Here is a 57,671-nt window from a genome sequence, read left to right as displayed (position 1 = left end):
GACGTTGGAAAAGCTGAACGTCGAGGTGGTGCAGGAAGTGGCGTTTGCCGATCATCAGGAATATCAGCAGCCGCAGCTGGCGGCGTTGGTTACCGCAGAGCAAACGCTGCTGATGACGGAGAAGGACGCGGTAAAATGCCGCGCCTTTGCCCAGCCTAATTGGTGGTATTTGCCGGTTGATGCGGTGCTACCCTCCGCTCAGGCTGAGCAACTGCTGCAGGATATCGAATCTCTGCTGACCAAGTAATCTCAGGATGCCAGCGTGGCAAGCCCCAGGGCCTGCGCGCAGGCTTCCAGCGAACGCTGCTGGGTTTGCTGATACAGCGCCAGCTCGTCGATCACCTCACTGCCCAACGCGTGTTCAAACGCAGCCCGGCTGGAAGCGGCGTTGTACTGCGCGTGGCGGCTGTCTCCCAGATTTGACTGGAAAATTCCCGCCGCGCTGACCGGCAGAAAATCTTCATACACCAGCGGCTGGAAGCGAACGTGTTCTTTCTCGATCAGTTGCTCCAGGGTGCTGTGCTTATCCAGCGACTCTTTGGCCGCCAGGCCGCATTCGGTCGGGAAATAGCGGAACCAGGCCAGCTGCTGCTCGCGCAGCGTGGCGTAATCGTCCGGAAACGCCCGGAAATTTTCTTCCAACAGCTGATAGTAGCGTTCGGCATTCTTCTCGCTCGGCGGTGCCTGCAGCGCATCGTTGGTGGCCTGCAGCAGACGGTCGTAAAGTTCGCGTCCTTTGGTCGTCAGCGCTACACCACGCTGTTCGATCTCGCCGAAGCGTGCGGTATGGTGACCGGCGATGGCGTGGCCGTCGTGTTCAACGAAATCGACGCTTTCTTCCAACGCTTTGAAGCTGGTCTGGCGCAGCAGGATCGCGCGACGGCGTCGAGGCGGCCCCTCAATGACCGCTTTGGGCGTAATACCGCGGCCGGGCATCGCCTGCTGAACGCGATCGATATCCAGCGTGCGCGGTGTCAGGTGGTTGATATGCGGCCCTTTAAACGCCACCACGTCGGCGATCAGGCGATGCTGATCGTGCAGCTGTCGGTATTCTTCGGCGCTGACCGTCGCCTGATTGTGCCACCGGAAGGTTTCCAGCGCTTGTTCGACAAATTCTTGCGCCTGCGCCGCATTCAATCCGCCTTGCGCTTCTTGCAGCGCGATCAGTTTCAACGCGCGATCGGTAAAGATGCGGCGGCACGCCAGCAAGCGCTCGGCCAGCTCACGCAGCGCGGGGTCTTCTATCAGTTCCAGGCGTAGCAGGGAGGTGAACACGCGGAAAGGACTGATCTGCAGCGCGTCTTCATGTACGGCGCGAAAAGCGGTGGAGTGCACCGGAACGCCCGCTACCGACAGGTCATAGTAACCGACCGGCGCCATGCCCATCACCCGGAACAGGCGGCGCAGGGTGGCCAGTTCGTCCGCGGTGCCGACCCGGATCGCGCCATGGCGCTCCATGGCGAGGCGTTCGATCTCGCCGGTGATTTGCAACTGATGAGCCAGTGCGGCGTCTTCGCGCAGAACCTGTCGATTGGTTTCCGCCACCAGCTCCAGCAGATCGCCGTACAGCGGTACCTCCTTTTGGTACATGTCCGACATCGCGTGAGAGAATCTGGCGCGGATTTCATTAGGTGAAACGAACTGCTGGGCGGTCATGCGCATAGCTCCTTGATTCAGCATAATCTGAAAAATCGTGTTTTTAGCGGCAAAAGTGCTGGCGAAAAAGCCGTCTGCCTTGTTTTCCCCTCAAGTTTAGCCATCTGATTTGGGATTTGTTATAGACGCGCCAAGCATATTAGAGTTTTATGCGTTAGCTCTCATTTGCAGCGCACAGACGGGCAAACGGTACCTGAGTGAGGAGGACCGTCAGAGGATTGACCGCAGTGAACGGTAAATTAATGTATGCATATTCAGAGAGATAAAAATAATTTCGCTGTAATAGTGAATTTAATGCCATAAACCTCTTGTGCATTCACCAGTTTTATGAGTAAATGCAAGTCGGCCTGTAATCCAGACCTATTTATGTTCGAGTTTAGAGTTAAGCAGTTCCTCCAAAAACGTTATCATCCGATTCCGCTTCAAAGACGAACCTTCTAAGTACCTCCCATAAGTAATGTTTCTGAAATGGCCCCAATTGCCTCTTATGGCAGGTTTTGTAAATATATTTAAAGGTAAATGTAATGTCTAAGAAGACTGGTCAGGTTAAGTGGTTCAACGAAAGCAAAGGTTTTGGTTTCATTGAGCAGCACGACGGCGGCAAAGATGTATTCGTACACTTCTCCGCAATCATGACCGACGGTTTCAAGACCCTGGCTGAAGGCCAGCGCGTCGAGTACACCATCCAGGACAGCCCGCGCGGGCCGGCTGCCGCTAACGTAGTTGCTCTGTAAGAATACAGGGAACGCGTATAAGAGATCTTAATACAACCATGGTGAGGCTTTAGCGCCGAGTCATGCGGAAGATATTAAGTTCAACAAGCCCGCCTTAGTGCGGGTTTTTTATTTTTTTGCTCACGAGAGGTTTGTTACGAAAAACTTTAGGATGGGCTGGTAGCGTCCAGACAATATAAAAAATGACGTTGTCAAGGATGCTCAAGTAAAAGGATATAAGTTATGTTTAAAAATACTGTGTTAAAAATGGGCCGCGTGAAATGGTTTAATCAGGCCGAAGGCTATGGTTTTATTTCACCGGTAGATGGCAGCGACGAAATCTATGTCAATCGCAACGCTATCGCCAACACCAAAAATAAGTCGTTGAACGAAGGTCAGAACGTTGAGTTCTCGATCTATCGCAGCTCGCATGGGCTGTCCGCGGCAGACGTTATCGCGTTCTGATTGCACCCTCCTTCCTCGCCAGTGCCGGTGTCGCCACCCGCAAGCACTGGCGAAGATAAATCCCTCGATATCCACTATTATCAGGCCATTGCCTACTTGCCACGGATATCAGGATGACCACCCCGATGATTTCCCTTACCGCCGCTCGCGCGCTGCACCTTGCCGCCCAGGGGCTGCTTTCTCCGCTTAAACGCCAGGCCAAGCCCGATGACGTCGTGAGTGCGATCCAGCGCATGGGGCTGTTACAAATCGATACCATTAGCGTCGTCGCCCGCAGCCCGTATCTGGTACTGTTCAGCCGCTTGGGGGCCTATCCGTCGGAGTGGCTGGAGCAGGCGCTTGCCGGTCGCAAGCTGTTTGAGTATTGGGCGCACGAAGCCTGTTTCCTGCCGATTGAGGATTTTGGTCTGCTGCGGCACCGCATGTTGGCGCCTCATGATATGGGCTGGAAATATTCCGCCGACTGGGTACAGCAACACCAGGCGGCGATGGACAGCCTGCTGCGGCACATCGAACAACAGGGCCCGGTGCGCTCCGCCGATTTCAGCGCCGAGAAAAAGGGCAACAGCGGATGGTGGGACTGGAAACCGGAGAAACGTCATCTGGAGATCCTGTTTACCGCCGGCAAGCTGATGGTGGCCGAACGCCGCAACTTCCACCGGGTTTACGATCTGACCGAAAGGTTGCTGCCTGCCTGGGACGATGCGCGTCATACGCTGCCTGCGGAGCGGGCGCGCCGGCAAATGCTGCAGCGCACCTGCCGCTATCTGGGCATCTTCCGCGCCGAATGGTTGGCAGATTACTATCGGCTGAAACGCGTGGCGCCAAAAGCCTTGCTGGCAGAGCTGCAGGAGCAGGGGGAGATTACGCCAGTGCAGGTAGAGGGGCTGGAAGGGCCGTTCTATGTACATGAATCTCTGGCGGGACTGCTGCCGCTGGCGGAACAGGGCAAACTCAAATCGACGGTCACCAGCCTGTTGTCCCCCTTTGATCCGGTGGTTTGGGATCGGCGGCGGGCGCTGGAGCTGTTCAACTTTGACTATCGGCTGGAGTGTTATACGCCGAAAGTAAAACGCCGCTATGGATACTTCACCCTGCCGGTGCTGCACCGCGGTGAGCTGGTGGGGCGCATTGACGCCAAGGCGCACCGTCGCCAGGGGGTGTTCGAGATCATCAGCTTCCATGCGGAGCCGCAGGTGCGCTTCGGCAAACAGCGGGCGCAGGATATCCGGCAGGCCATAGCGCGTACGGCCAAATGGCACGGCGCGCAACGCGTAGCGTTGGGCGACATTCCTGCGGCATTGGCCGCTGAATGGGGGGCCGGTTGGGAAGTGGGATAACGAGCGACGCCGTCGGTGGGGTAAAACGAAGTTCAGCGTCGCTCGTTACAAAGGGGCTCAGTGGCTGAAGTTAGCGAACAGAGCGATGATTTTATGCAGACGTTTGATCACGTATTACGGCCTTTTTTTTGTGATTTGAATCACAAAATTCTACGCCGGGATGCGCCGCAGTTCAAGCTATTGCCCCCGCGCGGTGAGGAAATATCGGTGGGTTGGCGCCGCCGGTGATTAACCTGAGGGTGGGCGTTATGCTATCCTCACTGCCTTTCCCAGATGACCTATCCCCTTGCGGAGGATGCATGGACCACCGTTTACTCGAAATCGTTGCCTGCCCGGTATGCAACGGCAAACTCTATTTCAATAAAGAAAACCAGGAACTGGTGTGCAAAGCGGACGGGTTGGCTTACCCGCTGCGCGACGGCATTCCGGTGCTGTTGGAAAATGAAGCGCGTGCGCTGTCGCTGGATGAGAAACACGCATGAGTTTTATCGCTATTATTCCCGCCCGCTACGCCTCGACCCGTTTGCCGGGTAAACCGCTGGCTGATATTCATGGCAAGCCGATGGTGGTACACGTGATGGAGCGCGCACGCGAGTCCGGCGCCAGCCGCGTCATCGTGGCGACCGATCACCCTGAAGTCGCCAAAGCGGTGGAAGCCGCCGGTGGCGAAGTGTGCATGACCAGCCCGGATCACCATTCCGGCACCGAGCGGTTGGCGGAAGTGATCGCGCATTACGGTTTTGCCGACGACCAGATCATCGTTAACGTGCAGGGCGACGAACCGCTGATCCCACCGGTGATCGTGCGTCAGGTCGCAGAGAATCTGGCGGGCAGCCAGGCCGGCATGGCGACGTTGGCAGTGCCGATCGAGAGCGCCGAAGAGGCTTTTAACCCCAACGCGGTGAAGGTCGTGATGGACGCGCAGGGCTACGCGCTCTATTTCTCACGCGCGACCATTCCGTGGGATCGCGAGCGTTTCGCGGCGTCGAAAGAGAGCATCGGCGACAGCCTGCTGCGTCATATCGGCATCTACGCGTACCGCGCCGGCTTCGTGCGTCGCTACGTCAGCTGGGCGCCGAGCCAACTGGAACAGATCGAGCTGTTGGAACAGCTGCGCGTGCTGTGGTACGGTGAAAAAATCCACGTTGCGGTCGCGAAAGCGATCCCGAGCGTGGGCGTCGATACGCCGGAAGATCTCCAGCGCGTGCGCGACAGCATCCAACCCTGAGCCTGAGTTCGTCGGCGCGCCGCGCAACGCGCCGACGATGCAATACCCCCATTATTGATCCCCGTTTTGTTGATCTGCGTTGAAGAAATTTTCCGCTCACCGTTCGATGATGTTACATCCCCCCTTATTAGCCTGAGGTGAATGCCTTATGGAGCAGTTACGCGCCGAACTGAGCATTGTGCTGGGTGAGTCCATCAGCCGGCTGGAGCGGGTGAGCGAGCAACCTTATGCGCATATGTATTCGCTGTACGATCGGCAGGGCAACGCGATCCCGCTGATGGCGAAAAGCTTTATCTGTCAAGGCATCGCCCAGCAGGAGGCTTACAAGCTGTCGATGCTGGCGCGCGACGGGGATATTCGGCTGCCCACGGTGTACGGCGTGGTGTGTACCCACCAGGCGCCGTATAAGGAAATTCTGCTGATCGAGCGCCTGCGCGGCGTGTCGGCTGAAGCGCCGACGCGCTCGCCGGATCGCTGGAACATGCTGATGGAACAGATCGTTGACGGGGTATTGGCCTGGCATCGCATCGACAGCCACGGCAGCGTCGGCAGCGTTGACAGCACGCAGGAGAACGACTGGTTTTGCTGGTATCAACAGCGGGTCGAAGTGCTGTGGGCGACGGTGGTCAATCTCACCACCCCGCAGCTGACCATGGCGGATCGGCGTTTGCTGTATCGCACGCGCGAAGCGCTAACCCATTTCTTCGTCGGCTTCGACGATCCCTGTGTTCTGGTGCACGGTAACTTATCGCTGCGCAGCATGCTGAAAGATCCCAAAAGCGATCAGCTGCTGGCGATGCTCAATCCCGGCGTGGTGCTGTGGGCGCCGCGCGAATACGATCTTTTCCGCCTTTGCGAGGCGGGTATGCCCAGTCAACTGTTGTTCAACTATCTACAGCGCGCGCCGGTCGCCGACGCTTTCCTGGCTCGGCGCTGGCTGTATGTGGTGTGGGAAGCGGTAGGGCGCTTGGTTCATACCGGCAAGCTGGAGCGGCGGCCGTTCGACTATGCGTCGCAACAACTGCTGCCCTGGCTGGCCGGTTGAACGGGCCTTACTCGGCGCCGGCGCGATCCGCGCCTTTCAGCCATTGCCACAGGCTGCCCAGCGTTTCATACCAGGCGCGCTCGGTATGGCCGAGGAACATCGACGACGGTGTGGCGCGATCCCAGATATTCAGCGGAGAGTCGATCGCCAACTGGTTGGCCGGCGCCGGGATCGGGTGCAGGCCTTTAGCCTCGAAGAAGCGCATGGCGCGCGGCAAATGGTTGGCGGAGGTCACCAGAATGAACGGTTGCTCGCCGACCAACTTGGCGACCTGAGCGGCTTCTTCCTCGGTATCGCGCGGTTCCCCCAGAATCACCATATTGCTGCGCGGCACGCCCAGGCTTTCTGCCACCAGCGCCGCCGTGGCGGCGTTGCTTTGCATGCTTCCGGCGGACGCGCCGGTAAACACCATCCTGGCGCCGGGATGCGCAAGGTAGAGCCGCACGCCTTCCGTCACGCGCGGCAGGCTGTTGCCGAGCAAATTCGAACTGGGCGCCCAATCGGGATTGTAGGTATAGCCCCCGCCCAACACCACGATGTAGCTGACCGGATCGTTGCCGCGATAAGTCTGGTACTCCGCTTCGATTGGCCGCAGCAGCCGGTCGGCCACCGGTTGCAGGCTGAAAAGCAGTAAAAACAGCCAGCTCAGCGTAAAAATCGTCTTACCGCTTTTTTGCCAGCGGGTGAACCACAGCAGCAGCAGCGCCAGCCCCATCAGCAGCATCAACAACGGCAGCGGCATCAGCAGGGCACCAAAGAACTTTTTCAGGTTGAACAGCATCGAAAATCAGATCCTTTTGGGTGAAAAAGCGGCATCCAGGCATAAACAGGCCGCAAGAAGATACATTCTAAGCCAGTCTGTGCCAAAATAGCAGGTTTGAATAGGCGTGCGCTTTGCCGCCGACAATAATGAGTTCAGCGGAGCCGTTGTCCATGCAGGATCGCAATTTTGACGATATTGCTGAAAAATTTGCGCGTAATATTTACGGCACCACGAAAGGAAAAATCCGCCAGGCGGTGGTTTGGCAGGATCTGACCGGGCTGCTGGCGCAGTTGCCGCAGCGGCCGCTGCGCATCCTCGACGCCGGGGGCGGTGAAGGCCATATGGCCTGCCAACTGGCAGAATTAGGACATCAGGTGTTGTTGTGCGATCTTTCTGGTGAGATGATCCAGCGCGCCGCGCAGCTGGCGGAGCAGAAAGGTGTGAGCCAGAACATGCAATTCGTACAAAGTTCTGCGCAGGATATCGCTCAACATTTGGAACAGCCGGTTGATCTGATATTGTTTCATGCAGTGCTTGAATGGATCGCCGAGCCCGAAGCGGCGCTGCAGGCGTTGTATGATTGCCTGACGCCGGGCGGCGCGCTGTCGCTGATGTTCTTCAACGCCAACGGCCTCTTGATGCGCAACGTGGTGTTGGGTAATTTCCAACTGGTGGATCCCGAGATCAGGCGGCGCCGCAAGCGTTCGCTGTCGCCGCAATATCCGCACGATCCGCGATTGGTCTACGGTTGGCTGGAACAGCTGGGCATGCGCATCGGCGGCAAAACCGGCGTGCGGGTGTTCCATGACTATCTGCAGAGCAGACAGCTGCAAACACAAAAATTTGAAGAGTTACTGGCGCTTGAACAGCACTATTGCCGGCAGGAGCCGTACGTGAGTTTGGGGCGCTATATTCACGTCATGGCGCATAAACCAAACCTGAAGGACGAACTATGAGTGAATTTTCCCAGACAGTACCCGAACTGGTCGCCTGGGCACGGAAAAATGATTTCTCTATTTCGCTCCCTACGGAGCGTCTCGCATTTCTGCTCGCCATCGCCACCCTGAACGGCGAACGGTTGGACGGCGAGATGAGCGAAGGTGAGCTGGTTGATGCATTTCGCCATGTCAGCAAGGGTTTTGAACAGACGCATGAAACGGTGGCGATGCGCGCCAACAATGCGATCAACGACATGGTGCGCCAGCGCCTGTTGAACCGCTTTACCAGCGAACTGGCGGACGGCAACGCGATCTACCGCCTCACGCCGCTGGGTATCGGCATTACCGATTACTATATTCGCCAACGCGAATTCTCCACGCTGCGTCTGTCGATGCAGCTGTCGATCGTGGCGCAGGAACTCAAGCGTGCCGCCGATGCTGCCGACGAGGGTGGCGACGATTTCCATTGGCACCGCAACGTGTTCGCGCCGTTGAAATATTCGGTGGCGGAAATTTTCGACAGCATCGACATGACGCAACGCGTGATGGACGAGCAGCAGCAGAGCGTAAAGAACGACATCGCGGCGCTGCTGAGCAAAGACTGGCGGGCGGCGATCTCCAGCTGCGAGATGCTGCTGTCGGAAACCTCTGGCACCCTGCGCGAGCTGCAGGATACGCTGGATGCGGCAGGCGATAAGCTGCAGGCCAATCTGCTGCGCATCCAGGACGCGACCCTCGACAATGTGGAGCTCGGCTTCGTCGACAAGCTGGTGTTCGATCTGCAAAGCAAGCTGGATCGCATCATCAGCTGGGGGCAGCAGGCGATCGACCTGTGGATCGGCTACGATCGCCACGTACACAAATTTATCCGTACCGCTATCGATATGGATAAAAACCGCGTATTCGCCCAACGCTTGCGCCAGTCGGTGCAAACCTATTTCGACCACCCTTGGGCGCTGACCCATGCCAATGCCGATCGTCTGCTGGACATGCGCGACGAGGAACTGGCGCTGCGCAGCGAGGAAGTGACCGGGGAACTGCCGCCGGATCTGGAGTTCGAAGAGTTCAGCGAAATTCGCGAACAGCTGGCGGCGATGATCGAAGAGGCGCTGAAGGTGTATCAGGAACAGCAAATGCCGCTCAACCTTGCAGCGGTGATGCGCGATTACCTGGCGCAATATCCGCGTGCGCGTCATTTCGACGTGGCACGTTTAGTGGTCGACCAGGCGGTGCGCCTCGGTGTGGCTGAAGCAGATTTCTCAGGGTTGCCGGCGGAATGGCAGGCAATCAATGATTACGGAGCCAAGGTCCAGGCCCATGTCATCGACAAATATTGAACAAGTAATGCCAGTCAAGCTGGCTAAAGCGCTGTCCAACTCGCTGTTCCCGGCGCTGGATAGCCAACTGCGCGCGGGTCGTCACATCGGTATCGATGAGCTGGACAACCACGCCTTTTTAATGGATTTCCAGGATGAGCTGGAAGAGTTTTACAACCGTTACAGCGTCGAGCTGATTCGGGCGCCGGAAGGTTTCTTCTATTTGCGTCCGCGCTCCACCACGCTGATCCCGCGTTCGGTGCTGTCCGAGCTGGATATGATGGTCGGTAAAATCTTGTGCTACCTGTATCTCAGCCCCGAACGCCTGGCGCATGAGGGAATTTTCAGCCATCAGGAGCTGTACGACGAGCTGCTGAGCCTGGCTGATGAGAACAAGCTGCTGAAGTTCGTCAACCAGCGTTCCACCGGTTCGGATCTCGATCGGCAGAAGCTGCACGAAAAAGTGCGCACCTCGCTGAACCGCCTGCGCCGCCTCGGCATGGTCTACTTCATGGGCAATGACAGCAGCAAGTTCCGCATTACCGAGGCGGTGTTCCGCTTTGGCGCCGACGTGCGCAGCGGCGACGATCCGCGTGAAGCGCAGCTGCGTATGATTCGCGACGGCGAGGCGATGCCGGTTGAAACCAGCCTGTCGCTGAACGATGAGAATGACGCTGAGGATCAGCAGGTTGATAACGCTCCTGACGGTGCAGAGGATGAACAGGAATGATTGAACGCGGTAAATTTCGCTCGCTGACGCTGGTTAACTGGAACGGTTTCTTCGCCCGTACCTTTGATCTGGATGAGCTGGTGACCACGCTGTCCGGCGGTAATGGGGCGGGGAAGTCCACCACCATGGCGGCCTTCGTCACCGCACTGATCCCCGACCTGACGCTGCTGCACTTCCGTAACACCACCGAAGCGGGCGCCACCAGCGGTTCGCGCGACAAAGGCTTGCACGGCAAGCTGCGCGCCGGCGTGTGTTACTCCACCCTCGACGTCGTCAACTCGCGCCACCAGCGCGTGGTGGTCGGTGTGCGCCTGCAGCAGGTGGCAGGGCGCGATCGTAAGGTCGACATCAAACCTTTCACCATCCAGGGCCTGCCGACCGCGGTACAGCCGACCGAACTGCTGACCCAGACCGTGGGTGATCGCCAGGCGCGCGTGCTGTCGCTGCAAGAGCTGAAAGAGCGCGTGGAAGAGATGGAAGGCGTGCAGTTCAAGCAGTTCAACTCCATCACCGATTACCACTCGCTGATGTTCGATCTGGGCGTGATCCCGAAACGCCTGCGTTCGTCCGCCGATCGCAGCAAATTCTACCGTCTGATTGAAGCGTCGCTGTACGGTGGTATCTCCAGCGCCATCACCCGCTCGCTGCGCGATTACCTGCTGCCGGAAAACAGCGGCGTGCGCAAGGCGTTCCAGGACATGGAAGCGGCGCTGCGCGAAAACCGCATGACGCTGGAAGCGATCCGCGTCACCCAGTCGGATCGCGACCTGTTCAAGCATTTGATCTCCGAGGCCACTTCCTATGTGGCGGCGGACTATATGCGCCACGCCAACGAACGCCGCATCCATCTGGACGGCGCGTTGGCGCTGCGCAGCGATCTGTTGGGCAGCCGCAAGCAACTGGCCGCCGAACAGTATCGTCATGTGGAAATGGCGCGTGAGCTGGGCGAGCAGAGCGGTGCCGAATCCGATCTGGAAACCGATTACCAGGCCGCCAGCGACCACCTGAATCTGGTGCAGACGGCGATGCGTCAGCAAGAGAAGATCGAACGCTATGAAGCCGATCTGGAAGAGCTGACCTACCGTCTGGAAGAGCAGAACGAAGTGGTGGCCGAGGCGAGCGAGCAGCAGGCCGAAAACGAAGCGCGGGCCGAAGCGGCCGAGCTGGAAGTGGATGAGCTGAAGAGTCAGCTGGCCGATTACCAGCAGGCGCTCGACGTGCAACAGACCCGCGCCATTCAGTACCAGCAGGCGCTGCAGGCATTGGAGCGCGCGCGCGCGCTGTGCCAACTGCCGGATCTGACCGCCGACAACGCCGAACAGTGGCTGGACACCTTCCAGGCCCGCGAGCAGGAAGCGACCGAAGCGTTGCTGATGCTGGAACAGAAGCTGAGCGTGGCCGACGCCGCACACGGCCAGTTCGAACAGGCCTATCAGCTGGTGGGTAAAATCGCCGGCCAGGTCAGCCGCAGCGAAGCCTGGCAGTGCGCGCGCGAATTGCTGCGCGACTGGCCTTCGCAGCAACACCTCGCCGAGCGCGTTCAGCCGCTGCGTCTGCGCCTGAGCGAGCTGGAACAGCGCCTGCGCTCGCAGCAGGACGCCGAGCGCCTGCTGCAAGAGTTTTGCAAACGCCATGGCCAAGAGTACCAGCCGGACGATCTCGACATGCTGCAACAGGAGCTGGAAGAGCGCCTGGAATCGCTGTCGCAGAACGTCAGCGAAGCCGGCGAACGCCGCATGGAGATGCGCCAGGAACTGGAGCAAATCCAGCAGCGCATCCGTGAGCTGACGGCGCGCGCGCCGGTGTGGCTGGCGGCGCAGGACGCCCTGGGCCAGCTCAGCGATCAGAGCGGAGAACCGCTGGAAAACAGCCAGCAGGTGACCGAATACATGCAGCAGCTGCTGGAGCGCGAGCGTGAAACCACCGTCGAGCGCGACGAAGTGGCGGCCCGCAAGCGTGAAGTGGAAGCGCAGATCGAGCGTCTCAGCCAGCCGGGGGGCGCGGAAGATCAACGCCTGGTCACGCTGGCCGAACGTTTCGGCGGCGTGCTGCTGTCGGAAATTTACGATGACGTCACCATCGACGATGCGCCTTACTTCTCGGCGCTGTATGGCCCTTCGCGCCACGCCATCGTGGTGCCGGATCTGTCGCTGGTGCGCGAGATGCTGGAAGGGCTGGAAGATTGCCCGGAAGATCTCTACCTGATCGAAGGGGATCCGCAGTCGTTCGATGACAGCGTGTTCGCCGTCGAAGAGCAGGACAAAGCGGTGGTGGTGAAGATCGCCGATCGCCAGTGGCGTTATTCCCGTTACCCGGAAGTGCCGTTGTTCGGCCGCGCGGCGCGCGAAAACCGTCTGGAAGTGCTGCATGCCGAGCGTGAAACGCTGGCGGAGCGCTATGCTACGCTGTCGTTCGACGTGCAGAAAACCCAGCGTTCACACCAGGCCTTCAGCCGCTTTATCGGCACCCATCTGGCGGTGGCGTTCGATGCCGATCCGGAAGCGGAGATCCGCGGCCTGAGCGCCCGTCGTGGCGAGATCGAACGTGCGCTGAACAATCACGAAGCGCAGAACCAGCAGCAGCGTCAGCAGTACGAACAGGCCAAAGAGGGCATTTCTGCGCTCAACCGCCTGATGCCGCTGGTGTCGTTGCTGAACGATGAAACGTTGCAGGACCGTGTCGACGAGATCCGCGAAGAGCTGGAAGAAGCGCAGGACGCCGCGCGTCATATCCAACAGCACGGTGTGTCGCTGACCAAGCTGGAGCCGCTGCTGTCGGTGCTGCAGAGCGATCCGCAGCAGCATGAACAGCTGCAGCAGGACTACGCGCAGGCGCAAAGCGTGCAGCGTCAGGCTAAACAGCAGGCGTTCGCGCTGACTGAAGTGGTGCAGCGTCGTGCGCACTTCAGCTACACCGATTCTGCCGGCATGCAGAATGCCAACAACGATCTGAACGATAAGCTGCGCCAGCGTCTGGAGCAGGCGGAAGCCGAACGCGCCCGCGCCCGTGAGCAACTGCGTCAGTATCAAACCCAGTTCACCCAGTACAGCCAGGTGCTGGCTTCGCTGAAAAGCTCGTATGACGCCAAGCGCGACATGCTGAAAGAGCTGAGCCAGGAGCTGGTGGATATCGGCGTGCAGGCCGATGCCAACGCCGAAGCGCGCGCGCGCGCGCGTCGCGACGAACTGCATGCGGCGCTGAGCAACAACCGCGCTCGCCGCAATCAGTTGGAGAAACAGCTGACCTTCTGCGAAGCCGAAATGGACGGCCTGCAGAAGAAACTGCGCAAGCTGGAACGCGATTATCATCAGCTGCGCGAACAGGTGGTGACCGCCAAGGCGGGCTGGTGCGCGGTGATGCGCCTGGTGAAAGACAACGGCGTGGAACGCCGCCTGCACCGCCGCGAGCTGGCGTATATGGATGGCGACGAGCTGCGCTCGATGTCGGATAAGGCGCTCGGTGCGCTGCGTCTGGCCGTGGCGGATAACGAACACCTGCGCGACGTGTTGCGCCTGTCAGAAGATCCGAAGCGGCCTGAGCGTAAAATTCAGTTCTATATCGCGGTCTACCAACACCTGCGCGAGCGTATCCGCCAGGACATCATCCGTACCGACGATCCGGTCGAGGCGATCGAACAGATGGAGATCGAGCTGGGCCGTCTGACCGAAGAGCTGACCGCGCGCGAGCAGAAGCTGGCGATCAGTTCGAAAAGCGTGGCTAACATCATTCGCAAAACCATTCAGCGCGAACAGAACCGCATTCGCATGTTGAACCAGGGTCTGCAGGCCGTTTCCTTCGGCCAGGTGAAGAGCGTACGCCTGAACGTCAATGTGCGCGAAGCGCACGCTACCCTGCTGGATGTGCTCTCCGAGCAGCAGGAACAGCATCAGGATCTGTTCAACAGCAACCGCCTGACCTTCTCCGAAGCGTTGGCCAAGCTGTATCAGCGCCTGAATCCGCAGATCGACATGGGGCAGCGCACGCCGCAGACCATCGGTGAGGAGTTGCTGGACTACCGTAACTACCTGGAGATGGAAGTGGAAGTGTATCGTGGTTCCGACGGTTGGCTGCGTGCGGAAAGCGGCGCGTTGTCTACCGGTGAGGCCATCGGTACCGGGATGTCGATCCTGGTGATGGTGGTGCAGAGCTGGGAAGAAGAATCCCGTCGCCTGCGCGGTAAAGACATCTCGCCGTGTCGTCTGCTGTTCCTCGATGAAGCGGCGCGTCTGGATGCCAAGTCGATCGCTACGCTGTTCGAGCTGTGCGACCGTCTGGAGATGCAGCTGATCATTGCCGCGCCGGAAAACATCAGTCCGGAGAAAGGCACCACCTATAAACTGGTGCGTAAGGTGTTCCAGAACCACGAACATGTGCACGTGGTGGGGCTGCGCGGTTTCGCCGGCGAGCCACCGGCGCTGGGTACTGCCCAGGTTGAAACGCCGTAACGCAGAAAAACGCCCTAAAAATCTGAAAATAGCCGCCGCAGGGTGGCTATTTTTTTGTGCGCGTGGATGATAAGTCCTGCTTTTTTATCCGTTGAAAAGCGGTTAGTTTAATCACATAAACAGTTATTCGACGCCCGCAGGGCGAAACGGCCTTTCTGTTTGTATACTGAAACTATATGCAGTTTTTGACGTTTTTTTTGTGAGCATACAGGGGGCAAGGGATGTTGCTTAAAAAGGGAAACTCTCTACGACGTTTGGCGCTGAGTGGCGCTATCGCCTGTAGTCTTGTGTCGTCGTTTTCCGCATCGGCCACCGTCACGGCGTTGCCGGTGGCATCAGCAGGCATGTCCGTTGCGCAGAGCCGTTCTGAGCTGCTGGCCGCGTTGCCGCGCGGCATGGATTTGCACTACCTTTCCACGCTGGCGCCGCTGTATGCGGCGAATCACATGCAGCCGATGTGGCAGGATCGCGAAGCCGTTCAGCAGTTTCAGCAGCAGCTGGCCGAGCTGGCGATGTCCGGCGTGCAGCCGCAGTTCACCCAATGGGTGAAGATGTTGACCGATCCGGCGCTCAGTGAAGCGGGCCGCGATGCGGTGCTGTCCGATGCGATGCTGGGCTATTTGCAGTTCGTCTCCGCCATCGGTGCCAACGGCAACAACTGGCTGTACAGCAATATTCCCTACAAGCTTGGCTTACCGCCCACCGCGGTGATCAACCAATGGCAACTGGCGGTGCGCCAGGCACGTACCCTGAGCTATGTGAATTCGCTCGCGCCGCAGCATCCGCAATACGCCAAGATGCATCAGGCGCTGCGCGACATGCTGGCGGACAATCGCCCCTGGCCACAGGTGGGCAGCGGCCCGAGCCTGCGCCCAGGCCAAATGAGCAACGATATCCCGGCGCTGCGTGAGATCCTGACGCGTACCGGCATGCTGGCCGCCTCGGCGCCGGAAGCGGAGCAGGAACCTGCGGTAGTCTCGGCGAAGAGCAATGAGCCCGACGACGGCGGGCTGACGGTAGACGAAGAGAAAAGCCGCGTGACGGTCAGCCCATCGGCGGCGCCGGTAACGGAGTTGACTGCGGAGCAGACGCCGCCGCAGGTTGGCAGCGTGGTGAGCGACAATCTTTATACCAATGAACTGGTGGAGGGCGTCAAGCGCTTCCAGAAATGGCAGGGGTTGACGGCGGACGGCGTGATCGGCGTGCGCACCCGTGAGTGGCTCAATGTGTCACCGAAAACCCGTGCCGCGCTGTTGGCGTTGAATATCCAACGTCTGCGAATTTTACCGGGGCACGTCGGCACCGGCATTATGGTGAATATTCCCAACTACTCGCTGACCTACTACCAGAACGGCAATGAAGTGCTGTCTTCCCGCGTGATCGTCGGGCGGCCGAGCCGTAAGACGCCGCTGATGAGCAGCGCGTTGAACAACGTGGTGGTCAACCCGCCGTGGAACGTGCCGACGACGCTGGTGCGCGAGGACATTGTGCCGAAGGCGATGCGCGACGGTAACTACTTCCAGAAACACGGCTATACCGTGCTGTCGGGCTGGAGCAACGATGCGGAAGTGATCAACCCGGCGATGATCGACTGGAACATGGTTTCTGCGCGCAACTTCCCGTACCGCGTCCGTCAGGCGCCGGGGGCCACCAACTCGCTGGGGCGCTTCAAGTTCAATATGCCGAGCTCAGACGCCATCTACCTGCACGATACCCCGAACCACAGCCTGTTCCAGAAAGATATCCGCGCGCTCAGCTCCGGCTGCGTGCGGGTGAATAAGGCTTCCGATTTGGCGAATATGCTGCTGCAGGACGCCGGCTGGAACAACAGCCGCGTGTCTTCCACGCTGAAAGAGGGGAATACCACTTATGTGAATATTCGCCAGCGTATTCCCGTAAAACTGTATTATCTGACCGCCTGGGTTTCGGATGACGGCCAACCGCAATTCCGCACAGATATTTACAATTATGATAATACGGTGCGATCGGGCGCACAAATTTTGGCTCAGGCCAAAAAATTAATGCAGTAAATGCAGTAATTATAAATAAATAACGGTCAGAATGTTTGGCTATACCGCAGGCCCTCGTCGCCGGGGGCCTGTAAACCTAGGCGTATCGCGGGTTGACTCAGCATACGCAGGCGGTTATGGTTCGGACAGTGCGCTGCTTTGTGCATTTATTTTGACATTCTTGCCGGGTTTAACAGAGTCATGGACAAAATTGATCATCACCGCCGTAAATGGCTGGCGCTAGGTGGCGCCGCTATGGGCATAGCGCTGCTTCCAGGGCAGGCGTTTGCCAGTCTTTCCACCGCTCGACCGCGTATTTTAGTGCTGAATAACCTGAATACCGGTGAATCTATTAAAGCCGAGTTCTTTGACGGCAAAGGTTACAATAAAGAAGAGTTGGTGCGGCTAAATCATCTGTTCCGCGATTATCGCGCCAACAAGGTTAAATCGATCGATCCCCGCTTGTTTGATCACCTCTATCGCCTGCAGGGGCTGCTGGGCACCAGCAAGCCGGTGCAGCTGATCTCCGGATACCGCTCCGTAGACACCAACAACGAACTGCGTGCGCATAGCCGCGGCGTGGCCAAGCACAGCTACCACACCAAAGGCCAGGCGATGGATTTCCACATCGAAGGTATCCAATTGAGTAATATCCGTAAAGCGGCGTTAAAAATGCGCGCCGGTGGTGTAGGATATTACCCACGTAGCAACTTCGTACACATCGATACCGGCCCGGTTCGGACCTGGTAATCGCTGTGCCATCAGTGAATAACGCCGCCCCTTGCGGACGCGGCGTTATTGTCGTTGGAGCCTTATGAAATACCATCTTATTCCCGTTACCGCCTTTAGCCAGAACTGCAGCCTGATCTGGTGCGAAAACACGCAGCAGGCGGCGTTGGTCGATCCCGGTGGTGAAGCGGAAAAAATCAAAGCGGAAGTCGCGCGGCAGGGGGTGACGATCACTCAGATCTTGCTGACGCACGGCCATTTGGATCACGTCGGCGCGGCGGCAGAGTTGGCGGACCATTATCAGGTGCCGATCTATGGCCCGGATAAAGAAGACGCGTTTTGGCTCGATGGTTTGCCGGCGCAGAGCCGGATGTTTGGACTGGAAGAGTGCGCGCCGCTGACGCCGACCCGCTGGCTGTCGGAAGGCGATGAGATGCAGGTGGGCGAGATGACGCTCAAGGTGCTGCACTGTCCAGGGCATACGCCGGGCCACATCGTCTTTATCAATGAGCAGGCGCGTTTGGCGCTGGTGGGCGACGTGCTGTTTAACGGCGGCGTGGGGCGCAGCGATTTCCCGCGCGGTGACCATCAGGCGCTGATTGCCTCTATTCGTACCAAACTGCTGCCGTTGGGCGACGACATGCGCTTTATTCCCGGCCACGGTCCGATGTCGACCTTCGGCCACGAGCGCCAGACCAACCCGTTCCTGCGCGAAGAGCCGGCGGTGTGGTAACGATGATTTCCCGGCAGAAATAATCAAGGGGCGCATAGAGCGCCCCTTTTTTTATGACCTGCGTCGATGCTTTTAGAGCACGGCGACGATGGCTTCACACAGCGGCGCCATGTTGTCCGGCGTCATGCCGGCCACGTTCACCCGGCCTGAGTTCACGGCGTAGACGCCGAACTCTTCGCGCAGACGCAGCACCTGTTCTTTGGTCAGGCCGCTGAACGAGAACATGCCGTTCTGCTGTATGATGAAGCTGAAGTCCTGCTGCGCGCCTTTCTCCTGCAGAGTATTCACGAACAGCTGACGCATGCGGTGAATACGCTGGCGCATATCGGTCAGCTCTTGTTCCCACATCGCGCGCAGAGCGTCGTTGCCCAGAATGGTAGCGACCACGGCGGCGCCGTGTGACGGCGGGTTGGAGTAGTTGGCGCGAATCGCCGCTTTCACCTGGCTAAAGGCGCGGTCGGCGGTTTCGGCATCGGCGGCTACAATGGTGCAAGCGCCGACGCGCTCATTGTACAGACCGAAGTTTTTCGAGTAGGAACTGGCGACGATCAGCTCTTGATGTTTGGCGGCGAAAATACGCAGGCCTTGAGCATCCTCTTCCAGGCCGTTGGCGAAGCCCTGATAAGCGAAGTCGAACAGCGGCAGCCAGCCATTGGCGACGGAAAGTTCGGCCAGCTGCGCCCACTGTTCTGCCGTTGGATCGATACCGGTCGGGTTATGGCAGCAGCCGTGGAACAGCACGACATCACCGGCCTGGGCCTGTTTCAGGCTGTTCAGCAGGCCGTCGAAATCCAACGCGTGGTTGGCGGCGTCGTAGTAGGCGTATTCCAGCACTTCCAGGCCCACGGCGCTAAAGACGTTCTTGTGGTTCGGCCAGCTTGGGTTGCTAATCCAGATGCGTTTGGCGCTGGTTTGGTTAGCGATAAAGTCTGCCGCCACGCGCAGGCCGCCGGTGCCGCCTGGCGTCTGTGCGGTGCGCGCGCGACGATCGGCGACGATCGGGCTCTCTTTACCGAACAATAGCTCTTGAGTGCAGCTGGCGAACGCCGGAATGCCCTCAATACCGAGATAGTTTTTGGTGGTCTCATTTTCCAGCAGATACTGTTCAGCTTTTTTTACGCTGGTCAGCACCGGGGTTTTACCGGTTTCGTCTTTATAAACGCCAATCCCTAAATTGATTTTATTCGGGCGGGCGTCGGCGCGGAAAATGTCGGTCAGACCCAGGATCGGGTCGGCGGGTGCGGCGGTGATTTTTTCAAACATGTCAGGTGCTTCCAAATCTCGGAGTTAAGCAGACAGAAACATCAGGGTAACGCCAGTGACCGGCTTTGCCAACCGTTTGCGACAAAAACACCGCGATCTTGTGAAGGGGGGGAGTTAAACAGAAAAAATGATGGGGAAGGGGAAATCTGCAGGATAAAACGTTACCGGAAGACACAAACAAAAACAGGGCCGAAGCCCTGTTTTTTAACTTAGCCGACGGTAAACCGCCGTTAAGCGAGACAACTTAGAACTGGTACACCAGACCAACAGCTACGATATCGTCAGTAGCGGTGCCGGTTGCTTTGGTGAACGCGTTGTCATCCAGCAGGTTGATTTTGTAATCAACGTAGGTAGACATGTTTTTGTTGAAGTAGTAAGTGGTACCAACAGAAACATATTTAACCAGATCCTGGTCAGAGCTTGCGCCTGGGACGTTCAGGTTCTTGCCTTTAGACTGCAGGTAAGACACTTCTGGACGCAGGCCGAAGTCGAACTGGTACTGAGCAGTCACTTCGAAGTTCTGAGTTTTGCTGGCGAAGCCGCCGCAGTTTTCAGAAGTTGCGCAAGTGTTGGCAAAGTTACCGCCACCGAATGGAGTCATGTTACGGGTTTCCGCGTACATGGCTGCCAGGTAAACGTTGTTGGCGTCGTATTTCGCGCCCACGGTCCATGCGTCAGCCTTGTCACCACGCTCGTTGGAACGCAGTTTCTGATCGTCGGTACGGTTGGAAGAAGCGTATGCAGCGCCGAAGCTTACGCCTTCGCCGATGTCATAAGTAGAGGAGATACCCCAGCCGTCGCCGTTCTGTTTCTTAACGTCACGACCGTCGTTCTGGTTCTTGCCCTGGTATTGCAGAGCGAAGTTCAGACCGTCAACCAGACCGAAGAAGTTGTTGTTACGATAGGTCGCAACGCCGTTGGTACGGCCGGTCATGAAGTTGTCGGTGTAGGTGTAGGTATCGCCACCGAACTCTGGCAGCATATCGGTCCAGCCTTCCACGTCGTACAGTACGCCGTAGTTACGGCCGTAGTCGAAGGAGCCGTAGTCAGCGAATTTCAGACCAGCAAAGCCCAGACGGGTTTTGGTGCCTTCGGTGCCCTGAGACTCGGAGTGGTTGGACTGAACGTTGTATTCCCACTGGCCGTAACCGGTCAGTTGGTCAGTAATCTGGGTTTCACCTTTGAAGCCAAAACGAACATAGGTCTGATCGCCGTCATTACCTTTGTCTTTGGAGAAGTAGTGCAGACCGTCAACTTTGCCGTACAGATCCAGCTTGTTGCCGTCTTTGTTGTAGATTTCAGCTGCGTTTGCTGCACCAGCAGCCAACAGAGCCGGGATAACCACTGCAAGAATGTTGCGCTTCATCATTATTACCCTCATTGGTGTTATTCGGACACCTTTTGCCACTGCCGCCAATAATTCTTTGGGAACTATTGTTGATAGATTGGTGTCGTCCTGTGTCTGAACGCAGTGTTCCATTCACAGGCGGGTTAATCTAGGACGAAAATGATACCAATGTCCCAATCAGGTTGCAAAAGGAAAGTATGTGTAACTAAATGTAATTTTTAGGGAACTTTGTGACGTGCGTCAATATTAAAAAATGCGAAAGGCCAGCGATGCTGGCCTTTGTTTTGTAACGAAATCGTTTAAAAAACGTTTGATCGTATAAATTAGAAGCTTGCGTTACGTGGCGTGCGTGGGAACGGGATCACATCGCGCACGTTTTGCACGCCGGTGACATAGGCGATTAAACGTTCAAAGCCCAGGCCGAAACCGGAATGCGGCACGGTGCCGTAGCGGCGCAGATCGCGATACCACCAGTAGTCTTCTTTATTCAGCCCCATCTCTTCCAGACGCTGATCGAGCACGTCGAGGCGTTCTTCACGCTGCGAGCCGCCGATGATTTCGCCGATGCCCGGTGCCAGCACGTCCATGGCCGCGACGGTTTTGCCGTCTTCGTTCATGCGCATATAGAACGCTTTGATGTCTTTCGGGTAGTTTTTCACCACCACCGGCGCCTGGAAGTGTTTCTCCGCCAGGTAACGTTCATGCTCGGAAGAGAGATCGATGCCCCAGGAAACCGGGTTTTCGAAGGTTTGGCCCGAGGCCAGCAGGATCTCGATGGCGTCGGTGTAGTCCACTTGGGCGAAATCGGAAGAAACGAAACGCTCCAGACGAGAGATTGCGTCTTTATCCACGCGCTCGGCGAAGAATTTCAGGTCATCGGCACGCTCATCCAGCACCGCCTGGAACACATACTTCAACATGCTTTCGGCCAGGCCGGCAACGTCGTCCAGCGTCGCGAAGGCCACTTCCGGCTCGATCATCCAGAATTCCGCCAGGTGGCGGCTGGTGTTGGAGTTTTCGGCGCGGAAGGTTGGGCCGAAGGTGTAAACCTTGGACAGCGCGCAGGCGTAGGTTTCGCCGTTCAGCTGGCCGGAAACGGTAAGGAAGGCTTCTTTACCGAAGAAGTCTTCGCTGAAGTCGACGGTGCCTTTGTCGGTGCGTGGCAGGTTTTCCAGATCCAGCGTGGACACGCGGAACATCTCGCCGGCGCCTTCGGTATCGGAGGCGGTGATCAGTGGGGTGGAGACCCAGAAATAACCGTTTTCATGGAAGAAGCGGTGGATCGCCTGCGCCAGGGTATGACGCACGCGCGCTACGGCGCCAATCAGGTTGGTGCGCGGGCGCAGGTGGGCCACTTCGCGCAGGTATTCGATGCTGTGGCGTTTGGCCGCCATCGGGTAAGTGTCCGGATCGTCGACCCAACCGACCACTTTGATCGCGGTGGCCTGCAGTTCGAAGCTCTGGCCTTCGCCCGGTGAAGCGACGACCTTGCCGGTGACTTCAATCGAACAACCGGTGGTCAGATGCAGCACTTCATCCTGATAATTCGGCAGAGAATTATTAACGACGGCCTGTAACGGATCAAAGCAGGAACCGTCATAGACGGCCAGGAAGGAGATACCAGCTTTTGAATCTCTCCGGGTACGTACCCAGCCGCGTACGGTGACTTCACTGTCAACCGCAGCACGACCTTGCAGTACGTCGACTACAGGCACTACGCTCATAGATTTCTCTCTTTAATAATTTGGTTTAGAAATAGCTTACAACCCAAGAATATGGGGGTAATGGCTATGTTACTTGCCGCGGTGCAGAGCACAAGCAGAAATCATCGGATTGGCGCAACATTTATCGCGGCTGGCTGAAAAGAGGGCGGTCGGGATAAAAACAAAAAAGCCGGCGCGTGAACCGGGCCGGCTTTCTCTCTATATAAAGAAGGATCAGCTGGCTTTCTTCACCAGCGGCAGATCGAAGGCTTTGCGCAGGGCCCTGACGAACGCCTGATCCTGACAAATGGTTTTGCCGGGGCTATCGGAGAGCTTGGCCACCGGTTTGCCTTTGCATTCGACCAGCTTGATCACGATATTCAATGGCTTGACGCCGGGAATATCGCAGGTCAGTCGCGTACCGATGCCGAAGCCGAGATTGATGCGCTGATAGAAGTGGCGGTAGAGCGCCAGTGCTTTTTCCAGATCCAGATTGTCCGAGAACACCAGCGTTTTGCTCATCGGATCGATGCCCAGTTTTTCGTAGTGGGCAATGGCTTTTTCACCCCACTCGACGGGATCGCCCGAATCGTGGCGCAGCCCCTGATAACGCTCGGCGAACTGCGGGCCGAAGTCGCGCAGGAAGGCATCCATGGTAATGCAGTCGGTGAGCGCGATGCCGAGCTGATCCGGGTATTCGTCCAACCAGGCCTGCAATGCGGCGCGCTGGCTGTTGGCCAGCACCGGGCTTATCTGCTGGTGCGCCTGGAACCATTCATGCGCCTGCGTGCCGACCGGCGCCAGGCCGAGCTGGTGCGCAAGATCGTAATTGCTGGTGCCCGACAGGTACGGGAATTCGGTCTGCAAGGTGCTGACGATGGCCTGCTGAACGCCCTGAGAGAAACGGCGACGGGTGCCGAAGTCCATCAGCTTGAAGCGCGAAAGGTCCAGATCGCCCGCCAGCGTTTTGAACTGCGCCAGCTTGGTTTGTAGATGTGCTACCGCCTGTTCCGGCGTCGCCAGCGGCGAACGCCGGCGGTGCACCACTTCGCTGATCACCGCCAGCAGCGGCACTTCCCACATGATCACTTCGCGCCACGGCCCGGCGATGCGGATATGCAGCTTGCCGTCGCGGTTCTCGACGATCACCTGCTGCGGATCGTAGCGGAACGTCCGCAGCCAGCTCAGGTAATCCTGGCGGAAGAAGGGCAGGCCCGAGAGATAAGCGAATTCGGCGTCGGTCAGCGCCAGCCGGCTCATCAGCGCCACCTGGGCGCGGATCTCGTCGGCATATTCGCCCAGCAGTTCGTCGCTGCGGCAGCGGAATTCCGCCGCCACGCTGATCGCGGGATAGCGATGGAACACTGCTTGCTGCATATGAAGCTTATAAGCATCGGTATCAAGCAGTGATGTCAAAATCGGGGAAGCGTATTGAGTCATAGCGCGTTACAGCATCCTCGTCAGGCGCGTGTCCAAATCCGGATAATCATAAAAGTGGGGGTGGAGTATACCCGGATTATCCTGTTATTGAAGCTGCATCACACCATAAATCACCAAAGCGGGTCGAGGATTAAACGTGCCTTTATGGCGGCCTGGCGGCAGCGGGGAGGAAAAAAAGCCAGATATGTCTGTAAGGTGAATGACTTAGCCTAATTAGTCATAAAAATTATAATGTTAATTATTTTAAACAGCGAATCAGATAAACCCGACCTGAGTGTGTACGCTGACCCGATCCTTGCCGTTCTTTTTGCAAAAATAGAGTGCTTCATCCGCCTGTTTGATTGCGGCCTGCAGCGCGGTGAACGCGTTGACCGGCGCAATGCCGCAGCTGGTAGTGAAACGCACTTGCCGTCCATCGGCCAGATTTAGCGTCAGGCGATGAGTACGGGTGCGCAATTGCTCCATGATGTCCCGCGCGTTGTCCAACGAACAGTTGCCCAGCAGCACCGCGAATTCTTCGCCGCCGTAGCGGCAGAAAATGTCGCTGGCGCGGAACGCACGTTGCAGCAGGTGGCCGAATGCTACCAGCGCCCGGTCCCCCACGTCGTGGCCGTAGCTGTCGTTGAGCTGTTTGAAGTTGTCGATATCGATCAGGCAAAAGGCCTGTGGATAGCTGCCGTCGCCCAGCAGCTGACATTCAAGGAAGAATTTACGGCGGTTATAAATATTGGTGAGCGGATCGAGGAAGGAAGAGGCCTCGAGCTCTTTAATCAGCAGTTGCTTCTCACTTTCCAGCGAGACCTTGTCCAACTGGTATTGTCTGAGCTGCTGAATAGCGTCGCTGATGGCGATCAGTTCCCGGCTATAGAAGGCGTCGTTGCGATCGATGTCCATCTCGCCACGCGACAGCCGGACAATATTGTTGTGGGTCTTGGTCAGCCAACGGTTAATGCTGGTACAGAACACCAGCGCCGGCAAAATGAACAATAACACCCCCAGGCCGGCGAGCGCGATCATGCCGTAAATGGTGGTCTGGCTATCGTAAATTTTGTGACGCGAAGCGACGGTTTCCAGCTCGAAGCTATGTTGATACAGCGCCTGCGAAAGCCCGCTCAGCTCATCGACATAGCGCGAAATAAGCGCTGCGGGATAGGGTTTTTGGGTATTGATGGCGGTGTATAACCCATCGGTGATCTGCTTGAGACGTTCGGCCGACACCAGGGTGAGCAACTGATTGACGATGTCGGTGGTTTGCACGTCGTCGTAGTTGATCTTCATGAAGATCAATCGGGTGCTCAGCGCGTTCAGCACGCCGGTCAACTGAATGGACTTCAGATAGGCGTCTTTGCGATCGAGCGGGTTGACGTTGACGTCGATAATCTGATCGCTTAACTCCGTCAGTGACATATTCAGCCGGTTGTTGAGGCGAATGGCCTCGAGAAACATAAAGGAATCGGTATCCACCATCCGGGTATCGTAGGTGTAGCGGTAATAGCTCTTGCTGGTTTGCGAGATGTAATAGGCGCTGTTGATGTTGAACAGATTGGCATTGGCGTTGTTGACCTGCGAAAGCTGCAGGTTGTCGTTATCCAACAGCTGTTCCATCAGACCGATCATCGACAGCGCAGCGATTTTTTGCCGTACCCCGAGCTGCCTGGCGACCGGATCGTTCAGATGCTCGCGGATCCGGGTAATTTTCTCGCGCGCCATCCGATCGGCGGCCAAACATTGCGCGCGGGTGATTTGCGAATCGATCAGGCTCAATCGTTTGAGGCGGTGAGCCTGCAGCGAGGCCTGGAAGGCCTCGGAGATTTCTTTGGCGCGATCGATCTTATACAGGTTGAGCTGGTTATCGCGGTAGTCGGTATGGGCTTCGAGCAGCTCCTCGACGATGAACAGCGAGAAGGAGGTCATCAGGCACAGGGTAAAAAAATAGATTACGTATTTGATTTTCATAGTGCGAGTCATCCCTGGGCCTGATTCGGCAATTATACCACTATGCCGCCTGTGCCGCCTCAACTATGCCGGCTCGCTCGGACGGCGGTTTTTTAGCATTAAATGCTGATTTTTATTTGGCCATTGGTCACCCGCGCTGTCGTCTGGCGGGCGATTTATGATTTGCCTCTGATTTCTCTCTCGTGGTCACCCGGCGGCTCTGGGCTTTTCGGCCAGCTGTGATACAGTTTATTCACAATCAGGTCCGCCGCGCGCCGCAGGGGAACACACCGGCTGTGGCGCGGAGGAGAAGAGCGGCCTGCACCTATAACTCACTGAGACGTTTAAGGGTTTTTATGACACAACAGCCACAGGCAAAATATCGCCACGATTATCGCGCGCCTGATTACACCACGACCGATATCGATTTGGACTTCAGTCTGGACGCGGAAACCACGCGCGTGACCGCCGTCAGTAAAATCAAACGTCAGGGCGCGGCCGGCGCCCCGCTGGTGCTGGATGGCGAAGATCTGACGCTGGTGAGCATTCAGGTCGACGGGCAACCGTGGAGTGCCTATCGTCAGCAGGATAACCAGCTGATCATCGAAGAGCTGCCGGCACAATTCACTCTTACCATCGTCAACGATATTCACCCGGCGAAAAACACCGCGCTGGAAGGGCTGTACCTGTCCGGCGATGCGCTGTGCACGCAATGCGAAGCCGAAGGCTTCCACCATATTACCTATTACCAGGATCGCCCGGACGTGCTGGCGCGCTTTACTACCCGCATCGTGGCCGACAAGGCGCGCTATCCGTTCCTGCTGTCTAACGGCAACCGCATCGGCCAGGGCGAATTGGCCGATGGCCGCCACTGGGTGCAATGGCAGGATCCGTTCCCGAAACCCTGCTACCTGTTCGCGCTGGTGGCGGGGGACTTCGACGTGCTGCGCGACAGCTTCACCACCCGTTCCGGCCGTAAGGTCGCGCTGGAGCTGTTCGTCGATCGCGGCAACCTGGATCGCGCCGACTGGGCGATGACTTCGCTGAAGAACTCGATGAAGTGGGACGAGACCCGCTTCGGCCTGGAATACGATCTCGACATTTATATGATTGTGGCGGTCGATTTCTTCAATATGGGCGCGATGGAGAACAAAGGGTTAAATATCTTTAACTCCAAATATGTGCTGGCGAAGGCGGAAACCGCCACCGACAAGGATTACCTGAACATCGAAGCGGTGATCGGCCACGAATATTTCCACAACTGGACCGGTAACCGCGTGACCTGCCGCGACTGGTTCCAGCTCAGTCTGAAAGAGGGGCTGACGGTGTTCCGCGATCAGGAGTTCAGCTCCGATCTGGGATCGCGCTCGGTCAACCGCATCGACAACGTGCGTGTGATGCGCGGCGCGCAGTTCGCCGAAGACGCCAGCCCGATGGCGCATGCCATCCGCCCGGACAAAGTGATCGAGATGAACAACTTCTACACCCTGACGGTGTATGAAAAGGGTTCCGAAGTGATCCGCATGATGCACACCCTGCTGGGGGAAGCGAACTTCCAGAAAGGGATGCAGCTCTATTTCGAACGCCACGACGGCAGCGCCGCCACCTGCGACGATTTCGTGCAGGCGATGGAGGATGCGTCCAACGTCGATCTGTCGCGCTTCCGTCGTTGGTATAGCCAGTCCGGCACGCCGCTGTTGACGGTGCGCGACGAATACGACGCACAAACCCAGCAGTATCGCCTGCATGTCAGCCAGAAAACCGCGCCGACCGCCGATCAGCCGGAGAAGTTACCGCTGCATATCCCGCTGGATATCGAACTGTACGACAGCGAAGGCAACGTCATTCCATTGCAAAAGGGCGGCCTGCCGGTCAACAACGTGCTGAACGTCACCGAAGCGGAGCAGACCTTCGTGTTCGACGGCGTGGCGCACAAGCCGGTGCCGTCGCTGCTGCGCGAATTCTCCGCGCCGGTGAAGCTGGACTATCCGTACAGCGACCAGCAGCTGACCTTCCTGATGCAGCACGCACGCAATGAATTTGCGCGTTGGGATGCGGCACAGAGCCTGCTGGCGACCTATATTAAGCTGAACGTGGCGCGGCACCAGCAGAAGCAGCCGCTGTCGCTGCCGCTGCACGTGGCCGATGCGTTCCGCGCGGTGTTGCTGGACGAAAAGCTGGATCCGGCGCTGGCGGCGCAGATCCTGACGCTGCCGTCGGAGAACGAAATCGCCGAGCTGTTCGCCACCATCGATCCGGAAGCGATCGCTGCGGTGCACGAAGCGATAGTAAGCTGCCTGGCGCGTGAGTTGGCCGATGAGTGGCTGGCGGTGTATCACGCCAACAAGACTGACGGCTACCGCGTGGAGCACGCCGAGATCGCCAAGCGCGCCTTGCGCAATGTATGCCTGGGCTACCTGGCGTTCGGCGAAGATGTCGCGCTGGCGGACGCGCTGGTGAGCGAACAGTATCGCCAGGCGGACAACATGACCGACTCGCTGGCGGCGCTGTCTGCTGCGGTCGCGGCCCAGCTGCCGTGCCGCGATACGCTGCTGGCGGCGTTCGACGAGCGCTGGCATCAGGATGGCCTGGTGATGGACAAATGGTTCGTGCTGCAGGGCAGCAGCCCGGCGGCAGACGTGCTGAGCAAGGTGCGTGCGCTGCTGCAACACCGTTCGTTCAGCCTGAGCAACCCGAACCGCACCCGCTCGTTGATTGGCGGCTTCGCTTCCGGCAACCCGGCGGCGTTCCATGCTGCGGACGGCAGCGGCTATCAGTTCCTGGCGGAGATCCTCAGCGATCTCAACCAGCGCAACCCGCAGATCGCCGCGCGCCTGATTGAACCGCTGATTCGCCTGAAGCGTTACGACGCGGGTCGCCAGGCGCTGATGCGCAAGGCGCTGGAACAGCTGAAAGGGTTGGAAAACCTGTCCGGCGATCTGTACGAGAAGATCAGCAAGGCGCTCGACGCCTGATCTTCTCGCGCTGATGCTGATATAGATAAGGGACGGCCTGCGCCGTCCCTTTTTTATCCGTTCAATTTGCCGCCTGGCGCGGGCTGGCCCCGATAACCGGTGGCGATAATACCCGTTCCAGCACTTCGGCCTCCAGCTCAGCCAGCCGGGCTGACCCCTTGCGGCGCGGCCGCGGCAGGTCGAGGGTGAGATCCAGCCCGATGCGTCCCTCTTCGATCAGGATCACCCGATCCGCCAGCGCGATGGCTTCGCTAACGTCGTGCGTGACCAGCAGCACGGTAAAACCGTGCTGTTGCCACAGCGTTTCTATCAACCCCTGCATCTCGATACGCGTCAGGGCATCCAGCGCTCCGAGCGGTTCGTCCAGCAGCAGCAGGCGAGGGCGGTGGATCAGGGCGCGCGCCAGGGCGACCCGTTGTTTTTGCCCGCCGGACAACGCCGCCGGCCAGTCATGGGCGCGATCCGCCAAGCCGACCGCGTCCAGCGCCTGCAACGCCGCGTCGCGCCACTGGCCGCGCAACCCCAGCCCCACGTTGTCGATTACCGTTTTCCACGGCAGCAGGCGCGCATCCTGAAACATCAGCCGAGTATCTTCTTTAGCGGCGGCAAGCGGCGCGGTGCCGCTGAGCAGAGCGCCGCTGCTGGCCTGTTCCAGGCCGGCCAACAGGCGCAGCAGGGTGCTTTTGCCGCAGCCGCTGCGGCCGACCACCGCCACGAACTGCCCGGCGGGAATGCGCAGCTGAATATTGTCCAGCACCGTACGGTTGCCGTAACCTTTGCCGATGGACTCCAGCGTCACCGGTGTGCCTTGGGCAAGGCGAGCGGGAAGGGTCATAGCGCTTCTCCCTGTTTCAGTTGATAGGCCGGATGCCAGCGCAACCAGACGCGCTCCAGCAGCTGCGCGCCCACGTCCGCCAGCTTGCCGAGCAGGGCGTACAGCACGATCGCCACCACCACCACGTCGGTTTGCAGGAATTCACGCGCGTTCATCGCCAGGTAGCCGATGCCTGAGTTGGCCGAAATGGTTTCGGCGACGATCAGCGTCAGCCACATGAAGCCAAGAGCGAAACGCACGCCGACCATAATCGACGGCAGTGCGCCCGGCAGCACCACCTGTGTAAACAGGCGGAAACCGCTCAGGCCGTAGCTGCGGGCCATCTCCAACAGGCCGCGATCGATGTTCTTGATGCCGTGATAGGTATTGAGATAAATCGGGAACAGCGTACCGAGCGCCACCAAAAAGATCTTGGCGGATTCATCGATGCCGAACCACAGGATCACCAACGGGATCAGCGCCAGGTGCGGCACGTTGCGGATCATTTGCACCGAGCTGTCCAGCAGGCGTTCGCCCCAGCGCGAAAGCCCGGTAATAAAACCGAGGATCAGTCCGATGCTGCCGCCGATGCCAAAGCCGATCAACGCGCGCTGGCTGCTGATACTCAAGTGCTGCCACAGTTCGCCGCTTTTGCTCAGGCTCCAGAAGGCGGCCAGCACCGCGCTCGGCGCCGGCAAAATGCGGTTGGACAGCCAACCGGTTTCGACGGCGACCTGCCAGAGGAGCACCAGCGCCAGCGGCAGTGCCCAGGGGGCCAGCCGATACAGGATGCGTTGCGCGTTCTTAGCCATCGGGGCCTCCTCAGCTCTGCGACACTTTTTGCGGAACATAGATGTTGGCCACCACTTCGCCCTGCGGACGCACCGGCTGAAGGCGCGCAGGCGTTTCTTCCTGCGCCAGATCGAGGTGAGGGAACAGCAGTTCGCCGACGCGGTAGGCCTCTTCCAGATGCGGATAGCCGGAGAGAATAAAGGTATCGATGCCCAGATCGGCGTATTCCTGCATGCGCGCCGCGACCGTCGGGCCATCGCCCACCAGCGCGGTGCCGGCGCCGCCGCGCACCAGGCCGATGCCGGCCCACAGGTTCGGGCTGATCTCCAGGTTATCCTTTTTGCCGCCGTGCAGCGCCGCCATGCGCCGTTGGCCGACGGAGTCGAAGCGCGCAAAGGCCTGCTGCGCGTTGGCGATGGTTTCCTCATCGAGGTGCGCGATCAGCCGGTCGGCGGCGCGCCAGGCCTCTTCGGTGGTTTCCCGCACGATGACATGCAGGCGGATACCGAAGCGTACCTGGCGGCCTTTCGCCGCTGCTTTGGCGCGAACCTCTTCGATCTTCTCTTTAACCTGCGCCGGCGGCTCTCCCCAGGTCAGATACAGTTCTACCTGGTCGGCGGCCAGATCCTGCGCGGCGGCGGAGGATCCGCCGAAATAGAGCGGCGGGCGCGGCTGCTGCACCGGCGGGAACAGCAGTTTGGCGCCTTTCACCTGAATATGCTTGCCGTCGAAATCGACGGTTTCGCCTTCCAGCACCCGGCGCCAGATATGGGTGAACTCGGTTGAGGCTTCGTAGCGCTCTTCATGGCTCAGGTGCAGCCCCTCGGCCGCCAGCTCTTCCGGATCGCCGCCGGTGACCAGATTGAACAGCGCACGCCCGTTGGACAGGCGATCCAGCGTCGCCGCCTGGCGCGCCGCCAGCGTAGGGGAGATGATGCCCGGCCGCAGCGCGACCAAAAACTTCAGCCGCTGGGTAACCGGGATCAGCGAGGCGGCCACCAGCCAGGAGTCTTCGCACGAGCGGCCGGTGGGGATCAGTACTCCGCCAAATCCCAGCCGATCCGCCGCCTGGGCGATCTGCTGCAAATAACCGTGATCGACGCTGCGCGCCCCCTGTGCGCTGCCAAGATAGTGGCCGTCGCCGTGGGTGGGTAAAAACCAGAAAACGTTCAGGCTCATCGTCAATGTTCTCCCATGAGTTATTGCGCGCTTGGGCGCCAGATGCGTTGCGAGATGTCAACCTTCACCGGCACCAGCCGGTTGGCGTAAAACAGGTCGGCGGTTTGCTGCTGCGCGGCGATCGTATGCGCATCGAGCGGTGTGATGGCGGTCGGCGGGCGGTGATCCAGATAGCTGGCGATCACCGGTTCCGGCAGACCCATGGCATTGGCCAGCAGGGTCACGCTTTGCGCCCGGTCGCTGCGGGTGAGCGCATCGGCCTGGGTCAGCACCGTCAAGACCTGGCTGATAAAGGCGCCGTTGGCTTCGGCATAGGGGCGCGCCGCCAGATAGAAGGAACCGGTCTGGTTCAGATCGGTGCCGTCGCCGAGCACCCGCACGCCGCCCTGCAGCAGCGCGGCGGAATAATAGGGATCCCAGATGGCCCAGGCGTCGACGTTGCCCTGTTGGAAAGCGGCACGTGCATCGGCGGGGGTCAGATAGGCGGGCTGGATATCGGTGAACTGCAGGCCGGCCTTTTGCAGCGATCGCAGCAACAGATTGTGCGAGCTGGATCCTTTCTGGAAGGCGACCTTATGGCCTTTCAGATCGGCGACGGTTTTGATCGGGCTGTTTTCCGGCACCAGGATCACTTCGGCCTTGGGTTTGGGCGGCTCAACGCCGACATACAGCAGGTCCGCGCCGGCAGCCTGCGCGAAGATCGGGGGAATATCGCCGGTGCTGCCCAGATCGATGCTGCCGACGTTCAAGGCTTCCAGCATCTGTGGGCCGGCGGGAAACTCGATCCAGCTGATACGGGTGGTGGGAAAACGTTCCTCCAGCAGCCGGTGGCTCTTCGCCAGCACCAGGCTGACCGACCCTTTTTGGTAGCCGATGCGGAACTGCGCCGGATCTTGCGCAGCGGCGGCATTGGCCCAGACCAGCGACAGCAGGCCGGTGAGGGCCGCAGCGTTCAGCCAGCGCCGTAAAGCGATACGTTCTTTCATTCAGGCTCTCCTTTTCCAGGCGTTTCAGGCGGTCTGACGCACCGCCAGCGGCGAGGCGACGCGCAGCGCGGGCGGTTTGCGGCGGCCCAGCGCCAGATAGAAACTGGCGAGCGCCTCGTCTAATCGGGCGGCCACGGCGTCGGTGAGCGTGGCGCCTTCGCCGGTCAGTTGGATCTGGCTGTCGTCGGCGAACACGCCGTGCAGCACTTCCTGTGCTTTCAGCGCCGCCAGCACCGGCTTGAGCGCATAGTCCACCGCCAGCATGTGGCCGACAGAACCGCCGGTTGCCAGCGGCAGCACCACCTTATGATCCAGTGCGCGCTCCGGCAGCAGATCCAGCAGGGTTTTCAGCGCCCCGGAGAACGACGCTTTATAAACCGGTGTGGAAATCAGCAGGCCGTCGGCCAGCGCCAGCTGGTCGGCAAACGCCTTGATCGCCGGACTGTTGAAGTTGGCGTACAGCAGATCTTCGGCATCGAAGTCGTGCAGGGTATAAGCCGTCACTTCCACCCCTTGCTGCCGCAGCCAGTTCTGACTCAGCGAGAGCAGCGCGGCGGAACGTGATGGGATGCGTGGGCTGCCGGCCAGTGATATAACGCGCATTGCCACTCCTTATAACTAAAAGTTAGGTTTAATTAGAAAATCAATGAGAAGTGTTTTAAACCTACCAGCAACCGGGCGCGTTTTTTAAATCTCATTTTTTGATTTGGATATGCGCAAAAGCGGATTGGCGCCGATTTGGCGGTGAAGCGGGAAAACGATTGCGTAAAAACGGCTTTTTTTGCCTTTAATCAATTCCAATTAGGCGGGGGATACCGGATAATACGCCCCCGGTTTGCAACCGGGAAATCAGGAGAGTCCATGTACTACCCCCTCATCAGGAAAGCGTTGTTCCAGCTCGATCCGGAGCGTGCGCACGAAGTGACCTTTCGTCAGCTCAGCCGTATTACCGGCACCCCATTAGCGTTTCTTGTCCGTCAGTCCGTGCCGACCAAACCGGTCAGCTGCATGGGGCTGTCGTTTAAAAACCCGCTGGGATTGGCCGCCGGTCTGGATAAAAACGGCGAGTGTATCGATGCGTTCGGCGCGATGGGCTTCGGCCATGTGGAAGTCGGCACCGTGACGCCGCGCCCGCAGCCGGGCAACGACAAGCCGCGCTTGTTCCGCGTGGTTGAGGCGGAAGGCCTGATCAACCGCATGGGGTTCAATAACCACGGCGTGGACAATCTGGTTGAAAACGTTAAGAAATCCCATTTTGGCGGCATTCTTGGGATCAATATCGGCAAGAATAAAGACACCCCGGTTGAACAGGGTAAAGACGATTATTTGATCTGCATGGATAAAGTTTATCCGTATGCCGGTTATATCGCGATTAACATCTCTTCACCGAATACGCCGGGGTTACGATCCTTACAGTATGGTGAAGCGCTGGACGATCTTTTGGCTGCGATTAAAAATAAGCAGCAGGAATTACATGCGCGACATCACAAATATGTGCCGGTGGCGGTAAAGATCGCGCCGGATCTTTCAGAAGAAGAATTGATCCAAATTGCCGACAGCCTGGTGCGGCATAATATCGACGGCGTGATCGCCACCAATACCACGTTGGATCGAAAATTGATCCAGGGGTTAAATTACTGCGAACAAGCGGGCGGGTTAAGCGGGCGTCCGTTGCAATCACGCAGCACCGAAGTGATCCGTCGTCTCTCCACTGAACTGCAAGGGCGTCTACCGATTATCGGCGTGGGCGGCATCGATTCGCTGACGGCGGCACGCGAAAAAATGGAGGCCGGCGCGAGCCTACTGCAAATTTATTCCGGATTTATCTATCACGGCCCGCGTTTGATTAAAGATATCGTTACCCATATCTAATATTTTTCCTCTCATTTTATTCCGGGGGTTTATTTCTGCCCCCGGCTCGTCTATATTTTGTTCGTTAGCATAAATATCGTTCGCGGAATTATCCGATGTTTAAGCTATTTTATCGGTGATAAAATCGCCTTTTAGGGTGAGTGCGGTGTTGGCATAGGCAGCGAGAAGGATACGAAATGAAGATAAAACCTGACGATAATTGGCGTTGGTATTTTGATGCCGAACACGATCGGCTAATGCTGGATTTAGCTAATGGTATGATCTTCCGTTCACGTTTCCCGGCCAAAATGTTAACGCCGGACGCCTTTGATGAATGTGCTTTTTGCGTGGATGACGCCGCCCTTTATTTCACTTATGAAGAACAGTGCAAACAGGTCAAGCTTAGCCATGAACAGCGGGCCGAGCTGGTGTTGAATGCGCTGGTCGCCTACCGCTTCCTGAAACCGCTGATGCCAAAGAGCTGGCATTTCTCGCAGCAACACTACCCGTTACAGCCGAAAAACGGCGAGCTGGCGGCGGTGAAAGTGATGGAAAGCGGCGCAGAAGCGCGCTTGCTGGTGGTAGAGGCCGGGGATAACGCCAGCCTGTGCCTGCTGGCGCAAAATCAGCTGACGGTCGCCGGCCGCACCATGGTATTGGGCGATGCCATCAAGGTGATGCACGATCGGTTGAAACCCTGCGCGCAGGATGAAAGCGCCGCCCCGGCTTACGACAGGGCGGTATAAGGCGGATTACGCCAACGTCAAATCACTTTTCGGGATGCAGCTGCAGCACAGGATGGTGCCGTTGTCGCCCAGCGCGCTTTTCTTCAGGGGCGCGACGTCACCGCTCAGCAACGTAATGCGGCAGCTGCCGCAAATCCCGGCGCGGCAGGAGTAAGGGACGCGAATGCCTTGCTGTTCCAGCTGTTCGAGCAGGATCTGCTGGTTGTTGCCGGTAAACACCTTTCCTTCGTATTCGATAGTGACGCTGTGCTCGCTGTCTTGCGGCGCTTGCACGCTCTCCACCACTTTCCCGGCGCCATAAGGGCGCGGCGGCTTGGTCGACAGCACTTCCACCGTATCGCCCACGCGAATGATGCCGCTGTTACGCGCGATCATATTCTGGCCAAAATCGATGTCGCCGTTGTCGGCGGAACGGAATTTTTGCAGCGTGCTCAGCGGTTCGCCGCTCGGGTGCTTGCGGCCGCGCTCGGTGCTGACGGTGGTGAGCACGCAGCGGCTGCAGGGTTTCACCAGATCGAACATGACGTCGCCGACGCGGATCACCTGCCAGCCGTCCTCGGCCCAGGCGGTTGCGCCGCTCACCACCAGATTGGGGCGGAACTGCTCCAGCTTGATGCTGCCGGGGCAACGCTGCTGCAGATCGTTGAACGAAGCCTGGTTAATCAGCAAATAAGGATAGCCGTCGGCAAACGTCAGCGGGATTTCGGGGTGCTTCTTCACCCGGCGGGTCAACTCCGGCCCCAGCCAGCGCAGCTGTACGTCACGCTGGAAATAGCCGCTCAGCCAGCGGTTGATCTCATCCGGCGCGATCAGCGCGGTGAAATGGTTGCCCCATACCTCGGTCGGCTGCGGCGCGACGGCGAAGTCGCTGAAGCGAATGGCGGCGCTTTCGCCGTCCGGTGCGGTCAGGAATAGCCCGTCTGGCAGCAGCGCCGGCGTGAACAGCACCATCTGCGGGTATTGGCGCGCGGTAATAAAGGTGCCATCCGGCTCGGTGATCATAAAGTTGCGGTCGAAGGCCAGACCGCTGCTGCCGACCTGGGCGTAAGAAAGCTGCAGACCGCGCAGTGATTTAACCGGATGGACGTAGAGTCTGGAAAGCGTGATCACCCTTATCTCCGTGCGATTATTAAATAGAAGGGAGCAACTTTATGACAAGCGGTGCGGATTAGCTATAATGCGCAACAATTTTCTTTTTGGTGATAAGTACGATATGAACTCTCTGTTTGCCAGCACGGCGCGTGGATTGGAAGAACTGTTAAAAAGCGAGCTGGAAGCGCTTGGCGCTCACGACTGCAAAGTGGTGCAGGGTGGGGTACATTTTCAGGGTGACGATCGTCTTCTGTACCAAAGCCTGCTGTGGAGCCGCCTGGCTTCGCGCATTCTGTTGCCGCTGAACGAATTCCGCGTGCACAGCGATCTGGATCTGTACCTTGGGGTGCAGGCGATCGACTGGCCGAGTATTTTTGGCGTGGATAAAACCTTTGCCGTGCATTTCAGCGGCGTGAACGAAGAGATCCGCAACAGCCAATATGGCGCACTGAAGGTGAAAGACGCCATCGTCGACAGCTTCACCCGTAAACTTGACCAACGCCCAACGGTTGCCAAGCAGCAGCCGGATATTCGCGTTAACGTCTTCCTGCAGCGCGATATGGCCAGCGTGGCGCTCGATCTGAGCGGCGAAGGCCTGCACCAGCGCGGCTACCGCGATCTTACCGGCCAGGCGCCGCTGAAGGAAAACCTGGCGGCCGCCATTGTGCTGCGTTCCGGCTGGCAGCCGGGCACGCCGATGCTCGATCCGATGTGCGGCTCCGGCACGCTCTTGATCGAAGCGGCGATGATCGCCGCCGATCGTGCGCCGGGCCTGCACCGCCAACACTGGGGCTTCAGCGCCTGGAACGGCCACAACGCCGAACTGTGGCGTGAAGTCACCACCGAAGCGCAGGTGCGCGCACGCCGCGGCCTGCAGGAAACCGCCTCTCGCTTCTTCGGCTCCGATATCGATCGCCGGGTGATTGAGATGGCGCGCGGCAACGCCCGCCGCGCCGGCGTCGCCGAGCTGATCACCTTCAACGTCGGTGACGTGGCGCGCTTGACCAATCCGCTGCCGGAAGGCCCGCACGGCACCGTGATCAGCAACCCGCCGTACGGTGAGCGTCTGGAAAGCGAACCGGCGCTGATCGCGCTGCACAACATGCTGGGCCGCGTGATGAAAAGCGCCTTCGGTGGCTGGCAGCTTTCGCTGTTCAGCGCCTCGCCGGAGCTGTTGAGCTGTCTGCAGCTGCGCGCCGAGCGCCAGTTCAAGGCGAAGAACGGCCCGCTGGAGTGCGTGCAGAAAAACTATCAGCTGGCGGCGAACCCGGCCGGTACCGCTACCGGCGGCGTGCAGGTGGCGGAAGATTTCGCCAACCGTCTGCGCAAGAACTTGAAGAAGCTCGACAAGTGGGCGAAACAGCAGGGCATTGAATGCTACCGCCTGTACGATGCCGATCTGCCAGAATACAACGTCGCGGTGGACCGCTACGGCAGCAAGGTGGTGGTGCAGGAGTATGCGCCGCCGAAAACCATCGATGCGCAAAAAGCGCGTCAGCGCCTGTTCGATGTGATCAACGCGACGCTGTCGGTACTGGAATTACCGTCGAATCAGCTGATCCTGAAAACGCGCGAGCGGCAGAAGGGCAAAAACCAGTACGAGAAACTGGCGCAGAAAGGCGAGTTCCTGCTGGTGGAAGAGTATAACGCCAAGCTGTGGGTCAATCTGACCGACTATCTCGATACCGGCCTGTTCCTCGATCACCGCATCGCGCGCCGTATGCTGGGCGAGATGAGCAACGGCAAGGACTTCCTCAACCTGTTCGCCTATACCGGCACCGCCAGCGTGCACGCCGGGCTGGGCGGCGCGCGCAGCACCACCACGGTGGACATGTCGCGTACCTATCTGGAATGGGCGGAGAAGAACCTGCGCGCCAACGGCCTGACCGGCCGCCAGCACCGGCTGATCCAGGCCGACTGCCTGTCGTGGTTGAGCAACGCCAACGAACAGTTCGACGTGATCTTCATCGATCCGCCGACCTTCTCCAACTCCAAGCGGATGGAGAACACTTTTGACGTGCAGCGCGATCATCTGGCGCTGATGAAAGATTTGAAACGGTTGCTGCGCCGCAACGGAACCATCATGTTCTCGAACAACAAGCGCGGTTTCCAAATGGATATGGCAGGGCTGAGCGCGCTGGGCCTGGAGGCGAAAGAGATCACCGCCAAGACGCTGTCGCAGGACTTTGCCCGTAACCGTCAGATCCACAACTGCTGGCTGGTGACTCACGCCGGCGAAGGAAAATAATTACTATGTCGTTAATCAGCATGTCCGGCGCCTGGCTTTCTTTCAGCGATGCGCCGCTTTTAGACAACACCGAAATTCATATCGAAGACAACGAACGCGTGTGTCTGGTCGGGCGCAACGGCGCCGGTAAGTCCACGCTGCTGAAGATCCTCGGCAAAGAGATCCCGCTGGACGACGGCCGGGTGATCTACGAACAGGATCTGATCGTGGCGCGCCTGCAACAGGATCCGCCGCGCAATATCGGCGGTAGCGTGTTCGACTTCGTGGCCGAAGGCGTCGCAGAGCAGGCGGAACACCTGAAAGCGTATCATGCGATTTCCCACCTGGTGGAGAGCGATCCGAGCGAGAAAAACCTGGCGCGCATGGCGCAAATCATGGAGATCCTCGACCACCAGGGGCTCTGGCAGCTCGACAGCCGCATCAGCGAAGTGCTGCTGCAGCTGGGGCTGAACGGCGACGCAGAACTTTCCTCGCTGTCCGGCGGCTGGCTGCGTAAAGCGGCGCTGGGCCGCGCGCTGGTGAGCTCGCCGCGCGTGTTGCTGCTCGACGAACCGACCAACCACCTGGATATCGAAACCATCGACTGGCTGGAAGGTTTCCTGAAAGAGTTCGACGGCAGCATCGTCTTCATCTCGCACGACCGTTCGTTTATTCGCAACATGGCGACGCGCATCGTCGATCTGGATCGCGGCAAGCTGGTTTCCTGGCCGGGCAACTACGATCTGTATCTGCAGAGCAAAGAAGAAGCGCTGCGGGTGGAAGAGCTGCAAAACGCCGAGTTCGATCGCAAACTGGCGCAGGAAGAGGTCTGGATCCGTCAGGGCATCAAAGCGCGCCGTACCCGTAACGAAGGCCGCGTTCGCGCGCTGAAGGCGTTGCGCGTCGAGCGTTCAGAGCGCCGTGAAGTGATGGGCACCGCCAAGATGCAGGTGGAAGAGGCGACCCGCTCCGGCAAAATCGTATTCGAGCTGGAAGACGTCAATTATCAGGTTGGCGAAAAAGTTTTGGTGCGCGGTTTCTCCGCTCAGGTGCAGCGCGGCGACAAGATTGCGCTGGTGGGGCCGAACGGCTGTGGCAAAACCACGCTGCTGAAACTGATGCTCGGTCAGCTGAAAGCCGATAGCGGCCGCGTGCACTGCGGCACCAAGCTGGAAGTGGCTTATTTCGACCAGCACCGCGCCGATCTCGATCCGGAGCGCACGGTGATGGACAACCTGGCGGAAGGCAAACAGGAAGTAATGGTCAACGGCCGCCCTCGCCATGTGTTGGGCTACCTGCAGGACTTCCTCTTCCACCCGAAACGTGCGATGACGCCGGTGAAGGCGCTGTCGGGCGGTGAGCGTAACCGCCTGCTGTTGGCTAAGCTGTTTCTGAAACCGAGCAATCTGCTGATCCTCGATGAACCAACCAACGATCTCGACGTCGAAACGCTGGAGTTGCTGGAAGAGCTGATCGACGGCTATCAGGGCACCGTGCTGCTGGTAAGCCACGATCGTCAGTTCGTCGACAACTCGGTGACCGAGTGCTGGATCTTCGAAGGTAATGGCGTGATCAACGCCTTCGTCGGCGGTTACTACGATGCGCATCACCAGCGCGCCACGGCGAAACCGATTCGCCAGGCGGCGCCGAGCGCGAGCAAACCGGCGGCGGAGAAAAAGGCCGAACAGCCGAAGAAAGCGGCGGCGAAGCTGAGTTACAACCTGCTGCGCGAACTGGAACAGTTGCCGCAGCGGCTCGAACAGCTGGAGGCGGAAATCGAAGCGTTGCAGGCGCAAATGAGCGATGCCGACTTCTTCACGCGGCCGCACAGCGAAACGCAGCAAGTGCTGACGGCGCTGACTAACGCCGAGCAGGCGCTCGAGCAGGCCTTCGCCCGTTGGGAAGAGCTGGAAGCGATGAAAAACGGCTGACCGTTGCGATCGATACCGCCCGCAGCAGCGCGCGGGCGGTATCGACGTGCCGGTGAGCAACGTTATTGAGGAGGAATATGGTGTGTTCCCACAACAATCATCAGCAGCATAGTCATTCCGCACCTTCGGCGGAGCAGCAGGATAACCTGATGCTGTGCCCGCAGTGCGACATGCTGGTGGCGCTACCGCCGCTGGCCTATGGCAGCAAAGCGGTATGCCCGCGCTGCAAAACCACGCTCAGCGCCCGCTGGGACGAACCGCGCAAGCGGCCGATCGGTTACGCGCTCAGTGCCTTGTTCATGCTGGTGCTGGCCAACATTTTCCCGTTTATCAATATGCGTGTCGCCGGTCTCGGCAATGAAATCCGGCTGATTCAAATCCCGGAAGTCATGGTGGCGGAAGACTACGCCAGCATGGCCACGCTGTTTATGGTGTTCGTGCAGCTGATCCCGGCGTTTTGCATGCTGGCGATCATTCTGCTGTGCGCCAAAGTGCGCTTGCCGCTGGGGCTCAAAGAGTGGATGGCCCGGGTGCTGTTCCAGTTCAAAACCTGGTGCATGGTGGAAATTTTCCTCGCCGGGGTGCTGGTCAGCTTCGTCAAGCTGATGGCTTATGGCGATATCGGTATCGGCAGCAGCTTCGTGCCTTATTGCCTGTTCTGCCTGCTGCAGGTGCGCGCTTTTCAATGCGTGGATCGGCGCTGGCTGTGGCAGGACATCGAACCGGCGCCGCGTCTCGATCGCCCGCTGACGGTGGGGCGCACCGGCATGCGACAGGGCGTGCGCTCCTGCGCCTGCTGCACGGCGATCTTGCCGGCTAACCAGGTGCGCTGCCCGCGCTGCCACACCAACGGCTACGTGCGTCGCCGCCACAGCTTGCAATGGACGCTGGCGCTGCTGGTGACCTCCATCATGCTGTATATCCCGGCCAACCTGATGCCCATCATGGTGACCGAAGCGCTGGGTAACAAAATGAACTCCACCATCATGGCGGGGGTGATCCTGCTGTGGGGGGATGGCTCTTATCCGGTGGCGATGGTGATTTTCATCGCCAGTATCATGGTGCCGTCGCTGAAAATGCTGGCGATCGGCTGGCTGTGCTGGGACGCCAACGGCAGGAAGAAACCGCGCGCCGACAGCGAGCGCATGCACCTGATTTATGAAGTGGTCGAGTTCGTTGGCCGCTGGTCAATGATCGACGTGTTTGTGATCGCCGTATTGTCGGCGCTGGTGCGAATGGGGCAGTTGATGAGCATTTACCCCGCGACGGGCGCCGTGCTGTTCGCGCTGGTGGTGATCCTCACCATGTTCGCCGCCATGACATTTGATCCCCGGCTGACCTGGGATCGCGCAAATGAAACAATCAACAAGGAGCCGCAAGGTGACGGAAAATAATCATAGCGTCGCAGACGTTGAGAAGATCAAACGCTGGTCGCCGGTGTGGATCATTCCCATCGTGACCGCGCTGATCGGCGCCTGGATCCTGTTTTACCACTTCAGCCATCAGGGGCCGGTGGTGACGCTGGTCACCACGACGGCGGAGGGGCTGGAAGCGGGTAAAACCAAAATCAAAAGCCGCAGTGTAGACGTCGGCGTGGTGGAAACCGTCACGCTGAGCGATGATCTGAGCAAGGTGATGGTGCAGGCGCGCCTCAATTCCGGCATGGAGAAATTGCTGCGTCAGGACTCCGCCTTCTGGGTGGTGAAGCCGCAGATCGGCCGTGAAGGTGTTTCCGGGCTGGGGACGCTGCTCTCCGGCGCCTATATCGAACTGCAGCCCGGTAGCAAGGGCAAAGACGGCAAAGACAACTATCAGTTGCTCGACGCGCCGCCGCTGGCTCCCCCGGATGCCAAAGGGCTGCGCATCGTGCTGGACAGCGAGAAATCGGGCCAGCTCAACGCCGGCGATCCGGTGCTGTTCCGCGGCTATCGCGTCGGGTCGGTAGAGACCAGCTACTTCGATCCGAAAGAACGCGCCATGCGCTATCAGCTGTTCATTACCGCGCCTTACGACCAACTGGTCACCACCAACGTACGCTTCTGGAAAGACAGCGGCGTGGCGTTCGACATGTCGGCGCAGGGGATGCGGGTTGAGATGGGGTCGCTGACTACCTTGTTCAGCGGCGGCGTCAGCTTCGACGTGCCGGACGGCTGGGATCGCGGCGAACTGGCGAAAGAGAAGGCGGAGTACCAGCTGTTCGACAACCAGCGCAGCACACAGGATTCGCTGTATACCGTGCATAAGGACTACCTGCTGTTCTTCTCTGATTCGGTACGCGGCCTGCAGCCGGGCGCGCCGGTCGAGTTCCGCGGCATCCGCCTGGGCACGGTAGCGCAGGTGCCGTTCTATAAAGACGGCATGGCACAGCGTCTGGATAACGATTACCGCATTCCGGTGCTGATCCGCATCGAGCCGGATCGCTTCCAGAAACAGCTGGGCGGCAATTTCGATATCGAAGGGCATTTGAAGGACGCGGAATCGCGCGGTATGCGCGCCTCGATGAAGTCCGCCAACCTGCTGACCGGTTCGCTGTATATCGATCTCGACTTCTACCCGCAGGAGAAACCGTGGAAAGGGCCGCGTGAGCTGTTCGGTTATCCGCTGATGCCGACCACCAGCGGCGGGCTGGCGCAGATCCAGCAGAAACTGATGCAGACGCTGGACAAGATCAATGCGATGCCGATCAATCCGATGATCAACGAGGCGACCAAGACGCTGGCGGAAAGCCAGAAAACCATGAAGTCGACGCAGCAGACCATGAAGTCGTTGAACGACATCATCGCCAGCAAAGAGATGCAGGCGCTGCCGCAGGACATGCAGAAAACGCTGCTGGAGCTGAACCGCAGCATGAAAGGGTTCCAGCCTGGTTCACCGGCTTACAACAAGATGGTGGGCGACATGCAGCGCCTCGACCAGGTGTTGCGTGAGCTGCAGCCGGTGCTGCGCACCCTGAATGAGAAGAGCAACGCGCTGGTGTTTGAAGCCGCCGGCAGCACTGACCCTCAGCCGAAGAAGGCCACGAAATGATGAAATGGATCCCGGTAGCCCTGGCGCTGTTGCTCAGCGCCTGCAGCAGTTCGCCACAGAAGACGTACTATCAGTTGCCGGCGTTGGGTGCGCCGGCCGCGGTCAGCAGCAGCGGCGCCTCCACGCGCCAGCTGTGGCTGGAACACGTGAGCGTGGCGGATTATCTGGCGCAGAGCGGCGTGGTGTATCAAACCAACGACGTACAGTATGTGATAGCCCAGAACAACCTGTGGGCCAGCCCGCTCGACCAACAGCTGCAGCAAACGCTGGTCACCAACCTGAGCAGCGCGCTGCCGGGCTGGGTGGTCTCTTCGCAGCCGATGAGCAGCGATCAGGATGTGCTGAACGTGACTATCAGCGGTTTCCACGGCCGCTTTGACGGCAAGGCGATCGTTCGCGGCGAGTGGGTGTTGAACCGCCAGGGGCGCTTGATCAAACGGCCTTTCAACCTGGAATTGAAACAGGGTGAGGACGGCTATGATGCCCTGGTGCGCACGCTGGCGCAGGGTTGGCAGCAGGAAGCTCAGGCTATCGCAGCACAGATGGGCGGCATTTAGTCATAATTTGGTCTAAAATCGTCTAATCCCTGTCAGCGTGAAAAGTCTTTTTTTCTCCCTGGCAGGGATTCCTTTTTCGTTTCAAACAGTTAAACCCTTTCCCGGCAGATCAGCCACTTAGCACTTTCCTCGGGCGTAGCTCACAAATATGACATTGGCGTGAATTTTGCGCATTGATCTTCTCTTCTTTTAGCGCTATTGATTACTCGTGGCTGCACAAAAAGCAGCCATTGTTTTCTTTCCACCAGACCAAAATGAGGGAAACGAGGCATGAAGAGACAGAAACGCGATCGTCTGGAAAGGGCGCATTCGAGAGGGTATCAGGCAGGTATTTTAGGGCGTTCCAGGGAACATTGTCCCTACCAATCATCAGTGGACGCCCGGTCTCAATGGCTGGGAGGTTGGCGAGAAGCCATGGAAGACAGGGCTGTGACCGCTTAAGCGGCTCCCTGTCAAATAAAAGGAATAACCTCCGCCCTTTGGCGGAGGTTTTTGTTTCAGGCGTTTATTTATCCTGCCAGCGTTTCAGCAAAATACTCGCATTCACGCCGCCAAAGCCGAAGCCGTTTGATAAGGCGTAGGTCATGTTCATCGATTCCGCCTGTTTCGCGACCAGATGCAAGCCTGCCGCCGCCGGATCGGGATTATCCAGATTTAGCGTTGCAGGGGCTATCTGATCGCGCAGAGCCAAGGCGGTAAAGATGGTTTCCAACCCGCCGGCGGCGCCCAGCAGGTGCCCGGTTGCTGATTTCGTCGAGGTCACGGCGACAGTCCCGGCGGTGCCAAACAGGTGTTTGATGGCGTTGATTTCGCCCAAATCGCCTACGGGTGTCGAGGTTGCGTGCGCGTTTAAATGTTGAACTTCCTCGGGGGCGACGTTCGCCTGCTTCAACGCAATTTTCATCGCCCGATAGGCGCCATTGCCGTCTTCAGCGCCGGATGTCATGTGGTAGGCGTCGGCGCTGGTACCATAGCCGACGATTTCCGCGAGCGGTGTGGCGCCGCGCGCCAGCGCGTGTTCCAGCGTTTCAATCACCAGCATGCCGGCGCCTTCTCCCATGACAAATCCGTCCCGGGCGCTGTCGAAAGGCCGAGAGGCCTGTCGCGCCAATTCGGCCGGTGCGGTGGACATGGCGCGTGCAGCGGCGAAGCCGCCCAGGCTGACGGTATCTATGGCGGACTCGGTACCGCCGCACAGCGCAATATCGGCCTCATCATTACGGATCAGACGCACCGCGTCGCCAATGGCCTGCACGCCGGCCGCACAGGCGGTCACCGGTGCGCCAATCGGGCCTTTGAAGCGATGTTTGATTGAAACGTGGCCGGCCGCCAGATTGACCAGGAATGAAGGGATGGTAAACGGCGACAGGCGCTTGGCACCACGGCTGTCAGTGGTGCGTACCGCCTGGGCAATCGCCGGGAAACCGCCAATGCCTGAGGCAATGACGGTGGCGGTGCGTTCTTGTTTTTCCTCCGTATCGGCTATCCAACCGGACTGGCGAATGGCTTCATCCGCCGCCGCCATGGCGAACAGGATAAAACGATCCATTTTCTTTTGGTCCTTGGGGGCGACAGAAGCGTCGGGATTGAAGCCCGCTTCAGCATCTTGTGCCAGTTCCGGAACCTGGCCTCCGACTTTGACCGGCAAATCCGCAACGATCTCGTCAGGCAACGCCCGAATGCCTGATTCTCCTTTCAACAAACGTTGCCAGATGGTTTCAACACCGCACCCTAAAGGCGAAACGGCGCCCATGCCGGTAATGACGATACGACGATGACTCATGATGTCTCCTTGGTAGATTCGGGAAAATCAGCGAGACGCCGGCGCCGCATCAGCTCGGCGCGCTGATAGATGCCGTCGCTTGCCGCCGGCCCTGGCGCCAGCGTAATGAACTGTTGCGGCACCGGCTGTTGGGTCTCGCGATTGATTAACTGGACCTGGATCGGTTGATCTGTGCGACTGTCGACCAGCAGCGAGCTAACGGCGCCGTCGGTCAGATGACGGTTACCCCATTGTGAGAGGGCCGCCAGCACGGGGAAAAAATCGTTGCCGCGCTCGGTGAGCAGGTAGTGGTAGCGCACCGGTCGGGTTTGATAGCGTTGCTTATACAGAATGCCATGAGCCACCAGATCCTTCAGCCGTCGGGCCAGCAGCGTGGGCGATATCCCCAAACTTTGTTGGAATTCGTCGAACCGGGAGAGCCCCTGAAAGGCATCGCGCAGGATCAGGATGTTCCATGACTCGCAGACGCGATCCAATGAGCGCGCAACGGGGCAAGGCGCATCGCTAAAGCGGGTCTTTTGCATGCCATTCCTCACTGGGTACACTAACTGTAGTTACCTTTCGAACCATGTTAGGGGATTTTGAGGGGCAAGAGAATAACCGGATGCAAAAAACCCGCTATCGCGCGGGTACCGATATCGAGAGAGTGCGACGTTCAGCCAGTCTGTTGCTTTAACCGCTTCAGGTAAGAATAGGCCAGAGACAGGAAGGAAAAGACGTTTCGATAACGGGCGATTAAAGGAGATGGGGGGCTTGAAGCGCTAAGAGAAAGAAATGCCATCACGTTGAACGTGACGGCATGCGGTGAGCGTTGGAAAAGAAGGCAGTGGCCGACTTCTCGCCAGCGTGATTAGAACGCTGCGGTATCCTTGAACAGGCCCACTTTCAGATCGGTGGCGGTATAGATCACTTCGCCGTCAACCAGCACTTCGCCATCGGCGACGCCCATGATCAGCTTGCGGGTGATGACGCGCTTGAAGTTAATACGATAGGTGACCTTCTTGGCAGTCGGCAGCACCTGGCCGGTGAACTTGACTTCACCGACGCCCAGCGCGCGGCCTTTGCCTTCGCCGCCCAGCCAGCCGAGATAGAAACCGACCAACTGCCACATTGCATCCAGGCCCAGGCAACCAGGCATAACCGGATCGCCGATAAAGTGGCAACCGAAGAACCATAGGTCCGGATTAATATCCAGCTCCGCTTCCACATAACCTTTGTTGTGAGTCCCGCCGTCTTCGGTCATCTTGACCACGCGGTCCATCATCAACATGTTACCTGCCGGCAACGGTGGGCCACCGGCGCCGAACAGCTCGCCACGGCCGGATGCTTCGAGGTCTTCTTTCGTATAGGAATCGCGTTTATCTACCATGTTCTCAGTAAGCCTTATTTTAATGAAGGACGCAGGTTAGCTAACACGTGTACGCTGAACAAGTCCGATCAGCCGTGGTTGAACCAGTTGAGCCAGCGCAGCGGCCACGGACGGCGGCGTTCTTGCAGGTTCACCTGCGCAATCCGTTCCTGTATGGCCGCCAACAAATTCGGCTGTTGTTCGTCAGAGTAGAGGCAACCTGTGAGCAAAGGCAAGGCTTCCGCCGCGCTCTCTACCGCCCACAGATGGAATTGCCCTTCGCGTACCGCGTCAACGACATCCTGACGCAGGCACAGGTGGCGCACGTTGGTCACGGGCAGTACGACGCCCTGTTTGCCCGTCAGGCCGCGGCGTACACAAACTTCGAAGAAACCTTCGACCTTTTCGTTAACGCCGCCTATCGGCTGTACGTTGCCGAATTGGTCGACGGAGCCGGTGACGGCGATCTGTTGTGTGATCGGCTGCTGTGACAGGGCACTGATCAAGGCGCACAGCTCAGCCAGCGAGGCGCTGTCACCATCTACTTCGCCGTAAGATTGTTCAAAGACGATCGAGGCGGAGAAAGGCAACTGCTGATCCAGATCCAGTTCGGCGATCAGGAACGCCTGCATGATCATCATGCCTTTAGCATGCAGGTTGCCGCCCAGTTCGGCTTTGCGCTCGACGTCGGTAAACTCGCCGTCACCAAGATGCACCACGCAACTGATGCGTGAGGGCTCGCCGAAGCTGCGTGGATGGCCGGGATAGTCCAGGACTGACAGGCCGTTGATCTGCCCGACCACTTCACCCTCGGTCTCAATCAGGATCTGGCCGAGCTCAATCTCATCCTGCATACGCTCGGCCAGATAGCTTTCACGCCATTCGCGGGCATTCAACGCCGCTTCAAACGCCTTGGCGGTAATGCGCTCCTCTTCGGCGTACAGTGCGGCCTCGGACAGTTGCTGGCCAAGCCAAACCGGCGAGAGTGGCAGGACGCCCTGGTCACCGCTATAACGCACTGCCTGGACGATCAGCGGTAGCCAGGCATCGGCCGCCAACATCGGTAACTGCCGAGCGGCGATCACGCCGTTGACGTAGCCGCACCACTGCGCCATATCATCGACTTCGGTCAGTTGCAGATCGTCTTCGTATTCGCCGTAGACCGCTTGTTCGCTCAGCTCCGGCTCGATATCGTGGAAATCGGCCAGGCCGTGACGATCGCCGACCACAATCAGCCTTAGGTCCAACGGCATCGGTGGAATGGTTACCGGCAGCGGGCGGGTTTCGTCTGGCGAAACCCAATGGAACTGACGCTGGCCGATCATCTGCTTCAGCCGCAGCCATAGCAGCGGCTGAGCCAGTAGCGCCCGGGCCGACAGAATAAGAACGCCGCCGTTGGCCTGGTGCACCAGACCTGGCTGCAGGGTAATGTCGCCGTGGTGGATCCGCACGCAGCCAAACAGCTGCTCCGGCTCAATCCACTCCTGGAACAGGCAAGCACCGCCGGCGGCGAAAGGTTCATCGCCACGGCTGGCAGGTTCTACGCTGACCTTGCCATCCTGAATGACATAGTGGCTGCCGCAGCATGCCGTGTCTTTCGTCAGCAGCGGTTTGACGGCGTTAGCAACCAGTTCCAGATACTCTCGCGTCTCTTGCGCTTTCAACAGCATGAAACGCGGTGGCGATTGAGGGTGGCAAAATAGCGTCAGGGCATTTTCCAGCCGAGGCTGAATGGCGGAAAAGGGCACGGGTGCCAACTGAGCGGCGGTATCAAATATCGCCTGATAAGGCGTTACGTCCGGCAATAAAGATTGCCATTCAAGTCGGTTATTGGTCAAAGTGTTAGATGCAATCGTCAAAAAGGGAAAGGGCGATTATACAAGAATAACGGCGGCTTGATACATGTGGAGTGCCAGTTGGCGTCAGGGAGTTTGACATCACGCGATGACTGTGCAAAAAACAGTCTAAAAGACGGCTTAATTGCCGGGGAAATTCGGCGCAAAGCTGTTATGCTTATTTGAAGTTACGCGGTCACTGAAGAGCTCAAGATGAAATATCAGCAACTGGAAAATCTGGAGAGCGGTTGGAAATGGAAGTACCTGGTGAAAAAGCACCGGGAAGGGGAGCTTATTACCCGCTACATTGAAAACAGCGCTGCTCAGGAAGCGGTTAACGAGCTGCTGAAGCTGGAAAATGAGCCGGTAAAGGTACTTGCATGGATTGCCGCTCACATGAATCCGGAACTGGATAACCGGATGAAGCAAACGATCCGCGCCCGCCGCAAACGTCATTTTAACGCAGAACACCAGCATACGCGCAAAAAATCTATCGATCTGGAGTTTTTGGTTTGGCAACGTTTGGCTGCCCTGGCGCGCCGTCGCGGCGTCACGCTGTCGGAAACCGTTGTGCAGCTTATCGAAGATGCCGAACGCAAAGAGAAGTATGCGAATCAGATGTCATCATTGAAAGAAGACTTGAAGGCGATTCTCGGTAAAGAACCTAAGTAAACAGGGCAGAGCGCCTTAGTTACACATAGTCTTGAATGTTCTGATACCAGCAGGACGAAAAAAACCCCGCAATGCGGGGTTTTTTATTAGGCGAGTAAACTTAGCCCTGAGGCTGAGTTACAACGTCTTTGATACCTTTAACTTCGATCTCTACGCGACGATCTGGTGCCAGGCAGTCGATCTGAGCTTTGGTAGCGCGGCCAGCTTTGTAGCCACAGGTGTTGCCTGTAACTGGATCAGCTTTGCCCATGCCACGTGCAGAGATTTTGTCTGACGGGATGCCTTTGGAGACCAGGTAGTCAACAACGCTTTGTGCGCGTTTTTCAGACAGTTTTTGGTTGTACTGAGCAGAACCAACGGCGTCGGTGTAACCCAGAACAACTACGGAACCGTCTTTAGGATCCATGGAGCTCAGCTGGGAGTACAGCTGATCCAGAGCCTGTTGACCTTGTGGCTTCAGAGTTGCTTTGTTGAAGTTGAACAGCACGTCAGACTTCAGAGTGAAACGCTTGGTTTCAACAACTGGAGCCGGAGCTGGAGCTGGAGCAACTGGAGCAACTACATCATCCTGACCGAAGCGGTAAGAAACGCCCAGGCTCAGCATGGTGTTATCTGGACGTGCGCCAACGGTACCTGCGTCACCGATGTTGCTTACGAACTGGTAGTCCAGGCGGGTAGCCCAGTTTTTGGTCAGTGCGTATTCAACACCAACAGCAGCCAGCGGAGAAACGCCGGTGTCGTGGTTGCTCAGGCGACCAGCGCTGCCGTTGTTGTAGTTAGCTTTGGAATCTGCGCGCCATACCATACCACCCAGACGAGTGTAGATGTCCAGATCGTCAGCAATTGGGTAGCTCAGTTTAGCGGCCAGTTGAACGCCCTGCGCTTTGAAAGCACCGTTGTTCACGCTGCCTTTGTAAGGCATACGGCCGAGCCAGTCATAGCCCAGTTCGAAGCCCAGGTATTGGTTTGCCTGATAGCCCAGGAACGCGCCGGCACCCAGCTGATCTTTGTGGGTTGGGCCGTTGCCGATACCGTTCTGGTAACCGTTACCGTAGAAACCAGTGTCATGGTACTGGGACCAGCCCAGTTTAGCACCGGTGTACCAGGTGTTATCTTTTGGAGCGGCTTGCGCTACGGTAGCGAAACCTGCCAGTGCCACTGCTAATGCGATAGCTGTCTTTTTCATTTTGCGCCTCGTTATCATCCAAATAGGCAATGAGCTTTAAAGCTGTTTAAGCCCTTGGTTAAATTCCTTCGCCAAGGTTTAAGCCCTCGTTTGTTACTCGCCAGTTTTTCTGACGTTATAGAGCAACCTTGGCGATGTAAAGTCTACAACGTGGCGCGAAAGTTACAAGTGTGATGTGATAAGGCTCTAAAAAAAAACGCAGAATCGTACATATTTGCTAACATTCTTAGCCTAAAAAAACGGCGATTCATCGGGCGTTTTTGCTTGGCAAACCGCGGCCGGACTAGCTTTGTGCCTTATCCCGCAAAGGTTCCCTCTACGGGGTGCGAAAATGATGGGAAAAATCCTAAATTTACTTAATGATACAAAGAAGAGTGAATTTTTAGGGTGGAACAGTGTCCGTGAGTCGGGTCAATGTCACGTTGAGGACGCATGATAAATCCGTAGGCATTACCCAATTCTGCCGCACGTCTTAATTTTAGACGATCCTCCTCCGTTAGCTCGGGCAACCAGCCGAGAACCACGCTGTAATTCCCCGTTTGCAGCGCTTTTTCCATTGCCTCAACCGTATTCACCGGGCTGATTTGGCTCAATTGCACCATTTTATCTACCGGCAGGCCAGACTGCTGCAGCCATTGTTTGCTTAGCTTTTGCTGCGGCGTCAGCCACAGAAGCCAGCGAGACTGCTTGCCCAACTGCTGCAGCAGGGGCAACAACAGTTGAGCCACTGCGGGCTGGCGCTCGTTGTAAACAAGTTCACTGATCAAGCCATTCTCTTTGCCGACATTCGTGTTCTTCGCAACGCTGTTCGCGGTAAAAGAGCCATGGCTAAAATGAGGTTGGTAGAGTGATTGAGTACGCATAAAGTTCCCGCCCGTCGTGTTACTGTATGTTTATACAGTATCCCTGATTTCGGATAAGATCAACCCAAATTTTCGTAGCGGCTCGCATAATTGCGATCATTTTTTGTACCGATGTCTTTTGTGATTGGCATGCAGACGGATAGTGCGTATTTTTCTAATTAGTTGTTCACGTTACTTTTTTCATTGATGAGAGAAATAATACGACCGGAACCTAAAAGGAGGAATGCTATGAAAAGGATGTCGACGAGAAGAATCGCGCAGGCTAAAAATTGCTTTGCGGCGCTGGGCGCCATCACCACGCGGTCACAGTTTGGCGGCTATGGGCTGCTGGCTGAGGGGGTGATGTTTGCGGTGATAGCGGAAGGCGAGCTGTATCTGCGGGCTACGGCGAGCATGGAACCGGCCTTTCGCGCTCGGGGCATGGTCAATATGGTCTATTCCAAGCGCGGTGTGCCCATTACTTTGCGCTATTACTGGGTTGACGAGTCTCTGTGGCGGGAACGTAACGAATTGGTGGGACTGGCCTGGCAAGCTGTCAGGGAGGCCCGCCGGGAACAGCGGCTCAAGGCCGGCGACCACGGCAGATTGAAGGCGCTGCCGAATATAGATGTCAATATGGAGCGATTGTTGTGGCGAGCGGGTATCCACAACGCCTATGACCTGCGGTTGCAGGGCGCAAAACGCAGCTATCTTTGTCTCCTTCAACAGCAGACCAATCTGGGGTTGCGAGTCCTGTTGTCGCTGGGCGGGGCGATCGCCGGGTATCATCAGGCGGCATTACCGGCTGAATTGCATGACGAATTGGTGCGCTGGTTCGACCATATGATGGCGATGCGCCGCCATGGACATGAGCCGGTGATTCAGGGCCCGCCGAGCGGGCCCTGAATTATTAGGCTGTCTTATTGATTTGGGTGTGCAGCGCGGTGAGTTCCGGCAGAAGTTCGAGCACCAGCCCTACCTGTTGCAAAACCAGCTGTTCTTTGCTTTCAGGTTCCGGAACGGCTTGGCGAATGCGCTCCGCCAGCTGTTCCAGCGCCTGTGCAATGCGCAGGCTGTTCTGTTCTTCCTGATGCAGGGCGCCGTCCACGTAACACACGGCATCATTGAGCAGATCGAGCGTGGCTGGGGTGTTCAGCCGCTCGCGGTGCGCACCCAACGCCGAGATATAACTCAGGAGTGTGTGGTTCAGGCAGAGCAGGCGGAAGGCGGCTTCCTGCAGCGCCTTGTCGGCCTTGGGATCGGCGGACATGTTGGAGATGACCGAAGCCAGTTCGGCATCGCTGTTGTGGGCATCTCTCCGCGCAATGCGGTAGGCGAGGCCGTTATCCTTACCCTGGTGGTATTGCACCAGAATGGCGTCCAGATAACGGCAGTTGGCATTCAGCGTTTTATCCACCACCGCCGGCAATTGGCGGAACTGCCAGTCCGGCCAGATAAAGCTGACTGCCGCCCAGGCGATGGCGCAGCCCAGCAAGGTATCGTAAACGCGCGGGGCTGCCACTTCGAATCCTTCACCCAACAGGTTAAAGCACAACAGCACCAGCAGCGTGATGAACATCGTCGCGTGCGCATATTGTACGGTGCGGAAAGCGAAGAACAGAACGCCGGTGATGACGATCAACACCAGCTGTCCTTCCAGTGAAGGCACGAAATAGAGGATTGGCAGGCCGATCAGGATACCGGCCAGGGTGCCGATGATGCGCAATGCCAGGCGTCGGCGGGTAGCATTGTAGTTTGGTTGGCAGACGAACAGGCTGGTCAACAGGATCCAGTAACCGTGCTGCATGCCGGTGAGTTGAATGAAGGCGTAACCCACGCACAGCACCACCGACATACGGATCGCGTGGCGGAACAGGGCCGACTGAGGCGTCAAATGGCGGCTGATGCGCAGCCGGATATCGCTCCAGCCGGTTAAGCGGTCGTCGGCCAGGCTGTTCTCTTCTGCTTGCCCGCTGGCCAGCGTCTGCTCTGATTCGATATTGGCCAACTGCGCATCGATCGCATGCAGGTTTTTCAACAGATGCGCCAGCGCTTTGGTCTGCTCATTGTTGCCCTGGGTTTCGGCGATGCGCGCCAGCGCCTCCTGAATGCGGCTGAAAGCCGGTTCAAAGCGCGGGTTGTGCTGGTACTTTTGCCGCAGCAGGATCGATTGCGCCAATTGGCGGCAGGCGCGTGCCTGCATGCTCAGCAAACGCTGGAAGCGGAACAAAATGTCGCTGTGACGAAATTGCCGGCTGAGCGCGTGGTACTGAACGTGGGAAGAGCTGGCGCGTTCGTGGATATCCTGCGCGACAAAATAGTAGTGCAAGGTGCGACGGGTGCCGCGCTGGCCGCGATCGCCTTTCAGGCGCGTCAGCAGCGAGGCTTTGGTTTGGTTAAGCAGCGCGACCAACGTGCTGTTGGCCATTGCGACATCCATCCATGGCAGGTCGGCATCGCGCTCGGCATCGGGATCGAACAGATTGGCTTTGGCATCCAGATAGTTGGCCAGCTGATCGTAGCAGCGCGCCAGGTTCTCTTGCAGCGGCCGGATAGGGAACAGCAGGTGGCCCGCCAGTGTCAGCAGGTTGTACCACAGTGCGCCGATCACCAACAGCAGCGGTTGCTGATACCAGGCATCGTACATGGAGGTGCCGAGCATGGTATAAACCGCGATCAGCAATGCGCCGAAGGCGATGGTGGCATAACGTTGCCCCAAGGCGCCGAGCAGGATAAACCCGCAGGTCGATGTGGTTAAGCCAAGGGCGAACAACCAGGGATAGGGAAACAGCAGCTCGATTGAAGCCGAGGCGACAAAGAAGCACACCAGCGTGATCAGCAGGTTGCGTAGCCTGCCGGCCAGGCGGTCATCTAAATCAGTCAGGGCCGCCGCCACGACGCCCAGCGTGAGCGGAATGGTCAGCTTGGGAATGCCCAGCCACCAGGGAACGGCGGTGGTGCCGATGAGCGCAATAAGGATGCGCAAGTGATACAGCAGGTTGCTGTTGTAAGTATAACGACGAACTGCGGGTGCAAAAGAGAGCACGAAAAACTCCTCAAACGGAGAAAAAATTAACGCTGATGATAGTGGCGGCGAGCATTCTCAATACGCGCTTGCTGAGCCATTTCTACCGAGACGACGCGGCGCCCCACCGGCCACAGCGCGATGGCGGCAATCTTGAAATTGGCGATGCCCACCGGAATGCCGATGATCGAAACGCACTGCACGATACCGGCAGCGATATGTGATAGGCACAGCCACCAGCCGAACAGCACCAACCAGATAATGTTGAGCAGCGAACCGCCGGCGGAGAGCAGCGCATTGCTTTTTTCCGGGTAGAGTTCATCGACGTGGATTGCCTCGTTGCCGAACGGCACCAGCGACAGTTTGGTGATTTCCCAACAGGAGCGGGTGAGGGGCAGCGTGATGACCAACAATACGCTGAACACCGTGGCGATGAGCCAGCCCAGCGTGGTGAAAAAACCGCCCAACACAAAATTAAGAATATTCAGTACAGTACGCATAGACGTCATTCTGCTCTAATGATGGCCAAACCGCGATGCGGGCGTATTCACGATAAAAACGCAAAATCTATTCTACCCTTTTTTTAGCGCTAGAGTGCCACTGCTTATCGCAGGTAAACTGGCAGATATCCGTTATTTAATCTCAACATAGTCATGGCGCGACGATATGGAACTTAAAGCGACATCGCTGGGGAAACACCTGGCTCAGCACCCTTATAACCGCGTGCGGTTGCTGCACGCCGGCGTTGAGGTGAGCGGGGAAAAACATGAATACCTGATCCCCTTCAATCAATTGATTCAGGTCAGGTGCAAGCGCGGCATCGTCTGGGGCGAGCTGGAATTTGAATTGCCGGACGAAAAAGTGGTGCGGCTACACGGCACCGAATGGCAGGAAACGCAGCGTTTTCATCATTATCTGCAGCAGGCGTGGCAGCAGTGGAGCGCCGAAATGAGCGAGGTCAGCGCCGGCGTGTTGCAACAGCAGGTGGCTCAGATCCAGCGCATAGAGCAGCAAGATAAATGGTTCAAAAAGTCTGAGCTGGGCAAGCTGCAACAGCAAATCCACGAGGCTTTCTCCGCGTTGCCGATGCCGGTTGCGCGTCTGGATGAGTTTGATAACTGCCGGGCCGATTACCATCTGTGTCTGGAATGGCTGCAGCAGGGGCTGCGCTGCGTCGAACAACGCAATCGGCAGTGGACCGAGCGCATGCTGGAGCAACATCACGACTTCTTCCAGACCGTCGAGATCTCACCGCTTAATGACTCTCAGAGCCGTGCGGTGATCAACGGCGAGGATTCTGTTCTGGTATTGGCGGGGGCCGGCAGCGGCAAAACGTCGGTGCTGGTGGCGCGCGCCGGCTGGCTGCTGCGCCGTCAGGAAGCGGAGCCGGGCCAAATCTTGCTGTTGGCGTTCGGCCGTCAGGCTGCGAGTGAGATGAATGATCGCATCAAAGCGCGTTTGGGCGATGTCGGTATTCAGGCCAAGACATTCCATGCATTGGCGCTGCAGATCATTCAACAAGGCAGCCGCAAAGCCCCGGCCATCAGCCGGTTGGAAACCGATGCCAACGCGCGCAAAGCGTTGCTGATTACCCATTGGCGCCAACAGTGCGCTGAGAAAAAAGCCCAGGCCAAGGGGTGGCGTCAATGGTTGACCGACGAGCTGGAATGGGAAGTGCCGGAAGGCGATTTTTGGCAGGATCAACGTCTGGCGGATCGGCTGGCGGGCCGCCTGGAACGCTGGCTGGGGCTGATGCGCATGCACGGCGGCAGCCAGGCGGAAATGATTGAGCAGGCGGATGAAGAAATCCGCGATCTGTTTTCAAAACGCATCCGGCTGATGGCACCGCTGTTGAAAGCCTGGAAAAGCGCCTTGAAAGAGGAAGGGGCGGTGGACTTCTCCGGCCTTATTCATCAGGCGGTCAATATTCTCGATAAGGGGCGCTTCGTCAGCCCGTGGAAACATATTCTGGTCGATGAGTTTCAGGATATCTCGCCGCAGCGTGCGCTGTTGCTGGCGGCGTTGCGCCGGCAAAACAAGCAGACCTGCCTGTTTGCGGTGGGGGATGACTGGCAGGCGATTTATCGATTCAGCGGTGCAGAGTTGACGTTAACCACGGCTTTCGCCACCCACTTCGGTGAAGGGGCGCAGTGCGCGCTGGACACCACTTATCGCTTCAATGACCGTATCGGTGAGGTAGCCAACCGGTTTGTGCAGCAGAACCCGCACCAGTTGAAAAAGCCGCTCAACAGCCTGAGCAAGGGCAATAAAAAGTCGGTGGCGATCCTGCCGCACGAGCAGCTGGAGCCCTTGCTGGATAAGCTGAGCGGCTATGCCAAACCGGATGAGCGTATCCTGGTGCTGGCGCGCTACCATCATCTGAAACCGGAGACGCTGGCGAAGGCGGCCACCCGCTGGCCCAAGCTGGATCTGGAATTTATGACCATCCACGCCAGTAAAGGGCAGCAAGCGGAATACGTCATCATTGCTGGTTTGCATGAGGGGCGTGACGGCTTCCCCGCCGTAGCGCGCGAGTCGGTGTTGGAAGAGGTGCTACTGCCGCAGCCGGAGGATTTCCCGGATGCCGAAGAGCGTCGTCTGTTGTATGTCGCGTTGACGCGCGCCAAACATCAGGTATGGCTGTTGCAGGATCGTGAACGCCCTTCGGTGTTCGTCGAACAGCTGCAAGATCTTGGCGTACCGGTGCAGAAAAAACCGTAGGCATCAGGCCTGGCGCCAGCCAGGCCGTGAGGACTATTTCAGGCGGTCTTGCAGGTAGCGCTGATAGTCGGGGATGGCGATCTCCACCTCGCTTTTGAACAGCGGAGAGTCGATCAGAAAGTCCGCGGTTGAGCGGTTGGTGGCCACCGGAATATTCCATACGGTCGCCAGCCGCAGCAGCGCCTTCACGTCCGGATCGTGCGGCACCGCGTTCAGCGGGTCCCAGAAGAAGATCAGCATGTCTATCTTGCCTTCCGCAATCAGTGCGCCAACCTGCTGATCG

The 57,671-nt window shown here is 58.2% G+C and carries 48 protein-coding genes (2 of these 48 cut by a window edge); 26 read left to right on the top strand and 22 right to left on the bottom strand.

Annotated features, from left to right (window positions below):
• A protein-coding gene (gene lpxK / locus FUU19_RS06365; protein ID WP_173889779.1) for a tetraacyldisaccharide 4'-kinase crosses the window boundary here: on the top strand, positions 1-247 show its 3' end. Its footprint begins 734 nt before the window's first position; the window shows 247 of its 981 coding nt (coding positions 735-981); its start codon lies beyond the left edge, outside the window; the stop codon is at positions 245-247.
• A 2-nt stretch (positions 248-249) separates the two neighbouring features.
• On the opposite strand, the gene hglS is transcribed toward lpxK, so the two are convergent.
• On the bottom strand, positions 250-1,656 hold the full coding sequence (hglS, locus tag FUU19_RS06360; protein ID WP_230490290.1) for a 2-oxoadipate dioxygenase/decarboxylase HglS: 1,407 nt from the start codon (positions 1,654-1,656) through the stop codon (positions 250-252).
• Between the two features lie 524 nt (positions 1,657-2,180).
• Here hglS and cspE point away from each other — a divergent pair.
• From cspE to FUU19_RS06330, 6 genes are all read left to right on the top strand, one after another.
• On the top strand, positions 2,181-2,390 hold the full coding sequence (cspE, locus tag FUU19_RS06355) for a transcription antiterminator/RNA stability regulator CspE (RefSeq protein WP_004928244.1): 210 nt from the start codon (positions 2,181-2,183) through the stop codon (positions 2,388-2,390).
• Between the two features lie 222 nt (positions 2,391-2,612).
• Positions 2,613-2,834 (top strand): cold-shock protein, encoded by a 222-nt coding sequence (locus FUU19_RS06350; RefSeq protein WP_004928241.1) that lies wholly within the window; start codon positions 2,613-2,615, stop codon positions 2,832-2,834.
• Between the two features lie 113 nt (positions 2,835-2,947).
• Entirely contained in the window at positions 2,948-4,174 is a 1,227-nt protein-coding gene (locus FUU19_RS06345) for a winged helix-turn-helix domain-containing protein (RefSeq protein WP_230490291.1), read from the top strand.
• Positions 4,175-4,473: 299 nt separating this feature from the next.
• Positions 4,474-4,656 carry a Trm112 family protein gene (locus FUU19_RS06340; protein ID WP_004928237.1) on the top strand — a complete coding sequence of 61 codons (183 nt, stop codon included), beginning with the start codon at positions 4,474-4,476 and terminating at the stop codon, positions 4,654-4,656.
• On the top strand, positions 4,653-5,402 hold the full coding sequence (kdsB, locus tag FUU19_RS06335) for a 3-deoxy-manno-octulosonate cytidylyltransferase (protein ID WP_004928235.1): 750 nt from the start codon (positions 4,653-4,655) through the stop codon (positions 5,400-5,402). The genes FUU19_RS06340 and kdsB overlap by 4 nt, the downstream gene beginning before the upstream one ends.
• Before the next feature lie 148 nt (positions 5,403-5,550).
• Positions 5,551-6,447 carry a YcbJ family phosphotransferase gene (locus FUU19_RS06330; protein ID WP_141969752.1) on the top strand — a complete coding sequence of 299 codons (897 nt, stop codon included), beginning with the start codon at positions 5,551-5,553 and terminating at the stop codon, positions 6,445-6,447.
• Positions 6,448-6,454: 7 nt separating this feature from the next.
• On the opposite strand, the gene elyC is transcribed toward FUU19_RS06330, so the two are convergent.
• Entirely contained in the window at positions 6,455-7,228 is a 774-nt protein-coding gene (gene elyC / locus FUU19_RS06325) for an envelope biogenesis factor ElyC (RefSeq protein WP_230490292.1), read from the bottom strand.
• Between the two features lie 152 nt (positions 7,229-7,380).
• Here elyC and cmoM point away from each other — a divergent pair, with 152 nt between their 5' ends.
• The 7 genes from cmoM to FUU19_RS06290 all read left to right on the top strand — a co-directional run bounded on the left by cmoM (position 7,381) and on the right by FUU19_RS06290 (position 18,110).
• Positions 7,381-8,166, top strand: a complete 786-nt coding sequence (gene cmoM / locus FUU19_RS06320; protein WP_141969748.1) for a tRNA uridine 5-oxyacetic acid(34) methyltransferase CmoM — start codon at positions 7,381-7,383, stop codon at positions 8,164-8,166.
• Entirely contained in the window at positions 8,163-9,485 is a 1,323-nt protein-coding gene (mukF, locus tag FUU19_RS06315; RefSeq protein WP_141969746.1) for a chromosome partition protein MukF, read from the top strand. Before cmoM ends, mukF begins: the two co-directional genes overlap by 4 nt.
• Positions 9,466-10,194 (top strand): chromosome partition protein MukE, encoded by a 729-nt coding sequence (gene mukE, locus FUU19_RS06310; RefSeq protein WP_004928226.1) that lies wholly within the window; start codon positions 9,466-9,468, stop codon positions 10,192-10,194. The genes mukF and mukE overlap by 20 nt, the downstream gene beginning before the upstream one ends.
• Positions 10,191-14,639, top strand: a complete 4,449-nt coding sequence (mukB, locus tag FUU19_RS06305; protein ID WP_230490293.1) for a chromosome partition protein MukB — start codon at positions 10,191-10,193, stop codon at positions 14,637-14,639. Before mukE ends, mukB begins: the two co-directional genes overlap by 4 nt.
• 221 nt (positions 14,640-14,860) lie before the next feature.
• Positions 14,861-16,669 carry a L,D-transpeptidase gene (gene ldtD, locus FUU19_RS06300; protein WP_197832793.1) on the top strand — a complete coding sequence of 603 codons (1,809 nt, stop codon included), beginning with the start codon at positions 14,861-14,863 and terminating at the stop codon, positions 16,667-16,669.
• Between the two features lie 180 nt (positions 16,670-16,849).
• Positions 16,850-17,398, top strand: a complete 549-nt coding sequence (gene mepK, locus FUU19_RS06295) for a peptidoglycan L,D-endopeptidase MepK (RefSeq protein ID WP_025302289.1) — start codon at positions 16,850-16,852, stop codon at positions 17,396-17,398.
• Between the two features lie 64 nt (positions 17,399-17,462).
• Positions 17,463-18,110, top strand: a complete 648-nt coding sequence (locus FUU19_RS06290; protein WP_038880818.1) for an MBL fold metallo-hydrolase — start codon at positions 17,463-17,465, stop codon at positions 18,108-18,110.
• A 72-nt stretch (positions 18,111-18,182) separates the two neighbouring features.
• On the opposite strand, the gene FUU19_RS06285 is transcribed toward FUU19_RS06290, so the two are convergent.
• The 5 genes from FUU19_RS06285 to FUU19_RS06265 all read right to left on the bottom strand — a co-directional run bounded on the left by FUU19_RS06285 (position 18,183) and on the right by FUU19_RS06265 (position 25,820).
• The gene (locus FUU19_RS06285; protein WP_141969738.1) at positions 18,183-19,373 is read right to left on the bottom strand and encodes an amino acid aminotransferase; all 1,191 of its coding nucleotides are present in this window, start codon (positions 19,371-19,373) and stop codon (positions 18,183-18,185) included.
• A 244-nt stretch (positions 19,374-19,617) separates the two neighbouring features.
• Positions 19,618-20,742, bottom strand: coding sequence for a porin OmpC (gene ompC / locus FUU19_RS06280; RefSeq protein WP_273544356.1), 1,125 nt, complete (start codon positions 20,740-20,742; stop codon positions 19,618-19,620).
• A gap of 302 nt (positions 20,743-21,044) precedes the next feature.
• On the bottom strand, positions 21,045-22,445 hold the full coding sequence (asnS, locus tag FUU19_RS06275) for an asparagine--tRNA ligase (RefSeq protein WP_141969736.1): 1,401 nt from the start codon (positions 22,443-22,445) through the stop codon (positions 21,045-21,047).
• A 213-nt stretch (positions 22,446-22,658) separates the two neighbouring features.
• Entirely contained in the window at positions 22,659-23,864 is a 1,206-nt protein-coding gene (gene pncB, locus FUU19_RS06270; protein WP_141969734.1) for a nicotinate phosphoribosyltransferase, read from the bottom strand.
• 255 nt (positions 23,865-24,119) lie between these two features.
• Entirely contained in the window at positions 24,120-25,820 is a 1,701-nt protein-coding gene (locus tag FUU19_RS06265; RefSeq protein ID WP_230507093.1) for a GGDEF domain-containing protein, read from the bottom strand.
• Between the two features lie 335 nt (positions 25,821-26,155).
• On the opposite strand from FUU19_RS06265, the gene pepN reads away from it, so the two are divergent.
• Positions 26,156-28,774 (top strand): aminopeptidase N, encoded by a 2,619-nt coding sequence (gene pepN / locus FUU19_RS06260; RefSeq protein ID WP_230507092.1) that lies wholly within the window; start codon positions 26,156-26,158, stop codon positions 28,772-28,774.
• A gap of 61 nt (positions 28,775-28,835) precedes the next feature.
• Here the strand turns inward: pepN and ssuB are convergent, their stop codons facing one another.
• From ssuB to ssuE, 5 genes are read right to left on the bottom strand one after another with little or no spacing between them, the layout of a single operon-like run.
• On the bottom strand, positions 28,836-29,609 hold the full coding sequence (ssuB, locus tag FUU19_RS06255; RefSeq protein ID WP_230490296.1) for an aliphatic sulfonates ABC transporter ATP-binding protein: 774 nt from the start codon (positions 29,607-29,609) through the stop codon (positions 28,836-28,838).
• Complete coding sequence (gene ssuC / locus FUU19_RS06250; protein ID WP_141969726.1) at positions 29,606-30,400, bottom strand: aliphatic sulfonate ABC transporter permease SsuC; 795 nt, start codon at positions 30,398-30,400, stop codon at positions 29,606-29,608. Before ssuC ends, ssuB begins: the two co-directional genes overlap by 4 nt.
• A gap of 10 nt (positions 30,401-30,410) precedes the next feature.
• Positions 30,411-31,559 (bottom strand): FMNH2-dependent alkanesulfonate monooxygenase, encoded by a 1,149-nt coding sequence (gene ssuD, locus FUU19_RS06245; RefSeq protein ID WP_202669272.1) that lies wholly within the window; start codon positions 31,557-31,559, stop codon positions 30,411-30,413.
• Positions 31,560-31,579: 20 nt separating this feature from the next.
• On the bottom strand, positions 31,580-32,545 hold the full coding sequence (locus FUU19_RS06240) for a sulfonate ABC transporter substrate-binding protein (RefSeq protein WP_230490297.1): 966 nt from the start codon (positions 32,543-32,545) through the stop codon (positions 31,580-31,582).
• A 24-nt stretch (positions 32,546-32,569) separates the two neighbouring features.
• The gene (gene ssuE / locus FUU19_RS06235) at positions 32,570-33,148 is read right to left on the bottom strand and encodes an NADPH-dependent FMN reductase (RefSeq protein ID WP_141969722.1); all 579 of its coding nucleotides are present in this window, start codon (positions 33,146-33,148) and stop codon (positions 32,570-32,572) included.
• Positions 33,149-33,406: 258 nt separating this feature from the next.
• On the opposite strand from ssuE, the gene pyrD reads away from it, so the two are divergent.
• Positions 33,407-34,417, top strand: coding sequence for a quinone-dependent dihydroorotate dehydrogenase (gene pyrD / locus FUU19_RS06230; RefSeq protein ID WP_019454516.1), 1,011 nt, complete (start codon positions 33,407-33,409; stop codon positions 34,415-34,417).
• A 176-nt stretch (positions 34,418-34,593) separates the two neighbouring features.
• A complete protein-coding gene (locus FUU19_RS06225) occupies positions 34,594-35,142 on the top strand; it encodes a cell division protein ZapC (RefSeq protein ID WP_004928171.1) in 549 nt (182 codons plus the stop codon).
• A 6-nt stretch (positions 35,143-35,148) separates the two neighbouring features.
• Here FUU19_RS06225 and FUU19_RS06220 read toward each other — a convergent pair whose 3' ends face one another.
• A complete protein-coding gene (locus FUU19_RS06220) occupies positions 35,149-36,252 on the bottom strand; it encodes a YcbX family protein (RefSeq protein WP_230507091.1) in 1,104 nt (367 codons plus the stop codon).
• A gap of 103 nt (positions 36,253-36,355) precedes the next feature.
• Between FUU19_RS06220 and rlmKL the strand changes: the two genes are divergently transcribed.
• The 6 genes from rlmKL (at position 36,356) to rmf (ending at position 44,417) form a co-directional block, all read left to right on the top strand.
• Positions 36,356-38,482, top strand: coding sequence for a bifunctional 23S rRNA (guanine(2069)-N(7))-methyltransferase RlmK/23S rRNA (guanine(2445)-N(2))-methyltransferase RlmL (gene rlmKL, locus FUU19_RS06215; RefSeq protein WP_230490298.1), 2,127 nt, complete (start codon positions 36,356-36,358; stop codon positions 38,480-38,482).
• A 5-nt stretch (positions 38,483-38,487) separates the two neighbouring features.
• Positions 38,488-40,392 (top strand): ABC transporter ATP-binding protein, encoded by a 1,905-nt coding sequence (locus FUU19_RS06210; RefSeq protein WP_230490299.1) that lies wholly within the window; start codon positions 38,488-38,490, stop codon positions 40,390-40,392.
• A gap of 77 nt (positions 40,393-40,469) precedes the next feature.
• Entirely contained in the window at positions 40,470-41,786 is a 1,317-nt protein-coding gene (gene pqiA, locus FUU19_RS06205; protein ID WP_373275473.1) for a membrane integrity-associated transporter subunit PqiA, read from the top strand.
• Positions 41,773-43,419, top strand: a complete 1,647-nt coding sequence (pqiB, locus tag FUU19_RS06200) for an intermembrane transport protein PqiB (RefSeq protein ID WP_230490300.1) — start codon at positions 41,773-41,775, stop codon at positions 43,417-43,419. Before pqiA ends, pqiB begins: the two co-directional genes overlap by 14 nt.
• Positions 43,416-43,976: a membrane integrity-associated transporter subunit PqiC gene (gene pqiC, locus FUU19_RS06195; RefSeq protein WP_107227729.1), complete on the top strand. Its 561-nt coding sequence runs from the start codon at positions 43,416-43,418 to the stop codon at positions 43,974-43,976. Before pqiB ends, pqiC begins: the two co-directional genes overlap by 4 nt.
• Before the next feature lie 270 nt (positions 43,977-44,246).
• On the top strand, positions 44,247-44,417 hold the full coding sequence (gene rmf, locus FUU19_RS06190) for a ribosome modulation factor (protein ID WP_004928150.1): 171 nt from the start codon (positions 44,247-44,249) through the stop codon (positions 44,415-44,417).
• A gap of 64 nt (positions 44,418-44,481) precedes the next feature.
• On the opposite strand, the gene fabF is transcribed toward rmf, so the two are convergent.
• The 4 genes from fabF to FUU19_RS06170 all read right to left on the bottom strand — a co-directional run bounded on the left by fabF (position 44,482) and on the right by FUU19_RS06170 (position 48,945).
• Positions 44,482-45,759 (bottom strand): beta-ketoacyl-ACP synthase II, encoded by a 1,278-nt coding sequence (gene fabF / locus FUU19_RS06185; protein ID WP_230490301.1) that lies wholly within the window; start codon positions 45,757-45,759, stop codon positions 44,482-44,484.
• On the bottom strand, positions 45,756-46,283 hold the full coding sequence (locus FUU19_RS06180; RefSeq protein WP_141969710.1) for a winged helix-turn-helix transcriptional regulator: 528 nt from the start codon (positions 46,281-46,283) through the stop codon (positions 45,756-45,758). The genes fabF and FUU19_RS06180 overlap by 4 nt, the downstream gene beginning before the upstream one ends.
• 326 nt (positions 46,284-46,609) lie before the next feature.
• Positions 46,610-47,128: a bifunctional 3-hydroxydecanoyl-ACP dehydratase/trans-2-decenoyl-ACP isomerase gene (gene fabA, locus FUU19_RS06175; RefSeq protein ID WP_019454507.1), complete on the bottom strand. Its 519-nt coding sequence runs from the start codon at positions 47,126-47,128 to the stop codon at positions 46,610-46,612.
• 68 nt (positions 47,129-47,196) lie between these two features.
• On the bottom strand, positions 47,197-48,945 hold the full coding sequence (locus tag FUU19_RS06170; RefSeq protein WP_230490302.1) for an AAA family ATPase: 1,749 nt from the start codon (positions 48,943-48,945) through the stop codon (positions 47,197-47,199).
• A gap of 210 nt (positions 48,946-49,155) precedes the next feature.
• Here FUU19_RS06170 and matP point away from each other — a divergent pair, with 210 nt between their 5' ends.
• Complete coding sequence (gene matP, locus FUU19_RS06165) at positions 49,156-49,614, top strand: macrodomain Ter protein MatP (RefSeq protein ID WP_019454505.1); 459 nt, start codon at positions 49,156-49,158, stop codon at positions 49,612-49,614.
• A gap of 100 nt (positions 49,615-49,714) precedes the next feature.
• On the opposite strand, the gene ompA is transcribed toward matP, so the two are convergent.
• Positions 49,715-50,800 (bottom strand): porin OmpA, encoded by a 1,086-nt coding sequence (ompA, locus tag FUU19_RS06160; protein WP_141969706.1) that lies wholly within the window; start codon positions 50,798-50,800, stop codon positions 49,715-49,717.
• A gap of 356 nt (positions 50,801-51,156) precedes the next feature.
• On the bottom strand, positions 51,157-51,663 hold the full coding sequence (gene sulA, locus FUU19_RS06155) for an SOS-induced cell division inhibitor SulA (RefSeq protein WP_047727899.1): 507 nt from the start codon (positions 51,661-51,663) through the stop codon (positions 51,157-51,159).
• Positions 51,664-51,891: 228 nt separating this feature from the next.
• On the opposite strand from sulA, the gene FUU19_RS06150 reads away from it, so the two are divergent.
• Positions 51,892-52,548: a TfoX/Sxy family DNA transformation protein gene (locus FUU19_RS06150; protein WP_230490303.1), complete on the top strand. Its 657-nt coding sequence runs from the start codon at positions 51,892-51,894 to the stop codon at positions 52,546-52,548.
• A gap of 4 nt (positions 52,549-52,552) precedes the next feature.
• Here FUU19_RS06150 and yccS read toward each other — a convergent pair whose 3' ends face one another.
• Positions 52,553-54,688: a YccS family putative transporter gene (gene yccS, locus FUU19_RS06145; protein ID WP_141969702.1), complete on the bottom strand. Its 2,136-nt coding sequence runs from the start codon at positions 54,686-54,688 to the stop codon at positions 52,553-52,555.
• 26 nt (positions 54,689-54,714) lie between these two features.
• Positions 54,715-55,167, bottom strand: a complete 453-nt coding sequence (locus FUU19_RS06140; RefSeq protein WP_004928120.1) for a YccF domain-containing protein — start codon at positions 55,165-55,167, stop codon at positions 54,715-54,717.
• Positions 55,168-55,333: 166 nt separating this feature from the next.
• Here FUU19_RS06140 and helD point away from each other — a divergent pair, with 166 nt between their 5' ends.
• Positions 55,334-57,388 (top strand): DNA helicase IV, encoded by a 2,055-nt coding sequence (gene helD, locus FUU19_RS06135; protein WP_230490304.1) that lies wholly within the window; start codon positions 55,334-55,336, stop codon positions 57,386-57,388.
• 33 nt (positions 57,389-57,421) lie between these two features.
• Here the strand turns inward: helD and FUU19_RS06130 are convergent, their stop codons facing one another.
• Positions 57,422-57,671: the 3' portion of a methylglyoxal synthase gene (locus tag FUU19_RS06130; RefSeq protein ID WP_164098892.1), read on the bottom strand. 209 nt of this gene lie beyond the right edge of the window; 250 of the gene's 459 nt are visible here — the last part of the coding sequence; its start codon lies off the right edge, out of view; it ends in the stop codon at positions 57,422-57,424.

This window comes from Serratia montpellierensis (genome assembly GCF_020858655.1).
GTDB lineage: Bacteria > Pseudomonadota > Gammaproteobacteria > Enterobacterales > Enterobacteriaceae > Serratia > Serratia montpellierensis.
The sequence above is the reverse complement of the archived record's forward strand: the minus strand, read 5'-3'. Positions and strand labels throughout refer to the sequence as shown.

What these genes read in the sequence shown, in the direction of transcription:
- hglS (WP_230490290.1), bottom strand. Translation starts at nt 1,656, where the DNA reads ATGACCGCCCAGCAGTTCGTTTCACCTAATGAAATCCGCGCCAGATTC.
- cspE (WP_004928244.1), top strand. Translation starts at nt 2,181, where the DNA reads ATGTCTAAGAAGACTGGTCAGGTTAAGTGGTTCAACGAAAGCAAAGGT.
- FUU19_RS06350 (WP_004928241.1), top strand. Translation starts at nt 2,613, where the DNA reads ATGTTTAAAAATACTGTGTTAAAAATGGGCCGCGTGAAATGGTTTAAT.
- FUU19_RS06345 (WP_230490291.1), top strand. Translation starts at nt 2,948, where the DNA reads ATGACCACCCCGATGATTTCCCTTACCGCCGCTCGCGCGCTGCACCTT.
- FUU19_RS06340 (WP_004928237.1), top strand. Translation starts at nt 4,474, where the DNA reads ATGGACCACCGTTTACTCGAAATCGTTGCCTGCCCGGTATGCAACGGC.
- kdsB (WP_004928235.1), top strand. Translation starts at nt 4,653, where the DNA reads ATGAGTTTTATCGCTATTATTCCCGCCCGCTACGCCTCGACCCGTTTG.
- FUU19_RS06330 (WP_141969752.1), top strand. Translation starts at nt 5,551, where the DNA reads ATGGAGCAGTTACGCGCCGAACTGAGCATTGTGCTGGGTGAGTCCATC.
- elyC (WP_230490292.1), bottom strand. Translation starts at nt 7,228, where the DNA reads ATGCTGTTCAACCTGAAAAAGTTCTTTGGTGCCCTGCTGATGCCGCTG.
- cmoM (WP_141969748.1), top strand. Translation starts at nt 7,381, where the DNA reads ATGCAGGATCGCAATTTTGACGATATTGCTGAAAAATTTGCGCGTAAT.
- mukF (WP_141969746.1), top strand. Translation starts at nt 8,163, where the DNA reads ATGAGTGAATTTTCCCAGACAGTACCCGAACTGGTCGCCTGGGCACGG.
- mukE (WP_004928226.1), top strand. Translation starts at nt 9,466, where the DNA reads ATGTCATCGACAAATATTGAACAAGTAATGCCAGTCAAGCTGGCTAAA.
- mukB (WP_230490293.1), top strand. Translation starts at nt 10,191, where the DNA reads ATGATTGAACGCGGTAAATTTCGCTCGCTGACGCTGGTTAACTGGAAC.
- ldtD (WP_197832793.1), top strand. Translation starts at nt 14,861, where the DNA reads ATGTTGCTTAAAAAGGGAAACTCTCTACGACGTTTGGCGCTGAGTGGC.
- mepK (WP_025302289.1), top strand. Translation starts at nt 16,850, where the DNA reads ATGGACAAAATTGATCATCACCGCCGTAAATGGCTGGCGCTAGGTGGC.
- FUU19_RS06290 (WP_038880818.1), top strand. Translation starts at nt 17,463, where the DNA reads ATGAAATACCATCTTATTCCCGTTACCGCCTTTAGCCAGAACTGCAGC.
- FUU19_RS06285 (WP_141969738.1), bottom strand. Translation starts at nt 19,373, where the DNA reads ATGTTTGAAAAAATCACCGCCGCACCCGCCGACCCGATCCTGGGTCTG.
- ompC (WP_273544356.1), bottom strand. Translation starts at nt 20,742, where the DNA reads ATGATGAAGCGCAACATTCTTGCAGTGGTTATCCCGGCTCTGTTGGCT.
- asnS (WP_141969736.1), bottom strand. Translation starts at nt 22,445, where the DNA reads ATGAGCGTAGTGCCTGTAGTCGACGTACTGCAAGGTCGTGCTGCGGTT.
- pncB (WP_141969734.1), bottom strand. Translation starts at nt 23,864, where the DNA reads ATGACTCAATACGCTTCCCCGATTTTGACATCACTGCTTGATACCGAT.
- FUU19_RS06265 (WP_230507093.1), bottom strand. Translation starts at nt 25,820, where the DNA reads ATGAAAATCAAATACGTAATCTATTTTTTTACCCTGTGCCTGATGACC.
- pepN (WP_230507092.1), top strand. Translation starts at nt 26,156, where the DNA reads ATGACACAACAGCCACAGGCAAAATATCGCCACGATTATCGCGCGCCT.
- ssuB (WP_230490296.1), bottom strand. Translation starts at nt 29,609, where the DNA reads ATGACCCTTCCCGCTCGCCTTGCCCAAGGCACACCGGTGACGCTGGAG.
- ssuC (WP_141969726.1), bottom strand. Translation starts at nt 30,400, where the DNA reads ATGGCTAAGAACGCGCAACGCATCCTGTATCGGCTGGCCCCCTGGGCA.
- ssuD (WP_202669272.1), bottom strand. Translation starts at nt 31,559, where the DNA reads ATGAGCCTGAACGTTTTCTGGTTTTTACCCACCCACGGCGACGGCCAC.
- FUU19_RS06240 (WP_230490297.1), bottom strand. Translation starts at nt 32,545, where the DNA reads ATGAAAGAACGTATCGCTTTACGGCGCTGGCTGAACGCTGCGGCCCTC.
- ssuE (WP_141969722.1), bottom strand. Translation starts at nt 33,148, where the DNA reads ATGCGCGTTATATCACTGGCCGGCAGCCCACGCATCCCATCACGTTCC.
- pyrD (WP_019454516.1), top strand. Translation starts at nt 33,407, where the DNA reads ATGTACTACCCCCTCATCAGGAAAGCGTTGTTCCAGCTCGATCCGGAG.
- FUU19_RS06225 (WP_004928171.1), top strand. Translation starts at nt 34,594, where the DNA reads ATGAAGATAAAACCTGACGATAATTGGCGTTGGTATTTTGATGCCGAA.
- rlmKL (WP_230490298.1), top strand. Translation starts at nt 36,356, where the DNA reads ATGAACTCTCTGTTTGCCAGCACGGCGCGTGGATTGGAAGAACTGTTA.
- FUU19_RS06210 (WP_230490299.1), top strand. Translation starts at nt 38,488, where the DNA reads ATGTCGTTAATCAGCATGTCCGGCGCCTGGCTTTCTTTCAGCGATGCG.
- pqiA (WP_373275473.1), top strand. Translation starts at nt 40,470, where the DNA reads ATGGTGTGTTCCCACAACAATCATCAGCAGCATAGTCATTCCGCACCT.
- pqiC (WP_107227729.1), top strand. Translation starts at nt 43,416, where the DNA reads ATGATGAAATGGATCCCGGTAGCCCTGGCGCTGTTGCTCAGCGCCTGC.
- rmf (WP_004928150.1), top strand. Translation starts at nt 44,247, where the DNA reads ATGAAGAGACAGAAACGCGATCGTCTGGAAAGGGCGCATTCGAGAGGG.
- fabF (WP_230490301.1), bottom strand. Translation starts at nt 45,759, where the DNA reads ATGAGTCATCGTCGTATCGTCATTACCGGCATGGGCGCCGTTTCGCCT.
- FUU19_RS06180 (WP_141969710.1), bottom strand. Translation starts at nt 46,283, where the DNA reads ATGCAAAAGACCCGCTTTAGCGATGCGCCTTGCCCCGTTGCGCGCTCA.
- fabA (WP_019454507.1), bottom strand. Translation starts at nt 47,128, where the DNA reads ATGGTAGATAAACGCGATTCCTATACGAAAGAAGACCTCGAAGCATCC.
- matP (WP_019454505.1), top strand. Translation starts at nt 49,156, where the DNA reads ATGAAATATCAGCAACTGGAAAATCTGGAGAGCGGTTGGAAATGGAAG.
- ompA (WP_141969706.1), bottom strand. Translation starts at nt 50,800, where the DNA reads ATGAAAAAGACAGCTATCGCATTAGCAGTGGCACTGGCAGGTTTCGCT.
- sulA (WP_047727899.1), bottom strand. Translation starts at nt 51,663, where the DNA reads ATGCGTACTCAATCACTCTACCAACCTCATTTTAGCCATGGCTCTTTT.
- FUU19_RS06150 (WP_230490303.1), top strand. Translation starts at nt 51,892, where the DNA reads ATGAAAAGGATGTCGACGAGAAGAATCGCGCAGGCTAAAAATTGCTTT.
- FUU19_RS06140 (WP_004928120.1), bottom strand. Translation starts at nt 55,167, where the DNA reads ATGCGTACTGTACTGAATATTCTTAATTTTGTGTTGGGCGGTTTTTTC.
- helD (WP_230490304.1), top strand. Translation starts at nt 55,334, where the DNA reads ATGGAACTTAAAGCGACATCGCTGGGGAAACACCTGGCTCAGCACCCT.